This is a genomic window from Enterovirga sp. GCM10030262 (assembly GCF_042666435.1).
GTDB lineage: Bacteria > Pseudomonadota > Alphaproteobacteria > Sphingomonadales > Sphingomonadaceae > Allosphingosinicella.
In genome coordinates, this window is sequence record NZ_JBHTDC010000001.1 from 1,842,689 (window position 1) to 1,897,735 (window position 55,047).

General features: G+C 67.4%; 54 protein-coding genes (2 of these 54 only partly in view). 32 read left to right on the forward strand and 22 right to left on the reverse strand.

Annotated features, from left to right (window positions below; translation table 11 throughout):
- From ACFQRC_RS08905 to ACFQRC_RS08925, 5 genes are all read left to right on the forward strand, one after another.
- Positions 1–714: the 3' portion of an RsmB/NOP family class I SAM-dependent RNA methyltransferase gene (locus tag ACFQRC_RS08905; RefSeq protein ID WP_379960425.1), read on the forward strand. The gene continues 543 nt to the left of window position 1, outside the view; the window shows 714 of its 1,257 coding nt (coding positions 544–1,257); its start codon lies beyond the left edge, outside the window; the stop codon is at positions 712–714.
- A 59-nt stretch (positions 715–773) separates the two neighbouring features.
- Positions 774–1,436: a ribulose-phosphate 3-epimerase gene (gene rpe / locus ACFQRC_RS08910; protein WP_379960217.1), complete on the forward strand. Its 663-nt coding sequence runs from the start codon at positions 774–776 to the stop codon at positions 1,434–1,436.
- Complete coding sequence (locus ACFQRC_RS08915) at positions 1,433–3,175, forward strand: heparinase II/III family protein (RefSeq protein ID WP_379960219.1); 1,743 nt, start codon at positions 1,433–1,435, stop codon at positions 3,173–3,175. Before rpe ends, ACFQRC_RS08915 begins: the two co-directional genes overlap by 4 nt.
- Before the next feature lie 240 nt (positions 3,176–3,415).
- Positions 3,416–5,005, forward strand: coding sequence for a bifunctional phosphoribosylaminoimidazolecarboxamide formyltransferase/IMP cyclohydrolase (gene purH, locus ACFQRC_RS08920; protein ID WP_379960222.1), 1,590 nt, complete (start codon positions 3,416–3,418; stop codon positions 5,003–5,005).
- A gap of 55 nt (positions 5,006–5,060) precedes the next feature.
- A complete protein-coding gene (locus tag ACFQRC_RS08925; RefSeq protein ID WP_379960224.1) occupies positions 5,061–6,587 on the forward strand; it encodes an FAD-dependent oxidoreductase in 1,527 nt (508 codons plus the stop codon).
- Here the strand turns inward: ACFQRC_RS08925 and ACFQRC_RS08930 are convergent.
- Both ACFQRC_RS08930 and polA read right to left on the reverse strand, forming a co-directional pair.
- Positions 6,547–8,079: a lipopolysaccharide biosynthesis protein gene (locus ACFQRC_RS08930; RefSeq protein ID WP_379960227.1), complete on the reverse strand. Its 1,533-nt coding sequence runs from the start codon at positions 8,077–8,079 to the stop codon at positions 6,547–6,549. The genes ACFQRC_RS08925 and ACFQRC_RS08930 overlap by 41 nt on opposite strands.
- A complete protein-coding gene (gene polA, locus ACFQRC_RS08935; RefSeq protein WP_379960229.1) occupies positions 8,076–10,838 on the reverse strand; it encodes a DNA polymerase I in 2,763 nt (920 codons plus the stop codon). The genes ACFQRC_RS08930 and polA overlap by 4 nt, the downstream gene beginning before the upstream one ends.
- Before the next feature lie 88 nt (positions 10,839–10,926).
- On the opposite strand from polA, the gene ACFQRC_RS08940 reads away from it, so the two are divergent.
- Entirely contained in the window at positions 10,927–11,781 is an 855-nt protein-coding gene (locus tag ACFQRC_RS08940) for an alpha/beta fold hydrolase (protein ID WP_379960231.1), read from the forward strand.
- Between the two features lie 68 nt (positions 11,782–11,849).
- Positions 11,850–12,740 (forward strand): alpha/beta fold hydrolase, encoded by an 891-nt coding sequence (locus ACFQRC_RS08945; RefSeq protein ID WP_379960234.1) that lies wholly within the window; start codon positions 11,850–11,852, stop codon positions 12,738–12,740.
- Here the strand turns inward: ACFQRC_RS08945 and nadB are convergent.
- Both nadB and ACFQRC_RS08955 read right to left on the reverse strand, forming a co-directional pair.
- Complete coding sequence (gene nadB, locus ACFQRC_RS08950; protein WP_379960237.1) at positions 12,707–14,353, reverse strand: L-aspartate oxidase; 1,647 nt, start codon at positions 14,351–14,353, stop codon at positions 12,707–12,709. The genes ACFQRC_RS08945 and nadB overlap by 34 nt on opposite strands.
- The gene (locus ACFQRC_RS08955; RefSeq protein WP_379960239.1) at positions 14,346–15,284 is read right to left on the reverse strand and encodes an ABC transporter ATP-binding protein; all 939 of its coding nucleotides are present in this window, start codon (positions 15,282–15,284) and stop codon (positions 14,346–14,348) included. Before ACFQRC_RS08955 ends, nadB begins: the two co-directional genes overlap by 8 nt.
- Before the next feature lie 156 nt (positions 15,285–15,440).
- On the opposite strand from ACFQRC_RS08955, the gene ACFQRC_RS08960 reads away from it, so the two are divergent.
- The 4 genes from ACFQRC_RS08960 (at position 15,441) to ACFQRC_RS08975 (ending at position 17,963) form a co-directional block, all read left to right on the forward strand.
- Positions 15,441–15,650: a zinc-finger domain-containing protein gene (locus ACFQRC_RS08960; protein WP_379960241.1), complete on the forward strand. Its 210-nt coding sequence runs from the start codon at positions 15,441–15,443 to the stop codon at positions 15,648–15,650.
- Between the two features lie 137 nt (positions 15,651–15,787).
- Positions 15,788–17,218 carry a metalloprotease TldD gene (tldD, locus tag ACFQRC_RS08965; protein ID WP_379960244.1) on the forward strand — a complete coding sequence of 477 codons (1,431 nt, stop codon included), beginning with the start codon at positions 15,788–15,790 and terminating at the stop codon, positions 17,216–17,218.
- Positions 17,215–17,751: a DUF924 family protein gene (locus ACFQRC_RS08970; RefSeq protein ID WP_379960247.1), complete on the forward strand. Its 537-nt coding sequence runs from the start codon at positions 17,215–17,217 to the stop codon at positions 17,749–17,751. Before tldD ends, ACFQRC_RS08970 begins: the two co-directional genes overlap by 4 nt.
- Positions 17,751–17,963 carry a DUF2007 domain-containing protein gene (locus ACFQRC_RS08975; RefSeq protein ID WP_379960249.1) on the forward strand — a complete coding sequence of 71 codons (213 nt, stop codon included), beginning with the start codon at positions 17,751–17,753 and terminating at the stop codon, positions 17,961–17,963. The genes ACFQRC_RS08970 and ACFQRC_RS08975 overlap by 1 nt, the downstream gene beginning before the upstream one ends.
- Here the strand turns inward: ACFQRC_RS08975 and ACFQRC_RS08980 are convergent.
- From ACFQRC_RS08980 to ACFQRC_RS08995, 4 genes are all read right to left on the reverse strand, one after another.
- Positions 17,935–18,360 (reverse strand): TIGR01244 family sulfur transferase, encoded by a 426-nt coding sequence (locus tag ACFQRC_RS08980; RefSeq protein WP_379960252.1) that lies wholly within the window; start codon positions 18,358–18,360, stop codon positions 17,935–17,937. The genes ACFQRC_RS08975 and ACFQRC_RS08980 overlap by 29 nt on opposite strands.
- Entirely contained in the window at positions 18,353–20,116 is a 1,764-nt protein-coding gene (gene recQ / locus ACFQRC_RS08985) for a DNA helicase RecQ (protein ID WP_379960255.1), read from the reverse strand. Before recQ ends, ACFQRC_RS08980 begins: the two co-directional genes overlap by 8 nt.
- Positions 20,117–20,385: 269 nt before the next feature.
- Positions 20,386–20,772 (reverse strand): hypothetical protein, encoded by a 387-nt coding sequence (locus ACFQRC_RS08990; RefSeq protein ID WP_379960258.1) that lies wholly within the window; start codon positions 20,770–20,772, stop codon positions 20,386–20,388.
- A 68-nt stretch (positions 20,773–20,840) separates the two neighbouring features.
- A complete protein-coding gene (locus ACFQRC_RS08995) occupies positions 20,841–22,604 on the reverse strand; it encodes an ABCB family ABC transporter ATP-binding protein/permease (protein ID WP_379960261.1) in 1,764 nt (587 codons plus the stop codon).
- A 159-nt stretch (positions 22,605–22,763) separates the two neighbouring features.
- Between ACFQRC_RS08995 and ACFQRC_RS09000 the strand changes: the two genes are divergently transcribed.
- Positions 22,764–23,063: a hypothetical protein gene (locus ACFQRC_RS09000; RefSeq protein WP_379960264.1), complete on the forward strand. Its 300-nt coding sequence runs from the start codon at positions 22,764–22,766 to the stop codon at positions 23,061–23,063.
- On the opposite strand, the gene ACFQRC_RS09005 is transcribed toward ACFQRC_RS09000, so the two are convergent.
- Positions 23,060–25,159 carry a TonB-dependent receptor plug domain-containing protein gene (locus tag ACFQRC_RS09005; RefSeq protein ID WP_379960266.1) on the reverse strand — a complete coding sequence of 700 codons (2,100 nt, stop codon included), beginning with the start codon at positions 25,157–25,159 and terminating at the stop codon, positions 23,060–23,062. The genes ACFQRC_RS09000 and ACFQRC_RS09005 overlap by 4 nt on opposite strands.
- A gap of 204 nt (positions 25,160–25,363) precedes the next feature.
- On the opposite strand from ACFQRC_RS09005, the gene ACFQRC_RS09010 reads away from it, so the two are divergent.
- From ACFQRC_RS09010 to ACFQRC_RS09025, 4 genes are read left to right on the forward strand one after another with little or no spacing between them, the layout of a single operon-like run.
- Positions 25,364–26,221: an SDR family oxidoreductase gene (locus ACFQRC_RS09010; RefSeq protein ID WP_379960268.1), complete on the forward strand. Its 858-nt coding sequence runs from the start codon at positions 25,364–25,366 to the stop codon at positions 26,219–26,221.
- Between the two features lie 58 nt (positions 26,222–26,279).
- Positions 26,280–26,699, forward strand: a complete 420-nt coding sequence (locus ACFQRC_RS09015) for a hypothetical protein (RefSeq protein WP_379960271.1) — start codon at positions 26,280–26,282, stop codon at positions 26,697–26,699.
- A complete protein-coding gene (locus tag ACFQRC_RS09020) occupies positions 26,686–27,039 on the forward strand; it encodes an Mpo1-like protein (protein ID WP_379960274.1) in 354 nt (117 codons plus the stop codon). Before ACFQRC_RS09015 ends, ACFQRC_RS09020 begins: the two co-directional genes overlap by 14 nt.
- Positions 27,036–27,785, forward strand: a complete 750-nt coding sequence (locus ACFQRC_RS09025; protein ID WP_379960277.1) for a Crp/Fnr family transcriptional regulator — start codon at positions 27,036–27,038, stop codon at positions 27,783–27,785. The genes ACFQRC_RS09020 and ACFQRC_RS09025 overlap by 4 nt, the downstream gene beginning before the upstream one ends.
- A gap of 4 nt (positions 27,786–27,789) precedes the next feature.
- On the opposite strand, the gene ACFQRC_RS09030 is transcribed toward ACFQRC_RS09025, so the two are convergent.
- From ACFQRC_RS09030 to ACFQRC_RS09040, 3 genes are all read right to left on the reverse strand, one after another.
- A complete protein-coding gene (locus tag ACFQRC_RS09030; RefSeq protein WP_379960280.1) occupies positions 27,790–28,230 on the reverse strand; it encodes a DUF488 family protein in 441 nt (146 codons plus the stop codon).
- Positions 28,196–28,447, reverse strand: a complete 252-nt coding sequence (locus ACFQRC_RS09035; RefSeq protein WP_379960282.1) for a hypothetical protein — start codon at positions 28,445–28,447, stop codon at positions 28,196–28,198. Before ACFQRC_RS09035 ends, ACFQRC_RS09030 begins: the two co-directional genes overlap by 35 nt.
- A 124-nt stretch (positions 28,448–28,571) precedes the next feature.
- Entirely contained in the window at positions 28,572–28,859 is a 288-nt protein-coding gene (locus ACFQRC_RS09040) for a zf-TFIIB domain-containing protein (protein ID WP_379960285.1), read from the reverse strand.
- A gap of 395 nt (positions 28,860–29,254) precedes the next feature.
- Between ACFQRC_RS09040 and ACFQRC_RS09045 the strand changes: the two genes are divergently transcribed.
- Entirely contained in the window at positions 29,255–29,473 is a 219-nt protein-coding gene (locus ACFQRC_RS09045) for a PspC domain-containing protein (RefSeq protein ID WP_379960288.1), read from the forward strand.
- A gap of 154 nt (positions 29,474–29,627) precedes the next feature.
- Here ACFQRC_RS09045 and dinB read toward each other — a convergent pair whose 3' ends face one another.
- A complete protein-coding gene (gene dinB / locus ACFQRC_RS09050) occupies positions 29,628–30,665 on the reverse strand; it encodes a DNA polymerase IV (RefSeq protein WP_379960427.1) in 1,038 nt (345 codons plus the stop codon).
- Positions 30,666–30,753: 88 nt separating this feature from the next.
- Entirely contained in the window at positions 30,754–31,140 is a 387-nt protein-coding gene (locus tag ACFQRC_RS09055) for a hypothetical protein (RefSeq protein WP_379960291.1), read from the reverse strand.
- Positions 31,141–31,347: 207 nt separating this feature from the next.
- Here ACFQRC_RS09055 and crtY point away from each other — a divergent pair, with 207 nt between their 5' ends.
- Entirely contained in the window at positions 31,348–32,457 is a 1,110-nt protein-coding gene (gene crtY, locus ACFQRC_RS09060) for a lycopene beta-cyclase CrtY (protein ID WP_379960293.1), read from the forward strand.
- Positions 32,458–32,487: 30 nt separating this feature from the next.
- Here the strand turns inward: crtY and ACFQRC_RS09065 are convergent, their stop codons facing one another.
- Positions 32,488–32,901, reverse strand: coding sequence for a hypothetical protein (locus ACFQRC_RS09065; protein ID WP_379960296.1), 414 nt, complete (start codon positions 32,899–32,901; stop codon positions 32,488–32,490).
- A 153-nt stretch (positions 32,902–33,054) separates the two neighbouring features.
- Here ACFQRC_RS09065 and sucC point away from each other — a divergent pair, with 153 nt between their 5' ends.
- The 3 genes from sucC to ACFQRC_RS09080 all read left to right on the forward strand — a co-directional run bounded on the left by sucC (position 33,055) and on the right by ACFQRC_RS09080 (position 36,026).
- Complete coding sequence (gene sucC, locus ACFQRC_RS09070) at positions 33,055–34,254, forward strand: ADP-forming succinate--CoA ligase subunit beta (RefSeq protein WP_379960298.1); 1,200 nt, start codon at positions 33,055–33,057, stop codon at positions 34,252–34,254.
- A gap of 96 nt (positions 34,255–34,350) precedes the next feature.
- Complete coding sequence (locus ACFQRC_RS09075; RefSeq protein WP_379960300.1) at positions 34,351–35,100, forward strand: electron transfer flavoprotein subunit beta/FixA family protein; 750 nt, start codon at positions 34,351–34,353, stop codon at positions 35,098–35,100.
- The gene (locus tag ACFQRC_RS09080) at positions 35,097–36,026 is read left to right on the forward strand and encodes an electron transfer flavoprotein subunit alpha/FixB family protein (RefSeq protein WP_379960302.1); all 930 of its coding nucleotides are present in this window, start codon (positions 35,097–35,099) and stop codon (positions 36,024–36,026) included. Before ACFQRC_RS09075 ends, ACFQRC_RS09080 begins: the two co-directional genes overlap by 4 nt.
- Before the next feature lies 1 nt (position 36,027).
- Here the strand turns inward: ACFQRC_RS09080 and ACFQRC_RS09085 are convergent, their stop codons facing one another.
- The 4 genes from ACFQRC_RS09085 to nhaA all read right to left on the reverse strand — a co-directional run bounded on the left by ACFQRC_RS09085 (position 36,028) and on the right by nhaA (position 39,987).
- On the reverse strand, positions 36,028–36,258 hold the full coding sequence (locus tag ACFQRC_RS09085) for a hypothetical protein (protein ID WP_379960304.1): 231 nt from the start codon (positions 36,256–36,258) through the stop codon (positions 36,028–36,030).
- Positions 36,251–37,312: a histone deacetylase family protein gene (locus tag ACFQRC_RS09090; protein ID WP_379960307.1), complete on the reverse strand. Its 1,062-nt coding sequence runs from the start codon at positions 37,310–37,312 to the stop codon at positions 36,251–36,253. The genes ACFQRC_RS09085 and ACFQRC_RS09090 overlap by 8 nt, the downstream gene beginning before the upstream one ends.
- A gap of 105 nt (positions 37,313–37,417) precedes the next feature.
- On the reverse strand, positions 37,418–38,707 hold the full coding sequence (locus ACFQRC_RS09095; protein WP_379960310.1) for a hypothetical protein: 1,290 nt from the start codon (positions 38,705–38,707) through the stop codon (positions 37,418–37,420).
- Positions 38,704–39,987, reverse strand: coding sequence for a Na+/H+ antiporter NhaA (gene nhaA / locus ACFQRC_RS09100; protein ID WP_379960429.1), 1,284 nt, complete (start codon positions 39,985–39,987; stop codon positions 38,704–38,706). Before nhaA ends, ACFQRC_RS09095 begins: the two co-directional genes overlap by 4 nt.
- A 206-nt stretch (positions 39,988–40,193) precedes the next feature.
- On the opposite strand from nhaA, the gene ACFQRC_RS09105 reads away from it, so the two are divergent.
- From ACFQRC_RS09105 to ACFQRC_RS09125, 5 genes are all read left to right on the forward strand, one after another.
- Positions 40,194–41,582 carry a glycosyl transferase family protein gene (locus ACFQRC_RS09105; RefSeq protein ID WP_379960313.1) on the forward strand — a complete coding sequence of 463 codons (1,389 nt, stop codon included), beginning with the start codon at positions 40,194–40,196 and terminating at the stop codon, positions 41,580–41,582.
- A 200-nt stretch (positions 41,583–41,782) separates the two neighbouring features.
- Positions 41,783–42,613, forward strand: coding sequence for a hypothetical protein (locus tag ACFQRC_RS09110; RefSeq protein ID WP_379960316.1), 831 nt, complete (start codon positions 41,783–41,785; stop codon positions 42,611–42,613).
- Between the two features lie 60 nt (positions 42,614–42,673).
- A complete protein-coding gene (locus ACFQRC_RS09115) occupies positions 42,674–43,585 on the forward strand; it encodes a sulfite exporter TauE/SafE family protein (protein WP_379960319.1) in 912 nt (303 codons plus the stop codon).
- Between the two features lie 2 nt (positions 43,586–43,587).
- The gene (locus tag ACFQRC_RS09120; protein WP_379960431.1) at positions 43,588–44,343 is read left to right on the forward strand and encodes a TIGR02186 family protein; all 756 of its coding nucleotides are present in this window, start codon (positions 43,588–43,590) and stop codon (positions 44,341–44,343) included.
- A 104-nt stretch (positions 44,344–44,447) separates the two neighbouring features.
- Positions 44,448–46,130 carry an ATP-binding protein gene (locus ACFQRC_RS09125; RefSeq protein WP_379960321.1) on the forward strand — a complete coding sequence of 561 codons (1,683 nt, stop codon included), beginning with the start codon at positions 44,448–44,450 and terminating at the stop codon, positions 46,128–46,130.
- A gap of 194 nt (positions 46,131–46,324) precedes the next feature.
- Here ACFQRC_RS09125 and ACFQRC_RS09130 read toward each other — a convergent pair whose 3' ends face one another.
- Positions 46,325–47,872, reverse strand: a complete 1,548-nt coding sequence (locus tag ACFQRC_RS09130) for a M23 family metallopeptidase (RefSeq protein ID WP_379960323.1) — start codon at positions 47,870–47,872, stop codon at positions 46,325–46,327.
- A gap of 212 nt (positions 47,873–48,084) precedes the next feature.
- Between ACFQRC_RS09130 and ACFQRC_RS09135 the strand changes: the two genes are divergently transcribed.
- Both ACFQRC_RS09135 and ACFQRC_RS09140 read left to right on the forward strand, forming a co-directional pair.
- The gene (locus ACFQRC_RS09135; protein ID WP_379960325.1) at positions 48,085–50,598 is read left to right on the forward strand and encodes a helicase-related protein; all 2,514 of its coding nucleotides are present in this window, start codon (positions 48,085–48,087) and stop codon (positions 50,596–50,598) included.
- Positions 50,591–50,887, forward strand: coding sequence for an RNA-binding S4 domain-containing protein (locus ACFQRC_RS09140; protein WP_379960327.1), 297 nt, complete (start codon positions 50,591–50,593; stop codon positions 50,885–50,887). Before ACFQRC_RS09135 ends, ACFQRC_RS09140 begins: the two co-directional genes overlap by 8 nt.
- A 9-nt stretch (positions 50,888–50,896) precedes the next feature.
- Here ACFQRC_RS09140 and ACFQRC_RS09145 read toward each other — a convergent pair whose 3' ends face one another.
- The gene (locus ACFQRC_RS09145; RefSeq protein WP_379960329.1) at positions 50,897–51,817 is read right to left on the reverse strand and encodes a DUF2268 domain-containing putative Zn-dependent protease; all 921 of its coding nucleotides are present in this window, start codon (positions 51,815–51,817) and stop codon (positions 50,897–50,899) included.
- 138 nt (positions 51,818–51,955) lie between these two features.
- Between ACFQRC_RS09145 and fdxA the strand changes: the two genes are divergently transcribed.
- The 4 genes from fdxA (at position 51,956) to ACFQRC_RS09165 (ending at position 54,682) form a co-directional block, all read left to right on the forward strand.
- A complete protein-coding gene (gene fdxA / locus ACFQRC_RS09150) occupies positions 51,956–52,294 on the forward strand; it encodes a ferredoxin FdxA (RefSeq protein WP_379960331.1) in 339 nt (112 codons plus the stop codon).
- Positions 52,295–52,547: 253 nt separating this feature from the next.
- On the forward strand, positions 52,548–53,084 hold the full coding sequence (locus tag ACFQRC_RS09155; protein WP_379960333.1) for a CarD family transcriptional regulator: 537 nt from the start codon (positions 52,548–52,550) through the stop codon (positions 53,082–53,084).
- A 116-nt stretch (positions 53,085–53,200) separates the two neighbouring features.
- Positions 53,201–53,941 (forward strand): head GIN domain-containing protein, encoded by a 741-nt coding sequence (locus tag ACFQRC_RS09160; protein ID WP_379960335.1) that lies wholly within the window; start codon positions 53,201–53,203, stop codon positions 53,939–53,941.
- Between the two features lie 57 nt (positions 53,942–53,998).
- Positions 53,999–54,682 carry a head GIN domain-containing protein gene (locus ACFQRC_RS09165; protein ID WP_379960337.1) on the forward strand — a complete coding sequence of 228 codons (684 nt, stop codon included), beginning with the start codon at positions 53,999–54,001 and terminating at the stop codon, positions 54,680–54,682.
- A gap of 32 nt (positions 54,683–54,714) precedes the next feature.
- Here ACFQRC_RS09165 and ACFQRC_RS09170 read toward each other — a convergent pair whose 3' ends face one another.
- Positions 54,715–55,047, reverse strand: the 3' portion of a protein-coding gene (locus tag ACFQRC_RS09170; RefSeq protein WP_379960339.1) for a DUF1489 family protein. 72 nt of this gene lie beyond the right edge of the window; 333 of the gene's 405 nt are visible here — the last part of the coding sequence; the start codon falls outside the window, past its right edge — the gene reads right to left on this strand; the stop codon is at positions 54,715–54,717.

Sequence of the window (55,047 nt, forward strand, 5' to 3'; positions counted from 1 at the left end):
GAGGGCGTCAGCCTGATGCCGCGCCATCTCCGGCTGGAGCGGGGCGTCGCCGTGGCCGGGCTCACCGGCTATGGCAAGGGCGAGTGGTGGGTGCAGGACGTGTCGGCCTCGATGCCGGCGCGTCTCCTCGGAGCCGGAGAGGGCCGTGCTGTCCTCGACCTTTGCGCCGCGCCGGGCGGCAAGACGATGCAGCTTGCCTCGGCGGGCTTCGCGGTGACCGCGATCGACGCCTCGGAAAGTCGTCTCGCGCGACTTCGCGAGAATCTGGCGCGCACCGGCCTGGAGGCCCGGATACTGACGGCGGACGTGATGAAATGGCAACCGGCCGAACCCGCCGACGCTATCCTGCTCGATGCGCCCTGCTCCGCCACCGGCATCTTCCGCCGTCACCCGGACGTCCTCCACCGCGTCCGCCCGCGCGTCGTCGCCGAACTGGCCGAGGGCCAGAAGGCGATGCTCGCCCGCGCCGCCGACTGGCTGAAGCCCGGGGGCACGCTCGTTTATTCGGTATGCTCTCTGGAGCCGGAGGAGGGCGAGAAAGTGATCGAGGCCTTCCTCGCCGCCCGGCCCGATTACCGCCTCGATCCGGTCTCGCCGGAGGAGCTTCCCAGCGGAATGCGCCCCAATGACGGCATCCTGCGCATCCTTCCCGGCACCTTCGAGGCGCAGGGCGGCGCCGACGGCTTCTTCATCGCGCGCCTCAGACGCAAATAAACGGGGATAAGTCCCCGCTTTCCTTGCCCCACGCGACTCGCCTGGGGTAATGATCGCGTGTGCAGCAGCCGGTTCGCATCTCCCCTTCCATCCTCTCCGCCGATTTCGCTCGGCTGGGCGAGGAGGTCCGCGCGATCGACGCGGCCGGGGCGGACTGGATCCATGTCGATGTGATGGACGGGCATTTCGTGCCCAACCTCACCATCGGCCCCGCCGTGGTGAAGGCGCTCCGCCCGCACACTGCCAAGCCGTTCGACGTCCACCTGATGATCTCGCCGGTCGATCATTTTCTGGAAGCGTTCGCCGAGGCGGGGGCCGACATCATCACCGTCCATCCCGAAGCCGGGCCGCACCTTCACCGCACGATCCAGCGCATCAAGGCGCTGGACAAGAAAGCCGGAGTGTCCCTCAATCCGGCGACTCCGGCCAAGATGCTCGATTATGTGCTGGAGGAAGTGGACCTCGTCCTGGTGATGAGCGTCAATCCGGGCTTTGGCGGCCAGAGCTTCATCGACAGCCAGCTGCGCAAAATTGAGGCGATCCGCAAGCAGATCGACAAAATTGGGAAACCGATCGACCTCGAGGTCGACGGCGGCGTCGATCAGTCCAATTGCCGCAGGGTGATCGAAGCCGGCGCCGACGCGCTCGTCGCCGGCACCGCCACCTTCCGGGGCGGGCCGGAACGATATGCCGAGAATATAAGGGGGCTGCGAGGATCGTGAGCCTGCTCGAACGCATCGATCCCACCGGCGAGGAAAAGGAGATCGGTGAGGGCAAACGGCTCATCAAGGTGGGCGACGATCGCGGCGTATCGCTGTCGGAGCGCCTCGCTTACCGGCTCCACCGGCTCGCCTGGCGAACGCCCTTCCACGCCTTTCGCCTGCGCGGGCGCTTCCCGCTGAAGCTGCTCGCCGTCCCCAAGGACCCCATCGCCGGCGACAAGGCGGCGGGGGAAGCAATGCTGGGCGGCACGTTCGTGCATCGCGGCCGCGCGATCGAGCTGGACAGCCTTCGGTTCGACGATCCGTCGCTTCCCGCCGACCTCGTCGAGCATCTGCAGAGCTTCGCCTGGCTGCGCGATCTCGCCGCCGCCGCGACCCGCGACAAGGGGGCGAAGCCAGCCGAGGCGCTGGTCCGCAAGTGGCTGGACAGCTATGCCGAAAGCGTCTGCGAGCCGGCTTGGCGGGCGGACCTGTGGGGCCGGCGCATCCTCTTCTGGTCCTCCTACGCGCCCTATATCCTGTCGAGCACCGACCTCGTCTATCGCTCCGCCGTGCTCAACACCCTCGCGCGGGGCGCGCGGCATCTCGACAAGAGCGCCGACAAGGCGCCGGCGGGCTTGCCGCGGATCACCGCCTGGAGCGGCGTCATCGCGTCGGCGCTGGTCGTGCAGGGCGGGCCGGCGCGCCTCGGCGCCGGCGAACGGGGGCTCGCGCGCGCCCTGGTCGCGTCGCAGCACGAGGATGGCGGATTGGTCAGCCGTTCCCCGGCCGAGCAGCTCGCGCTCGTCGAATTGCTCGGCCAGCTGCGCGCCGCCTACAGCGCCGGGCGGCGAGAGATGCCCGACGAAATCGCCGAGGCGCTCGAAGGATCGGTCTCGGCTTTGCTTACCGTCACGCTCGGCGACGAGGCTTTGTCGAGCTGGCAGGGCGGCAACATGATGTCGCGGCGCCGGGTGATCGCTGCGGTCGAGGGATCGGGCGCGCCGGCGCGGGCGCTGCGCCAGACGCGGGGCTGGGGTTATCAGCGGCTGGCGGCGAAGAAGAGCGTCGGCATCCTCGACGCCGCCCCTCCGCCGGCCGGCGGAGCGCTGAGCGGCGGCTGCGCCTCGACCCTCGCCTTCGAATTCAGCGACGGCGGCCACCGTCTGGTGGTCAATTGCGGCGGGGTCGGGGCCGACCGCGAGGCGCTGCCCCGCGCGCTGGCAGAGGGTCTGAGGACGAGCGCCGCCCATTCGACCCTGGTGCTGGACGACCGCAACTCGACCGCCATCCACCCGGACGGCACGCTCGGCAAGGGCGTCGGCCAGGTCGAGCTGTCGCGGAGCGACAGCGGCGGGGCGGTGACGGTCGAAGCGGACCATGACGGCTATGTCCGTCGGCTGGGCCTCGTCCATCAGCGCCAGCTGACCCTGAGCGCGGACGGGTCCGAGCTCGGCGGCGAGGACAGCCTGCTTCCCCGGGGGCGGCGGCGGCGTTCGGAGCCGGTGCCCTTCGCCGTCCGCTTCCATCTCGCGCCGGGGGTCGAAGTGACGACCACCGCCGACGGCCAGGGCGCGCTGCTCCGGATCAAGGGCGGCGCCGTCTGGCGGTTCCGCTGCCGGGGCGGACGGCTCGGCACCGAGGACAGCCTCTGGATCGACGGCGAGGCCAAGCCCCATGCCAGCCTCCAGCTCGTCGTGGCGGGCGAAACGCCCGGCGACGGGATGACGATCAGCTGGACGTTCAAGCGCGCCGGATAGAGCGGGATGCGGTTACATTGAATCGTCACCCTGAACTTGTTTCAGGGTCCACCTACCGACCCGTCATGTGGCTCGGATTTGGATGCTGAAACAAGTTCAGCATGACGAGATGGTGCAATCCAGACTCATCATGCTCTAAGGCCCGCGCCCGCTCGCAATTGGATGCTGAAACCGGGTTCGCATGGCGCTATGGGAGCGGCATCCCATTCACCTTCCCTCACCGCACAATCAGGAACCCCCATGTCCGACGTGAAAATCACCCGCGCGCTTCTGTCCGTTTCCGACAAGAGCGGCCTCGCCGAGCTCGGCCGCGCGCTCGCGCGCCACGGGGTCGAATTGGTGTCGACCGGAGGCACCGCGAAGGCGCTGCGCGAGGCCGGCCTCGACGTGCGCGACATTTCGGACCTGACCGGCTTTCCCGAGATGATGGACGGGCGCGTAAAGACGCTCCATCCCAAGGTCCATGGCGGCCTTCTCGCCGTCCGCGACAATCCGGAACATGCCGCATCGATGGAGGAGCATGGGATTGGCGCGATCGACCTCGTCGTCGTCAACCTCTACCCCTTCGCCCAGACCGTGGCGAAGGGTGCCGGGCGCGACGAGATCATCGAGAATATCGATATTGGCGGCCCCTCGATGGTGCGCTCCGCCGCCAAGAACCATGCGCATGTCGCGATCGTCACCGATCCCGCCGATTATGCCGAGCTCGTCACCGCGCTGGACGCAAGCGAAGGCATGACGTCGCTCGATTTGCGCAAGCGGCTGGCGGCCAAGGCCTTCTCGGCCACCGCCGCTTATGATTCGATGATCTCCTCCTGGTTCTCCTTCGCCGACCAGCGGCAACTCTTCCCCGACATGCTGCCGGCGATCATGAATCGCGCGGAGGAGTTGCGCTACGGCGAGAATCCGCACCAGAAGGCCGCGCTCTATGTCCCCGCCGGGCCGCACAGCAAGGGCATCGCCCAGGCGGAGCAGGTCCAGGGCAAGGCGCTCAGCTACAATAATTACAACGATGCCGACGCGGCGCTGGAGCTGGTCGCCGAATTTCGCGGCGCAGGCCCCGCCTGCGTCATCGTCAAGCACGCCAACCCCTGCGGCGTCGCGACCGGCGGCAGCCTGACGGTGGCCTATGAGGCCGCGTTCGCCTGCGACACCGTCTCGGCGTTCGGCGGCATCATCGCGGTCAACCAGCGCCTGACGCGCGAGACCGCCGAGGCGATGACGCAGATCTTCACCGAGGTGGTGATCGCCCCCGACGCGGACGAGGAGGCGCGCGCGATCTTCGCCCGCAAGAAGAATCTGCGCCTGCTCCTGACCGGCGATCTGCCCGATCCGGCGCGGTCCGGCTTCGCCTTGAAGTCGATCGCCGGCGGCTATCTGGTCCAGACCCGCGACAATGGCCACATCGGCCGTGACGATCTCAAGGTGGTGACGAAGCGCGCTCCGACCGACCAGGAGATGGCGGACTGCCTGTTCGCCTGGACCGTCGCCAAGCACGTCAAGTCGAACGCGATCGTCTACGCCAAGGACGGCACGACCGCCGGCGTCGGCGCCGGCCAGATGAACCGCCTCGAATCCGCCCGCATCGCCGCCTGGAAGGCTCGGGACGCGGCCGAGAAGGCGGGCTGGTCCGAGCCCCGCACGATCGGCTCCGCGGTCGCCTCCGACGCCTTCTTCCCGTTCGCCGACGGACTGTTGGCGGCGGTCGAAGCCGGAGCCACGGCGGTCATCCAGCCCGGCGGCTCGATCCGGGACGAGGAGGTGATCGCCGCCGCCGACGAAGCGGGCCTTGCCATGGTCTTCACCGGGATGCGGCACTTCCGCCACTAGAGGAACCGCCGCCGCCCAAGGCCCGTTGCGCTCCCAGGATCACGGGAGACGCGAAATGAACGTCGGCGACGAACGAAGCACGTCCTTCTGGATGGAATCGGGTCCGGCGATCGAGGCGTCGCCGCTCACTTCGGATGCGGAATGCGATGTGGTGGTCGTAGGTTCGGGCATCGCCGGCCTGTCCGTCGCCTACGAACTCTCCCGTTTCGGGCGCCGGGTCATCGTCATCGATCGCGGGAGGATCGGCCGCGGCATGACGGCGCGGACGACCGCCCATCTCGCTACCGAGCTCGACGATTTCTATTCCGAGCTGATCCGGGTTCGCGGCGAGGACGAGGCCCGCCTCTACCATGACAGCCAGGTCGCCGCCGTGAACCGGATCGAGGCGATCTGCCGCGACGAAGGCATCGACGCCGATTTCGCCCGCCTCGACGGCTATCTCTTCCCGGCACGGGAGGCCGATCGCGCCGATCTGGAGGAGGAATATCAGGCCTGCCGGTCGATCGGCGTCGACGTGGAAGGGGCGAACAAGGCGCCCGTCCCCGGCATCGATACCGGCCCGGCGCTGCGCTTCCCCAACCAGGGGCGGTTCCATCCGACCAAATATCTGGCGGGTCTCGCGCGGGCGATCGTGGCGAATGGCGGCGAGCTTCATGCCGACACCGTCCACGTCTCCGACAAGGAGGTGGACGGCGGCGTCGAGATCACCACCGAGCGCGGCGTCGTCATCCGGGCGGGCGCGGCGGTATTCTGCACCAATTCGCCGACCAACGACAAGGTCGCCATCCATTCCAAGCAGATTCCCGACCGCACTTATGCGATCGCCGGTCGCGTGCCGAAGGACTCGGCGCCCGACGCGCTCCTCTGGGACACGCTGGAAGCCTATCATTATGTCCGCATCCAGCCGCTCGGCGACGCGGAGAATCTGCTCATCGTCGGCGGCGAGGACCATCGGTCGGGCGAGGAGAATGACATGGAGGAGCGCTTCGCCCGGCTCGAGCAATGGACGCGGAAGCGTTATCCGAGCTTCCGATCGACCGATTATCGCTGGTCGGGCCAGGTGATGGAGCCGATCGACTTCATGCCCTTCTCCGGCCGCAATCCGGGCAGCAGCAACATCTACGTCCATACCGGCGATTCCGGAATGGGCATCACCAACGCGGTCGCGGGCAGCCTTGTTATTCTGCCGCTGATCCTCGGCGAGGACAGCCGCTATGCGCCCCTGTTCGATCCGGGCCGCAAATCGGCGGCCTTGCCCGCCGCGACGGAGTTTGTTCGCGGCCAGGCGGGGGCGGTCAAGAACTTCACCGAATATGTCCGTCCCGGCGATGTCGGCTCGGCCGACGAACTGGCGCCCGGCGAAGGCGCGGTGATCCGCGAAGGGTTGAGCAAGGTCGCGACCTACAAGGCCGAGGACGGCACCGTCACCCGCCGTTCTGCGGTTTGCACCCATCTCGGCTGCCTCGTCCACTGGAACGGGTTCGAGAAATGCTGGGACTGCCCGTGCCACGGCTCGCAATTCGCGCCCGGCGGGCAGGTGCTCAATGGTCCCGCGGTGAAACCCTTGGCGTCGGCAGACTAGGCTCCTCGTCGCCCTTCAGCCGGAACAGCACCCGGTCCTCGTGGGTGAAGCCGCGCGTCCACAGGATGATCCCGAACACGCCGAGGATGAGCGGGATGCCGAAGGCGAGCTCGATCCATTCGAGGCTGCGCGGAAGCAGGGTCACGACATAGCCGACGAGGCTGGCCCCGGCCGCGGCCCAGATCAGCGGCCAGCGCCAGCCGGAGACGGGCGCGCCCAGCAGCCGGCCCAGCAGCCGCGCCTTCAGCACCGAGGCGAGGCCGAGCGCCAGCGACAGGGCGATCGCCGGCCCCGCCGCCTGGAAGGTGACCGACCAGCCGAGGCTTTGCATCAAGAGAATGAGGGCGATGCTGAGCGCGATCTGGACGCCGATCATCAGGGTTGAGAGCATCAGGTTGCGGTGGCGCGCGATATAGACGAGCGCGGCCTCGGACACAGCCGCCGTCGCGGCGACCACCTCGGCGGCGAGCAGGAAGGCGAGCGCGCCGGTGCCGCTGATGAACTCCTCGCCGACCAGCCCCATTACCGCTTCGCCGGGAATGCCGAGCGACAGGGCCACGCCGGCCTGCGCGGCGATGATCCAGAAGCCGACCTGCCGCACCTGCTTGGCGACGGCGGGCTTGTCGCCCTCCGCCAATTTCTGGGTAATGACCGGGCCGAGGATCGGGTCGAAGCTGGTCTTCAATTTCTGCGGCAGCGAGGCGACCTGTTGCGCGACATAATAGATGCCGACGATGGCCGGGGAGAAGAACAGGCCGAGGATGGCGATGTCGATGCGGCGCGATCCCCATTCGATCGCGTCCGCGGCGGCGAGCGGCGTGTTGCGCCGGGCCAGCGCCCACAAGGCGCCCGGCTGCGGACGCCAGCCGCGCGGGACGCCATAGGCCTTGAACAACGGCCAGAGCGACGCCGCGAGCGCGGCCAGCATCGACAGGACATAAGCGATGATGAGTCCGTCCCGCGAGGACAGGGTGAAATAGAGGACGGCCGCCGCGATGCTGATCGTCCACGGCTCGACGATCGCCCGCGCCGTCACCGTCGCCCGGACATTGTGGCGATAGGCCAGGGCCGCCAGCGCCACGTCCGACCCGGCGACCGCGAACACGATCAGCGGCAGCAGCCATTCGACGCCGCGCACCTGGCTGTTGGGGAACATCGCCTGCGGAAAGAGGACGAGGACCATGGTCGCCGCCGCCGAGGCGAGGAAGGCGACCAGCATCGCGTCCCACACCACCCAGACATGCGGCTTGTCGGTCGAGGACAGCTGCTCGGCGAGGCCGCGCTTGAGGCCGAGCGTCGCCAACTGGGCCGCGAACTCGACGATCAGGATGGCGTAGGCGAAGCGCCCAAGCGCCTCCGGTCCGTAATAGCGCCCGGCGACGAACAGGAAGGGAAGCCGCGCCGCCAGCCGCAGCAGGAAGCCGAAGAAATTGGTGCGCCCCCCTTTCGCGAGCGCCGCGATGTCCTCGCCGCCCGGAGGAGGCTGGTTCAATGCGCGGCGCCCCAATTGGGGCCGGTCCCGATATCGACGCCAAGCGGCACCGAAAGCTTGACCGCGGGTACGGCGGCGCCCGCCATGACATGGCGGATGACCTCGCTCGCGCGCGCCACGTCCGCCTCGGGCACTTCGAACACCAGTTCGTCATGGACCTGCATCAGCATCCGGACCCTGCCGAGCCCCTCCGCCTCCAGCGCCGGGCACATCCGCGCCATCGCCCGCTTGATGATGTCGGCGCTCGTGCCCTGGATCGGCGCGTTGACGGCGGCGCGCTCGGCGCCCTGGCGTTCGTGCTGAACTTTGCTCTTGAGGCCGGGAAAATGGGTCTTGCGGCCGAACAGGGTGGTGGTGAAGCCGGTCTCGCGGGCCTTGTGCAGAGTGTCGGCGATATAATTGCCGATGCCGGGGAAGCGCTCGAAATAGCGGTCGATGATCGCCTGCGCCTCGTCGGCGGTGACGCCAAGGCGTCCCGCCAGCCCCCAGCGCGAAATGCCGTAGAGGATCGCGAAGTTGATCGTCTTGGCGCTGGCCCGCGTATCGCGGTCGACCGATCCGAACAGCTCCTGCGCGGTCAAATTGTGGATGTCCGCTCCCTCCTCGAACGCCTGCCGGAGCTGGGGGACGTCGGCCATGTGGGCCGCGAGGCGAAGCTCGATCTGGCTGTAATCGGCCGCCAGCACGACATGGCCCTCCTCGGCGATGAAGGCGTCGCGGATGCGGCGGCCGATCTCGGTCCGGATCGGAATGTTCTGGAGGTTGGGGTCGGTCGAGGAGAGGCGCCCGGTCTGCGCGCCCGACAGGCTGTAGCTGGTATGGACGCGGCCTGTATCCTTGTTGATCTGTTCCTGCAGGGCGTCCGTATAGGTCGATTTGAGCTTGGAGAGCTGGCGCCATTCGAGCACCAGATTGGCGATCGGCACGCCATCGCGGGCGAGCCGTTCCAGCTCGTTGACGTCGGTCGACCAGATTCCGGACTTGCCCTTGCGGCCGCCCTTCAACTGCATCTTGTCGAACAATATCTCGCCGAGCTGCTTGGGGCTGCCGATGGTGAATCTGCACCCCGCCTCGCCGCAGATCCGCTCTTCCAGCGCCGCGATCTGGTCGAGAAATTCGGCCGAGAGGCCGCGCAACGCGTCGCGGTCGACCTTGACGCCTTCGCGCTCCATCCGCCCCACGACCGCGACCAGCGGCCGGTCGACCATCTCGTAGACCCGCGTCACCCGCTCGTGCGCCATGCGTGCCTTGAATCGGGTCCACAGCCTGAGGGTCACGTCCGCATCCTCGGCGGCATATTCGGTGGCGCGGTCGATCGGCACCTGGTCGAAGCCGATCTGCTTCTGGCCGGTGCCGCACAATTCCTTGTAGGTGAGGGGTTGATGGTCGAGATGCCGTTTCGCGAGGTCGTCCATCGCGTGGCTGGCGAGGCCGCCGGCGTCGAGCGCGAAGCTCATCAGCAAGGTGTCGTCGAGCGGCGCTACCTTGATCCCGCGGCGGTCGAACACGACCCAGTCGAACTTGAAATTATGGCCGACCTTGAGCGTCGCCTCATCCTCGAGCAGCGGCTTCAATTTGCCCAGCACCAGCTCGGAGGAGAGCTGCGTCGGTCGTTCGCTCAACAGGTCGTGGCCGCCATGCTCCAGCGGGATGTAGCAGGCCTTGCCGCACTCGGTGGCGAGGCTGATGCCGACCAGCTTGGCGCTGACGCAGTCGACCGAATCGGTCTCGGTGTCGAGCGCCACCAGACCCTTGTCGAAGCTTTCCGCGATCCAGAGGTCGAGCGCGGCCTCGTCGGTCACCGTCTCATAGGCCGACCGGTCGATCTTCGGCTCCGGCCGCACCTCGCGCTGGACCGGGATGGCGCCCGGCTGCGGCGCCGGAACCTGCGAGCTTCCGTTGAGCTTGGCGAGCAATGACCGGAATCCATGTTCCTCCAGGAACTCGCGGAGCGGCGCGTCCGGTATGCCCTTCATCGCCAGATCGTCCAGCGGTTCGGGCAAAGGCGAATCGCAGACCAGGCGGACCAGCTCGCGCGAGAGGCGCGCATTGGCGGCATGTTCGATCAGATTCTCTCGCATCTTCGACGGCTTCATTTCCGGCGCGGCGGCCAGCACCGCCTCTACGTCGCCATATTCGGCGATCAGCTTCGATGCGGTCTTGGGGCCGATCCCCGGCACGCCCGGCACGTTGTCGACGCTGTCGCCCATCAGCGCGAGCACGTCGCCCAGCTTCTCGGGCGGCACGCCGAACTTCTCGACCACATATTCGCGACCCATGCGGCGGTCGTTCATCGTATCGAGCATATCGAGGCCGGGCTCGATCAGCTGCATCAGATCCTTGTCGGAACTGACGATGGTGACGCTCCACCCCGCCGCCAGCGCCGCCTTGGAATAGCAGGCGATGATGTCGTCCGCCTCAAGCCCCTCCTCCTCGATGCAGGGCAGCGAGAAAGCGCGGGTGGCGTCCCGGATCAGCGGGAATTGCGGGATCAGCTCGGGCGGCGGCGGCGGCCGGTGCGCCTTATACTGGTCGTACATGTCATTGCGGAAGGTCTTGGCCGACGCGTCGAAGATGACCGCGAGATGGGTCGGCCCGTCCTGCTTGTGCAGCGAGTCGGCGAGTTTCCAGAGCATCGTCGTATAGCCATAGACCGCGCCGACATTGAGGCCGTGGCGGTTGGTCAGCGGCGGCAGCCGGTGGAAGGCGCGGAATATGTAGCTCGATCCGTCGACGAGATAGAGGTGCGGGGAGGACATGGGCGATTGTCTAGCCGAACCGACCCCGCGAACAAACATCTTCCGCGCGGTAATCGGAGGTTCAAGCCGGGGATGGAATGAGGAGGCGATGAAACGCAGGGAATTCCTTCTCTCGGCCGGAGCTGCGGCTTTGGCCGCGCTGGCCCCGGCAGCCGCGCGGTCGGGCTTCGCCTCCAGCCGTCTGAGCGTCGTCGTGCGGGGCAGCGGTCCGGACGTCATTCTCATCCCCGGCCTCACCGCGTCGCGCGACATGTGGGAGGGCATGGTCGCCGCCCTTCCGGGCTATCGCTACCATCTCGTCCAGGTCGCGGGTTTCGCCGGCGATCCGGCGCGCGGCAATGCGTCGGGAGATGTCGTCGCGCCGGTCGCCGCAGAGGTCGCCCGCTATATTGCCGAGACTGGCCTTCGCGCGCCCGCCCTCATCGGCCATTCGATGGGCGGCACCGTCGCGATGATGGTCGCCGCGCGGCATCCGGCGCGGGTCGGCCGGCTGATGGTGGTCGACATGCTGCCGGCGCCGGCCGGGCTGTTCGGCGCCAGCGCGGCCGGAATCCGCCCCCTCGCCGACAGCCTGCGCGACGTGCTGACCGGGTCGCCGGGCGGCAGGCGCCTGCTCGAATCGCTGATCGGCGGCTTCGGCGGCGCGGCGGATCCCGCCGCGAAGAGCGACAGCGACGTCGTCGCCCGCGCGATGCACGAGCTCGCGCTGACCGACCTGACGCCGGAGCTTTCCCGGATCGCCGCGCCCATGGCCGTGGTCTACGCCGTCCCCCCGGCCGGAAGCGGGGCCGATGCGGGGCGGATCGTGCGCGACTACAAGGCGGCCTATGCGTCCGCGCGCACCGCCGAACTCATCCCGGTCAAGGATAGCGGCCACATGATCATGTACGATCAGCCGGCCCGGTTCCGGTCAATCGTGAGGGATTTCCTTCAAGCGCGCTGATCCGTCTCGATTCCGCCGCCGGTCGCGTCTATAGTTGAAGACTGGTTCAGGTTAGTGGTGGGGGTAGCATGTTCGACAGGCGGTTCTTTCTGGCGGCGGCGGCATGGACCGGATTGCTCGCGGCGGCTCCGGCGATGGCGGCTGAGTCCGGCTTCGTCTCGGACCGGATCACGATTGTCGCGGAAGGCGAAGGGCCGGACGTCGTCCTCATCCCCGGCATGACGTCGTCGCCCAGCGCCTGGCGGCCGAGCACGGCCGACATGCCCGGCTATCGCTACCATTATGTCCAGGTGAAGGGCTTCGCCGGCACGCCGGCCGAAGGCAATGCCGAGGGCGTGGTGGCGGCTCCCGTCGCCGCGGAGATCGCCCGCTACATCGCGGCGGAGGGCTTGGAGAAGCCGGCCCTCGTCGGCCATTCGATGGGCGGCACGATGGCGCTGATGATCGCCGCGCGTCACCCGGATTCAGTGTCCAGGGTCATGGTCGTCGACCAGCTCCCCTTCATGGGCGCCGTCTTCGGCCCGCCGGGCACCACCTCCGAAAGCATCCGCCCCACCGCCGACGCGCTCCGCGCCCAGATGGCGGCGAACACGCCCGAGGAGCGCGCCGGACGGATCGAGGCCATGACGACGGCGATGGTGCGCAACGAGGCGCAGCGCGCCATCGTGCGAGCCGAAGGGCTGGCGAGCGATCCCGAGACGACGGCCAACGCCTTTCACGAGTTGATCGTCACCGACCTGCGCCCGGAATTGCCGGCGATCACTATTCCCGTGACCGTGCTCTACGTCACTCCGGCGGGCGTGCCCCTCACCGATGCGCAGATCGACGCCGTCTACAGCTCCGCCTACGCGCCGCTCGAAGGCGCGAAGCTGGTCCGCATCCCCGACAGCGCCCACTTCATCATGTCCGACAATCCCGAGCGGTTTCAGGCGGAGATGAAGGCGTTTCTCCCCGACTGAGGATCGGCTTGGGGCGTGAGAATAGTGTCCACCGCCTCGGGCAGCATGTCCGGATAATCGAGCGTGAAGTGGAGTCCGCGGCTTTCCTTGCGGGCGAGGGCGGAGCGGACGATGAGGCCGGATACTTCGACCAGGTTGCGCAGTTCGACGAGGTCGGGCGTCACCCGGAAATTGCCGTAATATTCCTCCGTTTCCCGCCGGAGGAGGTCGACGCGGTGGAGGGCGCGCTCGAGCCGTTTGGTAGTGCGGACGATGCCGACATAGTCCCACATGAAGCGGCGTATCTCGCGCCAATTGTGGTGGACGACCACTTCCTCGTCGGAATCGGTGACCCGGCTTTCGTCCCACGGACGGATCGGCGGCGGGGGCGGCAGGTCGGCCCAGTTCGCGTTGATGTGCTTCGCGGCGGCCAGGCCGAAGACCAGGCATTCGAGCAGCGAATTGGACGCCATGCGGTTGGCGCCGTGGAGGCCCGACTGGGTGACCTCGCCGGCGGCATAAAGGCCGCGAAGGTCGGTCCGGCCGTCGAGGTCTATCACCACGCCGCCGCAGGTATAATGCGCCGCCGGCACGACCGGGATCGGATCGCGGGTGATGTCGATGCCGATGTCCGGCTCGGCCAGCCGCGCGGCGATGGTCGGGAAGTGGGAGAGGATGAACTCGGGGTCGCGGTGGCTGATGTCGAGATGGACGCAATCGAGGCCGAGGCGCTTCAGCTCATGGTCGATCGCGCGGGCGACGACGTCGCGTGGCGCGAGCTCGGCGCGCGGGTCGAAGTCCGGCATGAAGCGCCTGCCCCCGTCGGGGCCGCCGCCGGGGATTTTGAGATGCGCGCCCTCGCCCCGCATCGCCTCGGTGATGAGGAAGCTCTTGACGTCATGGTGGTGGAGGCAGGTTGGATGGAATTGGTTGAATTCCATGTTCGACACGCGGCATCCGGCGCGCCACGCCATGGCGATGCCGTCTCCGGTCGAGCCCTTGGGGTTGGTCGAATAGACCCAGGCCCGGCTGGCGCCGCCGGTGGCGAGAATGGTCGCGCGGCCGGTGAACAGCTCCACCCGGCCGCTCAGCCGGTCGACCGCATAGACGCCCCAGGCGCAATTCTCGCGACCGCCTTTCTCGGCGTGGCGCCCGGTGGCGAGGTCGATCGCCACCATGTCGGGAACCAAGGTGATGTTGGGGTGCGCGGCCGCCGCTTTCTCGAGCGCCTGCTGCACCGCCCAGCCGGTCGCGTCGTCGACATGAACGATGCGGCGGTGGCTGTGGCCGCCCTCGCGCGTCAGGTGCCAGCGCTCCGATTCGCCCGGGTTGAACGGCACGCCGAGCTCGGCCAGCCGCTCGATCGCGGCGGGGGCATTCTCGACGACGAACTCGACGGTGCGGCGGTCGTTGAGGCCGGCGCCGGCCACCATCGTATCCTCGATATGGCTCTCGAACGTGTCGCCCGGCTCCAGCACGGCGGCGATGCCGCCCTGGGCCCGGGCCGTCGACCCTTCGGACACGCCCCCCTTGGCGAGGACCGCGACCCTGAGATGAGGCGCCAGCTCCAGCGCCGCGCTCAGCCCCGCCGCGCCCGATCCGATGACGATCACGTCATAAGCGTGATCAGCCATGGGCGTTGGAGGCGCGGGTGAGGTTCAGGAAGACATCCTCCAGGTCGGCCTCGCGGGTCGAGACGTCGACGATGCCCAGCCCTTCCTTCTGGAGCGCGGCCAGCACGTCGCCGGCATTCACCTTGTCCTTGCGATAGGTGATGGCGAGGGTGCGCTCGCCCAGCAGCTCGATCTTGTCGAAGCAGGCCGCGTCGGGCACGACAGTCAGGTCGCGGTCGACCGTCACCTCGACCGCTTTCTCCTGCGCCATTCCGACGAGCGTCCGGGTCGTGTCGTTGGCGATCAGGCGACCATGGTTGATGATCGCGATCCGGTCGCACAATTCCTCGGCCTCCTCGAGATAATGGGTGGTGAGGACCACCGTCACCCCCTCGCGGTTGAGGCTGCGGACATATTCCCAGAGCTGCTGGCGAAGCTCGATGTCGACGCCGGCGGTCGGCTCGTCGAGCACCAGGATGGGCGGCGAATGGACCATCGCCTTGGCGACCAGCAACCGCCGCTTCATGCCGCCCGACAATGTGCGCGCATAAGCGTTGGCCTTGTCCTCCAGATGGACCGCGCGCAGCAGCTCCATCGTCCGGCGCCGCGCCTTGGGAACGCCGTAAAGCCCGGCCTGCTGGTCGAGCGTTTCGGCGGGAGTAAAGAAGGGGTCGAACAGGATTTCCTGGGGCACGATGCCGATCGACGCCTTGGCGTTCCTCGGATGCCTGTCGATGTCGAAGCCCCAGATCGACGCGCTGCCGCCGCTCTTGTTGACCAGGCCGGCAAGGATGTTGATCAGCGTCGACTTGCCGGCGCCGTTCGGGCCGAGCAGTCCGAAAATCTGGCCGCGCGGCACGTCGAGGCTGACGCCGTCCAGCGCGCGCTTGCCGCCGGCATAGGTTTTCTGGAGATCCTGGATCGCGATGGCCGCGGAGGGGGTGTGGAGCATAGGCAGCGCATAGCCGCGCCGCCGGGAATGGTCACCCTGAACTTGTTTCAGGGTCCATTTCTTCGGCCGCGTCGAGGCTGGTAAGTGGATGCTGAAACAAGTTCAGCATGACGGAGCGGATTGTCTGCGTGCGGGGCCGTTGCTAAGGCCGCTTGCATGGCCGCCACCGATCCTTTCACGCCCGAGATCAGCACCGTCACCACGCCGCGCGTCGCTTGCGACGGCGCCAGCGAGATCAGTGCGGCGCTGGGCCATCCCCGCGTCTACCTCCAGATCGACGAAAAGGGCTTCGTCGACTGCGGTTATTGCGACAAGAGGTTCATCCTCAAGGGCGGCCCCGCGGATACGGGCGCGGTCGAGGAGTAGACCGAGGCGTAGGCCGTTCTAGCCACCCCGTTCAGGCTGAGCCTGTCGAAGCCCTCTCCTTGGTCTTGCAACGATCTCAGGCCGAACGGAACCAGAAGGCCTTAGACTCGGCGGCGATCGCCCCTATATCGGCCGGCATGACCAGTCTCGCCGATCCCCGCCGCTTCCTCTACCGCCCCGATGGGCTCTCCCCCGAAGCCGCCCAGCGCCTCGCCGCCGAGGCGCTGAAAAGCTGCGACGATGGCGAGCTTTACCTCCAATATACCGCGTCCGAGGCGTTCGGCTTCGACGATGGCCGGCTGAAGACCGCCGATTTCAACACCCATGCCGGCTTCGGGCTGCGCGGGGTTTCGGGCGAGACGACCGCCTTCGCCCACGCCAACGAGCTGTCCGAGACCGCGATCCGCCGCGCCGCGGAGACGATGGCGGTGCTCGATCCGGCGAAGGGCGCCAGGGCCGCGCCGCCGCGCCGGACCAACGCGACCCTCTACACCGACGCCGACCCCTTGAGCCTCGTTCCCTTCGCGAAGAAGGTGGCGCTGTGCCAGGAGATCGACGCCGCCGCCCGCGCCCGCGATCCGCGCGTGGCCCAGGTCTCGATGTCGCTGTCGGGCTCGTGGAGCGTGATCGACATCGTCCGCCCCGATGGCTTCGTCGCTCATGACGTGCGGCCGCTGGTCCGGCTCAACGTCCAGATCGTCGTCGAGCAGAACGGGCGCAAGGAAACCGGCTTTCACGGCCTCGGCGGGCGGGACCTCTATGACGGACTCTTCGAGCCCGCGACCTGGAACCGCGCGATCGACATCGCGCTTGCCCAGGCGCTGGTGAATCTCGAATCGGTCGCCGCCCCGGCCGGCGAGATGACGGTCGTGCTCGGCCCCGGCTGGCCGGGCGTGTTGCTCCACGAGGCGATCGGCCACGGCCTCGAAGGCGATTTCAATCGCAAGGGCACATCGGCTTTCTCCGGCCGCATCGGCGAGCGCGTCGCCGCGCCGGGCGTGACGGTGGTCGACGACGGTTCCATCGGCGGGCGGCGCGGCTCGCTTTCGATCGACGACGAAGGCACGCCCACCCAGTGCAACACCCTGATCGAGGACGGCATCCTCAAAGGCTATATCCACGATCGCCTCAACGCGCGGCTGATGGGCGTCGCGCCGACCGGCAATGGCCGCCGCGAGAGCTTTGCCCACGCGCCGATGCCGCGCATGACCAACACCTTCATGCTGGGCGGCAAGGACGATCCGGGCGAGATCCTCGCGCGGGCGAAGAACGGCATCTACGCCAAGAGCTTCGGCGGCGGCCAGGTCGACATCGTCAGCGGCAAGTTCGTCTTTTCCTGCACCGAGGCCTACAGGATCGAGAATGGAAGGCTCGGCGCGCCGATCAAGGGCGCGACTTTGATCGGCGATGGCCCCTCCGTTCTCACCCGGGTCAAGGCGATCGGCAACGACATGGAACTGGACGAAGGCATCGGCATCTGCGGCAAGGGCGGTCAGTCCGTCCCCGCCGGCGTCGGCCAGCCCACGCTGCTGATCGAAGGCCTCACCGTCGGCGGAACGGCGGCGTGAGCGACTGGGCAGGCGAAATCCTGTCCTTCTGGTTCGCGCTCGATCCGCACCAACATTGGAAGCAGGACGACGCGCTCGACGCAGAGATCGAAGAACGCTTCCTCGATTTGTGGGAGGAGCAATCGGGCAGGGTCGCGGAGGATTTCCTCGGCTCGGCCCGGGAGGCTCTGGCGGCCGTCATCCTGTTCGACCAGTTTCCGCGCAACATGTTCCGGCGCCACGCGCGTTCGTTCGCCACCGATCACCTCGCTCTGAAGATCGCGAAGGCCGCGATCGACAAAGGCCATGACGAGCGGCTTCCAGGCGAGCAACGCGGCTTCCTGTACATGCCCTTCCAGCATAGCGAGGATCTGGACGACCAGCAGCGCTCGGTTCTGCTCTTCACCGCGCTCGGCGACCCGGAGATGCTCCGCTACGCCAGGCTGCACCATGACGTCATCGTGCGCTTCGGCCGCTTTCCCCATCGCAACGCGACCCTCGGCCGCGAGCCCCGCCCCGACGAGATCGCGGCCGGCGACGTGACGCCCTGGTAATGGCCTTGGTCGAGCTCCGCCGCTTCGCCAACAGCTTCGAGGCCGGGCTCGCGCGCTCGCGCCTCGCCGCCGCCGGCATCCACAGCTTCCTCTTCGACACCGAAATGTCCTGGGTGGGAGGCGACCTCGTCTCCATCCGGCTGATGGTCGACGAGGATGAGCACGAGGACGCCGACGCTTTGCTCAGCGAAGATGGGGCCGAATCGGGCTGATGTCGTAACCGGCGGCGGCGGCCTTGGCGACCAGCTGCTCCGCATCCTCTCCGGCCTGAGCCCGCGCCAGGGCCCACAAATAGGTCGAGCGCGTGCCGGAGCGGCAGAAAGCGAGCATCGGTCCTCCGGCGGCGTCGATCGCCTCCGCCATCGCCGCGATCCGGTCGGGCGACAGGCCCGCATTATCCACCGGGACATGGCGATAGCCGATGCCCGCCGCCAGCGCGGCCACCTCGATGTCGGCGCCGGCGGGTTGGCCCGGCTCCTCGCGGTCAGGCCGGTTGTTGACGATCATTGCCACGCCCCGCGCCTTGAGCGCCGCCATGTCGGAAGGCCCGATCTGACCGCTCACCAGAGTCGCGGCGTCGAGCACCCGGAACCGGTCCGCATCACTCATGTGAGCTTATAACCTCCACGAAGGCCTGGCCGTAGCGCTCCAGCTTCGCCGTGCCGACGCCCGATATGCGGGACAGGGCGCCGAGGCTGGCGGGCTTCAATTCCGCCATCTCGCGCAACGTACTGTCGTGGAAGATGACATAAGGCGGCACCCCGCCTTCCTTCGCGAGATCGCGGCGGCAGGCGCGCAGCGCTTCGAACAGGGGATCGCCGTCGGGATTGGCGGCGCGCTCGGCGCGGGCGCGGCGCTGGCGCCGTGGCGGGAGGACCAGCTCCAGCGCCTCCTCGCCCTTCAGGATCGGCTTGGCGGCGGGTCCGAAGGAGAGGCCGCCATATTCGTCGGCGCGCAGCGCGTCGCGGGCGAGCAGGGCGCGGGCGACCGGCTTCATCAACGCCAACTCGGCCTCGTCGGCGATGCCGAACACCGACAGACGATGGTGGCCGAAGCCGTGGATCTTGTCGGTCTCCTTGCCCGCGAGCACGTCGGTCAGATGGGTGATCCCGAACCGCATCTCGGTGCGGAACGCGGCCGACAGCAATTTGCGCGCGGCCTCGGTGGCGTCGACGGTGGCGGGCGGCGCCAGGCAATTGTCGCAATGGCCGCAGCGCTCTGGCGGGCTCTCGCCGAAATGGCGGAGCAGGATGGCGCGGCGGCAGCCGGCCGTCTCGACCAGGGCCGCGAGCGCGTTGAGCCGCTGGCGCTCGCCGCCCCGCCGATCCTCCGGCGTCTCGGTCTCGATCCGGCGGCGCGCGAGCGAGAAGTCGGCCGCGCCCCAGAACAGATGGGCCTCGGCCGGGTCGCCGTCGCGCCCCGCGCGGCCGGTTTCCTGATAATAAGCCTCGATCGATTTGGGCAGGCCCGCATGGGCGACGAAGCGCACGTCCGGCTTGTCGATGCCCATGCCGAAGGCGACCGTCGCGACCATCACCATGTCCTCGGAGCGCACGAATTTCGCCTGGTTGGCGGCGCGGACGCGCGCGTCGAGACCGGCATGATAGGGCAGGAGCTTGCGCCCGCTCCGGCCGAGCTGATCGGCAAGCTTCTCGGTGGCGGCGCGGCTGGTCGCGTAGATAATGCCCGGCCCCGGCTGCTCGGCGAGCAGGGCCGTCAATTGCGCGCCGACGCCGTCGCGCGGGCGGATGTGGTAGCGGATGTTGGGCCGGTCGAAGCCGGCGAGGATCAGGCCGTCCTCGGGGATGCCGAGTTGAACCAGGATGTCGGCGCGGGTCTGGCTGTCGGCGGTGGCCGTGAGCGCCAGCCGGGGGACGCCGGGAAACCGGTCGAGCAGTGGCCGGAGCAGGCGGTAATCGGGCCTGAAGTCATGGCCCCATTCGGACACGCAATGCGCCTCGTCTATGGCGACGAGCGAGAGCGGAATTTGCGCGAGCAGGTTGCGGAAGCCTTCGCCCGACGCCCGCTCAGGGGCCACATAAAGGAGATCGAGCTCGCCCCGACGGAGGCGGGCGATCGTCTCCGGCCCGTCCGGGTCGGCCGAGGTCAGCGCGGCGGCGCGGATACCGAAGCCCTCGGCCGACCGGATCTGGTCGTGCATCAGCGCGATCAGCGGCGAGATGACCAGAGCCGTGCCGGGTCGCGCCAGCGCCGGCACCTGGTAGCAAAGCGACTTGCCCGCGCCCGTGGGCATCACGGCGAGGCTGTGCTTCCCCGCCATGACGCGGTCGATCACGTCCGCCTGAACGCCCCGGAAATCGCTGAAGCCGAACGTGCCGCGAAGGATGGAAAGGGGTTCGGTCACGTCCGTCCAATATCGTCATTCCAGCGAAAGCTGGAATCTCACGGCCTCTCTTCGCGCACAAAGAAGGGAGATTCCAGCTTTCGCTGGAATGACGGGCCTATTCAGCCGGTTCCAAGCCTATTCGCAGGTCGGTGGTTGACCAGGCGTCCATGGCACATGCCGGAAAGCCGACAATTCGATACGATCGATCGGATGTGGCCAATGCTCGTAGCTCGGCTGACCCGGCATGACGACGCAGACATCGGTAGGTCGGGACTGGCCGTTTGCCGTCATTCGGGCGCGATAGGCCAAGGCGCGATCAAGGCCTTCTCAACGACGAGCAATGTATGCTTGCCGGCTATGGAGTGAAGCCGCACTCGAACCAGGCCGGCCGGGACCGGCTCGGGACTGGGATCTGCGCTGCTGGAGGGGAAGGGGGTCGCCACAGGTGTCGGCGCCTCGGGCGGCGTGATCCCGGCAAGGTGCCGAGCAGCATAAACATCGAAATCGGACCATACCGCCTTTCCCCGCTCCGATGCCATGCCGCGACCGCCACCATCGATCCGCACCGTAACGGCTTCCCCGGGCGACAGCGCCAATTCCGGGATGTCTTGCGCGGCAACCGGCGCGGCGGCCGCCGCGAAGAACGTTCCCAGCAGTGCAACAATCCGGTTCATGGGCGGGTCCTTACCATTCTCGCGGCATATTAACCGCGGTGCCCCGAAATGAAAGTTTTGCCGGCATCCTATTCCGCCGCCTCGGCCTCTTCCTCGCGCTCGCTCTGCTGCCGCAGCCACATCTCGGTGTAGAGCCCGCGCTTGACGAGCAATTGGCGGTGAGTGCCGCGCTCGACGATGCGGCCTTCGTCCAGCACGACGATCTGGTCGGCGTCGACCACGGTCGAGAGGCGGTGGGCGATGACGATGCTGGTGCGGCCGCGCTCGATGCGTCGCAGCGTCTCCTGGATCGCCGCCTCGGTGCGGCTATCGAGGGCGCTGGTCGCCTCGTCGAGGATCAGGATCGGAGGGTCCTTGAGCAAGGTGCGGGCGATGGCGACGCGCTGCTTCTCGCCGCCCGACAGCTTGAGCCCGCGCTCGCCGACCTTCGAATCATAGCCGTCCGGTAGGTCCAGGATGAAATCATGGATGGCGGCGCCGCGCGCGGCATCCTCGATCTCCGCCTGCGTCGCGCCTTCGCGGCCATAGCCGATATTGTAGCCGACGCTGTCGTTGAACAGCACGCTGTCCTGCGGGACGATGCCGATCGCGGCGCGCAGGCTGGCCTGGGCAACCTGAGTGATGTCCTGCCCGTCGATAATGATGCGGCCGCCGGTCGGCTCGTAGAAGCGGAACAGGAGCCGCGACAAGGTCGACTTGCCCGCCCCCGAGGGACCGACCACGGCGAGCGTCGTGCCGGGCGGAACGTCGAGGTCGATGCCCTTGAGGATCGGTCGCTCGGGATCGTAGCCGAACTCCACGTTCTCGAAGCGGACATGGCCGGCAGAGACGCGGAGGTCGGGCGCCCCCTCGGGATCGACGACCTCGGCAGGCGTGTCGATGATGCCGAACATCTGCTCCATGTCGATGAGGCCCTGGCGGATGTTGCGATAAACCCAGCCGAGCATGTCCAGCGGCCGGAAGAGCTGGGCCAGAAGCGTGTTTACCAGCACCACGTCGCCCGTGGTGAACCGGCCGGTCGACCAGCCCCACACGGTATAGCCCATCGCGCCCGCCATCATCAGGTTGGTAATGAGCGACTGGCCGACATTGAGCCAGGCGAGAGACGACTCATTCTTGACCGCACTGTCGGCATAAGCGCGCATCGCCTTGCCGTAGCGCCGCGCCTCGCGCTCCTCGGCGGTGAAATATTTGACGGTCTCGTAATTGAGCAGCGAATCGACGGCGCGGGCGATGGCGTGATTGTCGATGTCGTTCATCTCGCGGCGGAGCTTGGTCCGCCACTCGGTGACGATGCGGGTGAAGGCGATGTAGACGACGACCATGACCAGTGTGGCGACGACCAGCCCGGGGCCGAATTCGATCTGGAAGATGATGCAGACGACGACGATCTCGATCAACGTCGGCGCGATGTTGAAGAGCAGGAAATAGAGCATCGAATCGATGCTCTTGGTGCCGCGCTCGACGATCTTGGTCAGCGAACCCGTCCGCCGTTCCAGATGGAAGCGAAGCGACAAAGCGTGGATGTGGCGAAAGACATTCTCGGCGAGGCGGCGCGCGGCGTCCTGCCCGACCCGTTCGAATATGGCGTTGCGGACGTTGTCGAAGAAGATTCCGGCGAAGCGGGCGCCCGCATAAGCCACCACCAGCGCGACGGCGAGCATCACCGCGGCATCGACCCGGTCCGTCATGCGGTCGATCGCGCCCTTATAGGCATAAGCGGTGACGAAGGTCGCGCTCTTGGCGAGCAGCACGAAGAACAAGGCGACGACGACCCGCGTCTTGAGCGCGGTCTCGCCCGCCGGCCACAGATAAGGGAGGAAGCGCCGCATCGCGCTCCATCCCGCCTCGGGGCGATGGGTCTCGTTCGTCGTCTCGGGGGACATCTTCGTCTAAATAGGGATGCCGGATGGCCGCACCAAGTTATGGCTGCGAAACATCAGGAACCCCGATGCACTCCAACGGTTTAGATACCAGAAGGAGCGGAGGTAATGATGGGCCCGGCATTTTACGTGATGGCGATACTCGGTTGCGGCGAGGCGGACACCGCCTGCCAGCAGGTGGGCGTGACCCAAGCGCAATATGAGAGCGCCGATGCCTGCACGGCCGCGACCGCCGATGCCGTCGGCCGGCACGGCGATCTGCTCTATCCGGTCGTCGTCGCCCAGTGCATGCCCGGGGACAGCAAGATCTCCTACAAGATCCTGCCGGGCGAGGTCGACCTTCCGGAGCCCGACCGCGACCAGCGCTCGCGGCCCTCGTCCCAGAAGAAGCAGCTCGCCGCCCGCTAGATTTTGCCGCTGATCGCGAGCGTGAAGACCGGCCCGTAGAACCGATCGCGGCTTTCGGTGAAAAGCAGGTCGTTGGTCCGGCGTCGGTCGTAGAAGCTGCGGTCGAATCCTTCCTCGGTTCCGAGCAGATTGTCGACGCTGCCCCGCACGGTCATGCCGAGCACGTCCTTATGCTCGACGAATATCCCGACATTGCCCGGCGAGTTGGCGAAGCGGAACCTCTGGTCGAGCCTGTACCCCGGCGTCTGGGCGAAATGGTCGAGGCCCCAGCCATAGGCCCAGTCCGTCGCCGGAACGTCGTGGCGAAAATTGATGACGACGCGGCGGTAGACGTCCTCGTTGACCGCGCGCCGAACCCCCGTCACCGGGTCGTCGAGCCGGGTCCGCTGGAACTGGAGGTCGAGATCGACCTTGGCGCCGCGCCAGCCGAGCGGGTCGAGATTGACGGTGCTCGTCCACTGGACGCCGTAGAGGAGGGCGCTGTCGAGATTGCCCGGCGCCTGGCCATCCTCGCCGATTGGCACGATGTCGACGATGTCGGTGATCTGCTCGCCGTAGAGCCTCAACGTCGTCGTTCCCCAGGCGCCGAGGTTCCGGGTGGCCTCGAGATCGAGGTTCCAGCTCTGTGGCGGGACGAGATTGGCGTTGCCGCCATTTGCCGTGCCCCCGCTCACATTGGCCGACGCGACGAAGTCGAAGAAGTTGAGCTGGCCGACCTCGCGCTCGAGACGCGCGCTGATGTCGAGCCCCGCCGTCGGACGCCACGCCAGGCTCACGAAGCCCTTGGGCCGGTAGAAAGTGCGGTCGAGCCCGTTGGGGCCGCTCTGGGTCAGCCGCGAATATTCTCCGCCGAGCGAAGCCTGCAAGGTCAGCTCGGGCGAGAGCGGCCGCCCATAGGTCAGCGTCGCCTCGGCCCGCTTCTCCTCCACCGTCCCGGTCGAATTGGGGAAGGGAATGGGGACGAATTCGCCCTCGTCATCGATCTCCTGGAGCCCGTTCTCGACCTCGAGGCTGTTGAGCGCGCCCTCCACCGAGGCCTGCCAATCCGCCGGTCCCGCCTTCCAGCGATATTCGGCGCGGGCGATCGTCTCGGCCTCGTCGCCGATCTGGGTGAAGCGCTGGCCGAGCGTCGGCGTGTCGTCCGCAAAGGTCTGGACCAGGGTCTGTGTGAACTCGTTATGCTCGAAACGGTGCAGCCCGATTAGCTTCAGCCGACCGGCGCCGAGGCCGAACTCATAATCGCCGCCGAGCTCGTAATTGTAGCGGTCGGTGATCTCGGTCACGTCGCGGAAGCGGTCGGGCTGATCCGGGCCGATTCGGGTGCCGAGCTCCTGCACGTCCTGGTCGAAGATGCCGGCGGCGGCATTGACGTTCAGGATCGATCCGTCTCCGAAGATACGCTTGAGCGATCCCGACAGTCGCGGCTCCTCGCCATAGACGGTCAACACCTCCTCGCGTCGGTCGATGATCGTGCGGTCGGGCGTGTAGACGATTTCCGGACCCGCATTGCCGTTGCGGAAACTGTTATTCTGGATACTCAATGTATAATCGAAGCCGGCCGCCTGCCCGCTGATCGAAGCTTCGCCGTTGGTGAGGCGCGCCTCGGTGCGGCGGGCGCGGATCTGGGGCCGCCAGGCGAACGAGCCGCTCATGCCGGTGGACGCGGTAATGATGTTGGCGACCTGGCCGGACAGGCCCGGCACGGCGAGCGTCGCGCCGTCGACGATGTCGATGCGGGTGACGTTGCTCGCCGAGATGCGGCTGAGTTCGGTGACCACGTCGTTCGACTTGCCGGAGAAACGCTGGCCGTTGACCAGCACGTTGGCGGTCGCCTGTCCGAGTCCGCGGCGTTCGTCCTGCTCCTCGATCGTGAACCCCGGCACCTGGCGCAGCATGTCGAGCGCCGTCTTGGGCGAGAATCGGGCGAAATCCTCCGGCGTGTAGCTCTGGGCCCCTTCGACGGCGACCGGCGCGGCCGCGACCGGAGGCGCGGCATCGCCGCTATCCTGCGCGAGCGCGGGAGAGACGGCCGCCATGGCGCTCGCGGCGAGCGCGGCGCGATATGTCCTTATCCTGGCGGATCCGACCAACCCCAAGATGCCCTCCTTCCGGCTGTAGCGCTGTGTTGCGGCGGCAAAGCACGTTGAAAAGCAAATGTCTATGGGAGTGAAACCGAATTGGGCGGCATTTTCGACCAGAGTCGGTCTCTTTCAGACCAACGGCCGCGCCGCGCCGGATCGCCCGAAGGAACCCGCCGCCCAATGCGCTGGTTCTCCTCCGCGAAGGCAAGGAGTGAAGCCATGTCAGACACCGGCACGATCGACATGATCCACGAGGATCAACTTCCCGGCCACGAGAGCGCGCTGGAACCGAAACCTGACTGGGAGCCGCTTTATCCGGGCTCCGGCCGGCTCGAAGGCAAGGTAGCGCTGGTCACGGGCGCGGACAGCGGCATCGGCCGGGCGGTGGCGGCGCTCTACGCCCGCGAGGGGGCCGACATCGCCATCCTCTATCTGTGCGAACATGACGACGCGGCCGAGACGAAGGCGATCGTCGAGGCGGAGGGCCGGAAGGCGATCACGATCGCCGGCGACCTGGGCGACAAGGCCTTTTGCGACCGCGCCGTCGCCGAGACGGTGGAGAAGCTGGGGGGCATCGACATACTCGTCAACAATGCCGGCGAGCAGCATCCCGACAAGGACATCACCGACATCACCGAGGAGCAACTGAAGCGCACCTTCCAGACCAACATCTTCTCGATGTTCTTCCTGACCCAGGCGGTGCGGCCCCACCTCAAGAAGGGCGCGGCGATCGTCAATTGCACGTCGATCACCATGTACCAGGGGTCGAAGGAGCTGCTCGATTATTCGAGCACCAAGGGCGCCATCACCGCCTTCACCCGTTCGCTGTCGGAGAATCTGGTCGGCGAGGGAATCCGGGTCAATGCGGTCGCGCCGGGGCCGATCTGGACGCCGCTCAATCCGTTCGGCGGCTCCAGCCCGGAAAAGATGGAGCATTTCGGCGAGGACACGCCGATGGGCCGGCCCGGCCAGCCCAACGAGGTCGCGCCGAGCTTCCTGTTCCTCGCCTGCGAGGATTCGCGCTACATGTCGGGACAGGTGCTCCATCCCAATGGAGGCACCATCGTCGGCGGCTAGGTTTTTCGGCGCGAGCGAACCTGCTATAGCCGCGATGAACGGCGACAGGGGGCGGAACATGCTGCGGATCATCGGCGCTATCGTCGCGGGCACGGTCTCGGCGTTCGCGGTGATCTGGCTGATCGAGGCGGTCGGACATGTCGCCTTTCCGCTTCCCGAAGATCTGGACCTGCGCGATCCGGAACTCGTCGCCCAGGCGCTGCCGTCTATCCCGCTGCCGGCGAAGCTGATCGTCGTCTTCGCCTGGTTCGCGGGCGCGCTCTCGGGCGGCTTTGTCGCTGGCCGCATCGCGGGCGGCAGGTGGACGCCCTGGCTCGTCGCCGCGCTGGTGGCGTGCGGCGGGATCATGACCATCCTGATGATTCCGCATCCCGTATGGATGCAAATCGCGGCGATAGTGGCGCCGCTGCTGGGCGGACTGGGGGCGAGTCATCTCGCGGGCGTTTCGCACGAGGAGGCCGGCGATGCGCGTCCATAAGAGCTTCGGGGAATTTTGGCCTTTCTACCTGCGCGAGCATTCGCAGCCACGCACTCGCGCCTTCCATTATGCCGGGACCAGCCTGGTCGTGCTGCTGGCGCTGGCGGCGGTGGTCACGGGCGAATGGTGGCTGCTCGTCGCGATGCCGGTCGCGGGCTACGCCTTCGCCTGGACGAGCCATGCCGCCATCGAGCGCAACCGACCGGCCACCTTCACCTATCCGCTCTGGTCGCTTCGCGCCGATTTCAGGATGTGGTGGCTGTGGCTCACCGGCCGGCTCGGACCCGAGCTCGCGGCGGCGCGGCTTCCGGACGACGCCGCGCGCGAAGGGCATTCATGAAATCGGACACGCTTATCCACGCCGACGCAACCGACCGCCTGGTCCGAAAGCTTCGGGTGCGCGATCTGCTGTCGGACGAGGAGGAGCGGGCGCTCGCCGCGAGCGTGAGCGAGGTGCGCACCTTCGGCCCCGGCGAGACCCTGGTGCGGGCGGGCGTGGCGGTCAGCGAATGCAACCTCCTCGTCGAGGGCATGGTCTGCCGCTACAAGGATCTCGCGGACGGGCAGCGCCAGATATTGGAGCTGCATGTGCCCGGCGATTTCGTCGACCTCCACAGCTTCCTGCTGAAACGTCTCGAGCACAATATCGGATCGCTGACGCCGGTCCGGATCGCCTTCGTCCCGCATGAGGCGATGAAGCGCGTCACCGAGGAGCATCCCCACCTCGCGCGCATGTTGTGGTTCTCGACCCTGCTCGACGCCGCCATCCACCGCGAATGGATCTTGTCGATGGGGCGGAGGACGGCGCTGGCCCGGATCGCCCACATATTGTGCGAGCTGTTCGTCCGGATGCAGGTCGTCGGGCTCGCCACCGAGCGCGGCTACAGCCTGCCGTTGACGCAGGCGGACCTGGCCGATGCGACGGGTCTCACCCCCGTCCACGTCAACCGGATGCTGAAGAAGCTGCGCGACGACGATCTGCTCACCTTTCGCGGGGGTGATGTCGTCGTCCACGATTGGGAGCGGCTGCGGCGGACGGCCGAGTTCAGCCCGGCCTATCTTTTCCTGGAGCGGCGTCCCCGCTGACAGGTCAGAGGTTCCGCACCTCGAAGCCGGCCCGCGCGACGAGCCGCTCGGCGACCATGGCGCGGTGGCAGCAGGCGGCATCCGCCTCGAAGCAAAGCAGGGCGGCGTGCCGCTCGCCGGCCGCCGCAAATGCCGTCTCCATCGCGAGCGCCGCTTCCGGGGTTTCCAATTGCTCTTCGTAGATCGCGCGCATCTCGGCGATCCTGCCCTTGCGCGCCGCATCGCGCCCCGCCTTCGGGGTGCCGAGGGGGCGCAGATGAAGATAGTCGATGCCGCGTTCGCGCAGGGCGCCGGCGAGGGCTGTCTTGGAGAAACCGGGCCGGCGGGAGGCCGCCACGGCGCGGACATCGATCAGCAACGCGACTCCGGCCGCGTCGAGCTGGTCGAGGAACTCCTCGACCGTCTTGCCTTCATAGCCGATCGTCGAGAGCGGGGGCTTCGTCATCGTGAGCGGGCATAGCAGCTTCCGAGCCGCGCCGCATCGGCAAGGACCAGGCGATCTGTTCGCGAAGAGAGGCTTCGAGGGATTCGAGCCCCGCCTGCCGCGCCTCGGCCCGCTTCACCAGCAGCCGCGCCAGCACCTGCTCGCGATTCGACGGCAGCCAGCGGAGCCGGCGGCCCGCCGCGACAGCCTGGAAGAGACGGTGTGACAGACGTGGCATCAGGTGCATCCCGTTCGAGCGCGCCTCCGCCGCTGAAGTTCGCCGCGTTTCGCCGCGAACGTTCCGCCGGAGTGTCTCGAACGCTATGGCCTGCCCGTTTTACGAACGGTTAAGACGCCGAAAATCAGTCGAAAATTTCTTCGAGGAAGCTTTTCTTGCGCTTGCGATAAGGCTGGTCATAGCCCGAATTATAGCCGCCGCCGAAACCGGGACGGGGCGCGTGGCCGGCATGGGGCGGATCGGCTGCGCGGGGTGGCGCGCTGGCGGCGGCGCTGCGCTCGATGATCTTGTCGAGTTCGCCCCGGTCCAGCCAGACGCCGCGGCAGGTCGGACAATAATCGATCTCGATATTCTGCCGGTCGCTCATCACCAGCGGCGTGCGGTCGACGGGACAGACCATGGGTTCGGCCATAGGGGTTCCTTTCCTTTGCTCTCAAAGCTAGGGGCCCGCCTGCCTGGCTTCAACCTTGCGTTCGAAAGCGGACACGTCAGTACGCTAATGGACGGGCACTGCTCCTCCACATTTCCCAACAAGCCGCGAAATTTCCCAACATTGGGCGCCGATTAAGCCGCCTGTGCGCCGTATGGACTGGGAAATTTCTGTCTTTCCGCCAATTTCGGCTTTTGGCACGCTCCCTGCAATCCTGCTGGCATGGCCCGGATGGTCCGGGTCGGTTCAGGGAGACAGTACAATGACCTACGCCAATCTTCACCAGTTCGCCGCCTCGATCGTCGGCGCGCTCTTCGCCACCACGCTCTTCGTCACCGCCGCCGTCGGCCCGGTCGGTCAGTTCATCTGATCGGCCGGTGCGCCACAATCCCATCATCAAGGCCAATGACATGAACAGCCGCTACGCGCTCGACAAAGGCAATGCGAAACTGATGGGCGTCTGCTCCGGTTTCGCCCGGTGGATGGACGTCGATCCTCTCCTCGTCCGGGTGACCTTCGTCCTGCTCGCCCTCTATCTGGGGCCTTTGGCCCTCCTCGCTTACCTGCTGACCGGCCTGTTCGCCGGCCAGGATTGAGCGTCCGGCGATGAGAAGAAGCCTCGCCCGAATCTGCCTCTACCGCCTGCAAATGCTGCTCGCGCGCCGCGAACTGGGGCTTTCGACCCGCGGCGAGCGCCCTTCCCCGCGCTAGACGCGGCGCGAAGACAACGATCCACAAAGGCAGCGCCGATCAGATCGGCAGCCCGAGCTGTGGCGGCGCGGCGTCCGGCGCCTCGAGCCCCGACAAAGTGAGCCCCAGCAGGCGAACGCCTTTCTCCATCGGGAGCAGCCCGCGCAGCAGCGACACGCCGATTGCGAGGAACTGCTCCCTGTCCGGAACCGCCGCCGGGAGCGATCGGGCGCGGGTCACGATCCGGAAATCCTGAAACTTCACCTTGAGCGTCACGGTTCGGCCGCTGATCGATCGCTCGGCGATGCGGCTCCAGACGGTCGCGGCGATCCGGTCGAGTTCGGCGACGAGATCGGCCTCGGTTTTAAGGTCGTTCATGAATGTGTCCTCGGCGCCGATCGACTTGCGCTCGCGGTCGGCGCGCACCTGGCGGTGACAGATGGCGCGGGCGAGGTCGTGATAATAGGGGCCGGAGCTTCCGAAATTTCTCTGGAGGAATTCGAGGCTGCACGCGCGCAGATCCGCGCCGGTCTCGATGCCGAGCCTCGCCATCTTCGCCGCGGTGACCGGACCGACGCCGTGGAAGCGCTTGACCGGTAGGCCGGCGACGAAGGCCGGCCCCTGCCGCGGCGTCACGACGCACAAGCCGTCCGGCTTGTTCTGGTCGCTGGCCAGCTTGGCGAGGAATTTGTTGTAGGAAACCCCGGCCGAGGCGGTGAGGCCGGTCTCCGCGCGGATACGGGCGCGTATCTCGACGGCGATCGCGGTGGCGGAGCCGATCCCGCGCAAATCTTCCGTGACGTCGAGATAGGCCTCGTCCAGGCTCAAGGGTTCGACATGCGGCGTGTAGTCGGCGAAGATTGCGCGTATCTGGTTGGAGACGGCGCGATAGGCGTCGAAGCGCGGCTTGACGAAGATGAGGCCGGGGCAGCGGCGCCTGGCCGTCGCCGACGGCATCGCGGAACGGATTCCGAAGCGGCGCGCCTCGTAGCTGGCGGCGGCCACCACGCCCCGCCCCGACGAACCTCCCACCGCGACCGGCTTGCCGCGAAGCGCAGGATCGTCGCGCTGTTCGACCGACGCGTAAAAGGCATCCATGTCGACATGGATGATCTTGCGGACAGTCCCGGTGTCGCCTGCCTCGTTCACGCCCTGTTCTTTACGCGAGCGGGCGCCCGGAGGAAAGTCAGAAGCGGAAGCTGAGGCCCACCGCTGCGATGCGGTCGCTCCGGCCTTCCGTATCGGCCATCGGCCGCGCGCGCCGGATCGCGCGCTCCTTGTGCGAAGTCCGGGTCACCTCGATCAGCCCGACCCCGAGCGTGACATCGCGCGCCAGCGACCAATTGCCGACAAGGGTCTTGCGGTACACGGTCGATCCGTCCTGCTCGACGATCGGGACCGAGGAAAGGCTGAAGCCCGGCGTGCCCGCCTGGAGCGGAAGGTGGACGGACCTGCTCTCGCGGGGAGGCGCATAGGTTGGGCCGAAAGCCCTGGTGTCGCTGCGGACGTCAGCCGGTCCTTGCGCCTCTGCGGGCGCCGTGAAGACGAGCGGCAGTAGAAGCGCCGCAGCCATGAGGCGCTGTTCCATGCTGCACTTTTGAATCCCTGTTTCTCTTTCCCAGACAGCGCTGGAGCCGAGAAGAAGTTCCCTCGACTACACGGATATACTTGACCCTTTTCAGATGTATCGCCGCCCGGACAGTGCCAAAATGAGGCTCCTGCGTCCGCTGGCGCGGGGGAGCATGGCTTAAGCCCGCCCCTTTCTGTACCATGAGCCGCTATGGCGAGGGACAAGAGGGACGGACTGCTCATCGCGGGCGGGGGGCTGGCGGGGAGCCTCGCGGCGCTCGCCATGGCGAGGGCGCGCCCCGAAGTCCCGATCCTGCTCGTCGAGGAGGGCGAGAGCTTCGGCGGAGACGAGTTGCACGGCTTCTTCGCCGGGGACATTGAAGGCGGCGACCTCTGGCTCGCCGAGCCGCTCGCCGGCCACGCTTGGCCTGGCTATTATGTCGCCTTTCCGGGGCTTCGGCGGAAGCTCAGGACCGACTGCGGGGCGATAGAGCCCGAGGCGATCGACCGCGCGGTGCGCGAGACGCTCCGCCCGGACCAGTATCGGCTGGGCACGAAGATCGTCGCGGTGCGCGACAATGAGCTGATCCTCCAGGGCGGCGAGAAGATCAGGGCCGATGGCGCCGTCGATGCGCGCGGGGCCGCCAACCTGTCGATGCTGGAACTGGGCTGGCGCCGGTTTTTCGCCCGCGACTATCGGCTGGCGGGGGCGCACGGGCTCGACCGGCCGGTGCTGGTCGACGCCACGGCCGGAGCGGCCGACGGCGCGCGCTTCTTCCGGTGCCTGCCATTGGCCGAGGACAGGATGATGGTCGAGGACGTCGCATTGTCCGAGCTTCCCGGCATGGAAAACGGGGAGGCGGCAGCCAGGCTCGACGCCTATCTCGCGCGGCGCGGCTGGACGCCGGCGGAGCGGCTGCGCGAGACGGCCGGGGCGCGCGCGCTGACCATTGGCGGCGACTTCCCCGCCTTCTGGCGCGTCGGCGGGGCGCGGGTGGCCAAGCTCGGCCCGCGCGGCGGCTTCTTCCATCCCGCCACCGGCCAGGCGCTGCCCGACGCGCTCCGCACGGCGACGATGCTCACCGAGCAAGGCGATTTCACCGGCGCGCGGCTTCACGATGTGTTTGAAAGCCAGGCCGCGGCGCTATGGCGTAAGCGCGAATTTTATCGCGGCTTCAACAAATCATTGTTCCAGGCGCCGCCGGGCGAGCGAATGGCCATGCTCGAGCGCCTGCACGGGCTTGACCCCGGCGTCATCGCGCGCTTCCATGGCGGTCACGCGACGATGTTCGACCGGCGGCGGATCTCGCGGCCGGCCTAGCCGATTGAAGCGGCTTCGCGATGTGCACGCTCAAGCCCGCGCCGCCAGCTCCTCGACCGCATCGGCGATCCGCCTTCGCTCACGCAGCCCTCGCCACAGGATCAGGGTAGCGAGCGCGGCGATGCCGACCAGGGCGAGCAAGGCGTAGGTGATTGCTTCGAGCCACCGCGCCGGCTCCGCCTCATCCGGTGGCGGCGGCGAGGGGGGTTCTACCGCCGCTTCGGTATCGGAAGGGGCGGATGAGCTCGCCTCCGGCCGCCGCTCCGCCGCCTCCGGCCGCGCTTCTTCGACAATCGTGTCGCGCTCCCGGCTCTCGATGCCCATCCGGGTTTCGAGGCTTTCCGAGGGAATCGCCGCGATCGAGCCGATGATCGCGAGCGTCACCATGCCGGCTAGCACCAGCATCGCCGCCCGTCCCAGCCAGTCGATTATGCCAGGCTTCATCGCGTGTGTTTCCAAGGGCAAGGGCGAAGCATGAGCGGAATATAGGAACGCGCCGCCGCCGCGCCATGTCCGAAGCCCGCCCAACGTCTTCCAATGGGCGCGCCACTGTGCTTAAGACCCGGCAAAATCTGCTCGGAAGGATTCCCCCGTCTCATGAACATCCACGAATATCAGGCCAAGGAGCTGCTGGCGAAATTCGGAGTGCCGGTGCCGGCGGGCATCGCCGCGATGAGTGTCGAGGAGGCCGTGGCGGCGTCGCGTCAGCTTCCCGGGCCGCTCTACGTCGTCAAGGCGCAGATCCACGCCGGCGGCCGCGGCAAAGGCAAGTTCAAGGAGTTGGGACCGGATGCGAAGGGCGGCGTCCGCCTCGCCCGCTCCGAGGAGGAAGTGCGCGTCGCCGCCTCCGAAATGCTCGGCAACACCCTGGTGACGATCCAGACCGGCGCCGAGGGCAAGCAGGTCAACCGCCTCTACGTCACCGACGGGGTCGATATCGCCAAGGAATTCTATCTCGCCTTGCTCGTCGACCGCGCCACCGGCCGCATCGCGGTCGTGGCCTCGACCGAAGGCGGCATGGACATCGAGGAAGTCGCCCATTCGACCCCTGAGAAGATCCACACCATCACCGTCGATCCCGCGACCGGCCTCATGCCCCATCACGGCCGCTCCGTCGCCGCGGCGCTGGAGCTCGAAGGCGATCTCGCCAAGCAGGCCGCCAAGATGCTGGCGAAGCTCTACGACGCATTCCTCGGCACCGACGCCAGCCAGATCGAGATCAACCCCCTCGCCGTCACCGATGACGGCAAATTGCTCGTCCTCGACGCCAAGGTCGGCTTCGATTCGAACGCCATGTTCCGCCATGCCGACCTGACGGCGCTTCGCGACGAGAGCGAAGAGGATCCGATGGAGCTGGAGGCGTCGAAGCACGACCTCGCCTACATCAAATTGGACGGCAATATCGGCTGCATGGTCAACGGCGCCGGCCTCGCCATGGCGACGATGGACATCATCAAGCTGAACGGCGCCTTCCCGGCCAACTTCCTCGATGTCGGCGGCGGCGCATCCAAGGAAAAGGTGACCGAGGCGTTCAAGATCATCCTGTCCGATCCGGCGGTGAAGGGCATTTTGGTCAACATCTTCGGCGGCATCATGCGCTGCGACATCATCGCCAACGGCATCATCGCCGCGGCGAAGGAAGTGAATTTGTCGGTGCCTTTGGTGGTCCGCCTCGAAGGCACCAACGTCGAGGAAGGCAAACGCATCCTCGCCGACAGCGGCCTGCCGATCGTGGCCGCGAACGACCTCGGCGATGCCGCGAGGAAGATCGTCGCGCAGGTGAAGGAAGCGGCGTAGGTTTCAAGCGTCATCCCAGCGGAAGCTGGGATCTCACTTCTTTAGGCAGGGAGATTCCAGCTTTTGCTGGAATGACGGTACAAAGAGGGAGCAGAAATGAAGCTGCTGGTGCCGGTGAAGCGGGTCATCGATTTCAACGTCAAGCCGCGGGTCAAGGCCGACGGCTCGGGCGTCGATCTCGCCAACGTCAAGATGAGCATGAATCCGTTCGACGAGATCGCCGTCGAGGAAGCCATCCGCCTCAAGGAAAAGGGCGTGGCGACCGAGATCGTCGCGGTGTCGATCGGCCCGGCCAAGGCGCAGGAGACGTTGCGCACGGCGCTGGCGATGGGCGCGGATCGGGCCATTCTGGTCACGACCGAACAGGAGGTCGAGCCGCTCGCGGTGGCGAAGATCCTTGCCAAGATCGTCGAGGAAGAAGCGCCCCGGATGGTGATCCTCGGCAAGCAGGCGATCGACGACGATTCCAACCAGACCGGCCAGATGCTGGCGGCCTTGCTCGGCTGGGGCCAGGGCACCTTCGCCTCCAAGGTCGAGGTCGATGGCGAGAGCGTCAATGTCACGCGGGAGGTGGACGGCGGGCTCGAAACGGTGAAGCTCAGCTTGCCCGCCATCGTCACCACTGATCTTCGCCTCAACGAGCCGCGCTACGCGTCGCTGCCCAACATCATGAAGGCGAAATCGAAGCCCCTGGCGCAGAAGACGCCGGAGGATTACGGCGTCGACATCGCGCCCCGCCTCACGACCACCAACGTCCGCGAACCCTCCAAGCGCGAGGCGGGCGTCAAGGTAGGCTCGGTCGACGAGCTGATCGCCAAGCTGAAGACGATGGGAGTAGTGGGATGAAGACGCTCGTCTGGGTCGAACATGAAGGCGGCCAGCTCAAGGACGCGACGTTGAGCGCGGTGACCGCGGCCGCGAAGCTCGGCGAGGTCCACCTGATCGTCGCCGGCGAGGGCGTCGGCGGGGTCGCCGAGGCGGCCGCGAATATCGCCGGCGTCGGCAAGGTCCATGTCGCGGACGACGCGGCCTATGCCCATGCGCTGGCCGAAAATGTGGCGCCCCTGATCGTCGATCTGATGGGCCATCACGACGCCTTCGTCGCGCCCGCCACCACCACCGGCAAGAACATCGCCCCGCGCGTCGCCGCTCTGCTCGACGTGATGCAGATTTCGGACGTCATGTCGGTCGAGGGCGAAGACACGTTCACCCGCCCGATCTACGCCGGCAACGCCATCGCGACGGTCAAGTCGTCGGACGCCAAGAAAGTACTGACGGTGCGCGGTACCGCCTTTGACAAGGCGGCGAGCGAAGGCGGCTCGGCCGAGATCGAGACCGTTTCCGCCACCGGCGACAAGGGTCTTTCCAGCTTCGTCGGCGCCGAGATCGCCGCCAGTGAGCGGCCCGAGCTCACCAGCGCGAAGATCATCGTCTCGGGCGGCCGGGCGCTCGGCTCCGCCGACCAGTTCCACGCGCTGATCGACCCGTTGGCCGACAAGCTCGGCGCCGGCGTCGGCGCCTCCCGCGCGGCGGTAGACGCCGGCTATGCGCCCAACGATTATCAGGTCGGCCAGACCGGCAAGATCGTCGCCCCCGAAGTCTATATCGCGATCGGCATTTCGGGCGCCATCCAGCACCTCGCCGGCATGAAAGATTCCAAGGTCATCGTCGCCATCAACAAGGACGAGGACGCCCCCATCTTCCAGGTCGCCGACATCGGCCTGGTCGGAGACCTGTTCAAGATCGTGCCGGAGCTGACCGAGAAGCTTTAGTTTACTTGAGCTTGCCTTCTGCTAGCCACTGCTTTTTCTTTGCTATCTGCCTTTGTCGGATCTGCTCGGAGCGAGCAAGAAGCTCCGCGTCGTCGTGGGCTCGCTCGGCGGCTCTTTGTCGGCGCACTGCCTCTGTAACGACTTCACCGACCGGACGGCGGAGCTCCCCGACCTCAATTACTCGCCCGGGATCAGTTTCTCGATAAGGATCGTTCCAGTTCATCTTAGCCATGATTATCTCCCGACTGGTCCGTAGCACTACGTAGCTGGGGGCCGCAGCTCTGGTCAAAGCCACTCAGCAACCCCGCGACATTCGCGCCCAGCGCCTCCACCGCGTAACCGCCCTCCATCACAATCAGCGTCGGATAACCCGCGTTTGCGATCCTGCGCCCGAGGCCGGCATAGTCGGAGGTCTTGAGCTTGAAGAAGCTGATCGGGTCGCCCTCGAACGTGTCTGCTCCGTAGGAGACGATCAGCAGATCGGGCGCGAACGTGGCGATGCCCTCCAGCGCCTGATCCAGGGCGCGCTCGAACTCCGCCAGACCGGTTCCGCGCGGCAGCGGCAGGTTGAGCGTCGTGCCCTCGCCCGCGCCTTCGCCGGTCTCGTCGGCATGGCCCCAGTAGAAGGGATAATCGGTCTTTGGATCGGCGTGGATCGAGGCGAAGAAGACGTCGCTCCGCGCGTAGAAGACATCCTGGGTCCCGTTGCCGTGATGATAGTCGATGTCAGGGATGGCGACGCGCTTGCCGGCATCGACCGCGGCTTCGGCGGCGATGGCGGCGTTGCTGAGATAGGAATAGCCGCCGGCATAATCCTTGCCGCAATGATGGCCCGGCGGGCGGCACAAGGCGAATGCGGCGCGCGCGCCGTCCAGCACGGCATCGAGGCCGGAAAGCGCCGTTTGCGCCGCCCAGTAGGAAGCGGTCCAGGTGCCTTCCGCGATCGGCGTCGACGTATCGTAGACATAGCGGCCGAGGCGGCCGTCGATCCGCGACAGGTCGAGCGGACGGCGGTGGACGATGGGAAAGGTGTAAGGGATCGCGTCGCCTGAGCGGCCGGCGGCGCGCCAGTCGGCATGGGCCGCCTTCAGGAAATCGAGATAGTCGCGCGAATGAACGCGGAGCAAAGGCGCCTCGCCATGATCGCGCGGCGCTTCGGCCGGCCCGATCGCGGCAAGGATCGCGTCGACGCGGCCGGGATGCTCGGCGGCGGGGTGGAGGCCGCCGTTGAAGAATTCGAATCGGGGCGCGTGGAGGCGCTGGCGATCGTCCCAGAATGTGCGCATCACCGCTTCCTCGTCACCCCGGGCTTGATCCGGGGTCCAGCTTCTGCAGCGCCTGTCCCGGAAAGAAAGATGGATGCTGAAACAAGTTCAGCATGACGAATCGCATCAGCGGACGAGCAGATCGCTCGGCAGGGTCGGTTCGGAGATCACCTTCTCCATCGCCGCCCAGCGCGCGGCGGGATCGGGGCCGGCGGCCTCGACATGCGCGCGCACCATGTCCTGGCCGAGACCGTAATTGATCACGTAGCTTCGATATTGCTCGATGAAGTCGACCGACTGCTCGGCCCGCGCCTTCGAGACCAGCTGATACTTTTGCGTCAGCTCCACCGCCTTGGCGCGGTCGATGCGGCCTTCGAGATAGTCGGCGGCGATGGTGAAGCGGGCGCCGGCCAGATCCTCGATCGCCTCCAGCAAGGCGAGATATTCGGCGGCGTCGGCGGTCGGGAGACCCGCCAGCGGGTAGAGCGCCGCGGTCTCGTAAGCGAGCCGCTCGTCGCCGGGGAAAGCGAGGTCGATGCCGTAATTGGCCGAGCCTTCGGCGATCAATGATTGCGGCGAATATAGCGGATAGACGCTATATTCGACCCATCCGCGCTCCCGCGTCAGCCTTTGCTCGAGCAGCATGTTGAGCGCATGGTGCCCGGGATAGCCTTCGTGGCAGCCGAGATCGACCGCGCGGCTGATGCGGATCGGCAGGTCGGTGTTGATCTGGATGAGGCTGGTGAGGTCGCCCTTGTAATAATTGTAGCCGGACCAGCTCTTGTCCGTGACGAATTCCATCGTGAACGTCTCACCCGCCGGTAGCGCGATATAAGCGGCGGTGCGCCGCTTGCATTCGGCGATGGCGGCGTCGAAGACCGGTTTCAGGCGATCCGTCGGAATGGTGAAGCGCTCCTGGAACGCATCGACGCGCTCGGAAAGCGGGCCTGAACCCGGCACCAGCGCCTCGATCCGCGCCAGTACCGGATCGAAGGTCGAAAGCGGCTCCAGCTCGGGGCGGACTCCGAACAATCCCTCCGCCTCGTCGGCGAAGCTCAGTTTCTCGCCCTGCAGCATCCGCAGCCGCGTCGAGGCGGCGCGGAGCTGGGCGAGAAGGAAAGTCCGGCGGCGCTGCTCGAGCGGCTCGAGGCTGGCCGCGTCAATGGCATTGGTCCGCGCGGCGAGCGCTGCCGCCTCGCGAGCCAGATCGGCCACGGAGCGCGGCGCGGCCTTGGCGGCGTCGGCCCATTCGGGCGGCCCGTAATAAGCGTCGACATAGCCGGGTTCGCGCTCGCCTATCTCCAGGGTCATCTGGACATAATCGGCCGCGATCTCGTCGAGGCTGTCATTGGCGACCCGGTCGGATACGCAGGCGGCGAGGAGGAACAGAGCGCCCAGCATGGAAAGCCACTTCATGGTCGTCCTTCCTCAATGGAAAGGACGTCTCCGTCAACGTCGATCTCGCGGTTCTTCGCCGCCTCCACTTCTTCATGGCGGCGGTGCTGCGGCGCCAGGCGGAGCAGGACGTAGCCGGCGAGCGCCGAGACGATCGAGCCGAGCAGGACGCCGATCTTGGCTTCCTCGACCAGCAACGGGTCGCCCGGGAAGGCGAGCGCGCCGATGAACAGGCTCATCGTGAAGCCGATCCCGCACAGCAGGGATACGCCGTAGATCTGGAGCCACGTCGCGCCTCTCAGCCGTGTCGCGAAGCCAAATCTCACCGACAGCCAGACCGCGCCGAATATGCCGATCTGCTTGCCGATGAAGAGACCGGCGGCGATGCCGAGCGGGAGCGGCGCGAATATCTGTTCGAGCCCCATTCCCGCCAGCGAAACGCCGGCATTGGCGAAGCCGAACAGGGGCACGATGAAAAAGGCCACCAAAGGCGTGATCGCATGCTCCAGCCGATGGAGCGGCGAATGGGCGGCGTCGGGCGCGCCTGGCGTCTTGACGATCGGGATCATCGCCGCCGCGAGGACGCCGGCGATGGTCGCGTGGACGCCGGACAGCAGCACCGCATACCAGAGCGCGAGCGCGAGCAGCATGTAGATCCACAGCCGGGTGACGCCGCTCTTGCCCAGGATGTACATGACGAGGAGGATGGCGGCGGCGACGCCGAGCGCGAGTGTGTTGATCGAGGCGGTATAGGCGACGGCGATGATCGCCACCGCGCCCATGTCGTCGACGATGGCGACGGTCGTCAGGAACAGCTTGAGCGAAGTCGGCGCTCGCTTGCCGAGCAAAGCCAGCACCCCGATGGCGAAGGCGATGTCGGTCGCGGCCGGAATGGCCCAGCCGCCGGCCAGCCCCGCCGTGCCCGACGTCAGCGCGAGGTAGATGGCGGCCGGCACGATCATGCCCGAGGCGGCGGCGACGAAGGGCAGGCGGCGCTGGCTCCAGCTGGCCAGGCGGCCGTCGACGAACTCGCGCTTGATCTCCAGCCCGACGAACAGGAAGAAAAGCGCCATCAGCCCGTCGTTGATCCACAGATGGACGGTCATCGGGCCGAGCTTCGGCGTAAGCACCGGCCCGATCGGATCGTGAAGCGCGTGATGGTAGAGGTCGTAGAGCGGAGAGTTGGCGACGATCATCGCCAGAAGGGCCGCGCCCATCAGCAGCAGTCCCCCGGCGGCCTCGCTGGAGAGGAACGCGCGCAGCGCCGATGACGGGCGCGCCGATCCGCTTTCACTGTCCATCATGTCTCCTTCGGGATCGGCTGCATCCTGACCGCTGGAGAGCGGTTCATGAACGTCTTAGCCTTGCTCGGCCCGATGTTGCAAAGGACGGCGATCAGCGAGACCGATCCGGCGACGGCCGAGTAGAAAAGAGCCGTCTTTCTCGGGGCTTGCATAACTCGCCTCCATAATGGATCATTCCGGGTCCGAATCGGGGGATCCATGGCGTGGGCGAGGATCTGCTTTTCGCGGGGCTCGGCCTTGTCATGCGGGAGGCTGCTCTGTTCGCGGGAACCGGCTTCCTGCTGCTCGGGACCAGCGACCTGCTCGTCGATTTCATCTGGATCGCGCGGACTCTAAGGCGGCGCTTCACCATCTATCGCCGCTTCGAACGCGCCAGCGCCGCCACGCTGAAGCCGACGGACAGGCCCGGGCGCCTCGCCCTCTTCGTGCCGGCGTGGAAAGAGAGCGGCGTGATCGGCGAGATGCTGCGCAGCGCGCTCGCGACTTTTCGTCACGACGATTACCGGATCTACGTGGGAGCCTATCCCAACGACCCCGCGACGATCGACGCGGTGCGGCGCGTGACGGACGCACGTGTGCGGCTGGTGATCGGGCCGAAGCCGGGGCCGACGACCAAGGCGGACTGCCTCAACCGGATATGGGAAGCGATGCTGGGCGACGAGGCAACGGAGGCCAAGCCGGTCAAGGCTATCGTCCTCCACGACGCCGAAGATGTGGTCCACTCCGCCGAGCTTATCCTGTTCGACAGCCTCATCGATCGCTTCGCTTTGGTTCAGCTGCCCGTCCTTCCGCTGATCGACCCCGGCTCCCGGTGGATCGCCGGCCATTACGCCGATGAGTTCGCGGAATCCCACGCCAAGGAGATGGTCGTCCGGGAGGCGCTCGGCGCGGGTCTTCCATCGGCGGGCGTCGGCTGCGCGTTCGCGCGCGACGCCCTGGCCGAGATCGCCGCCGCCGGCGGAGGCGCGCCGTTCGACGCCGACAGCCTGACCGAGGATTATGAGTTGGGCCTTCGGCTGCGCGCGATGGGTCGCCGCGCGGCGTTCGTCCGCTTGCCAGGCGAGCGCGGCCGGCCGGTGGTCATGACGCGGGAATATTTCCCCTGCACGATCAAGGCCGCGGTCAGCCAGAAGGCCCGCTGGATGACCGGCATCGCCTTGTCCGGCTGGGACAGGCTGGGCTGGACCGGGGGTGTCGCCGAACGATGGATGCGGCTGCGTGACCGGCAGTCTGTGCTGGCGGCCTTGTTCCTGTTCGCGGCCTATGTCGCCTTGCTGCTCTGGGCGGTGCTGAGCCTGCGCCACATCTTCTTCGGCGCGCCGCCCGAGCCGGTCGCGCCGGCGCTCGCCGCCCTGCTGGCCGCCAATTTCGTGCTGCTGGGCTGGCGCGTGGCGATGCGCTTCGGCTTCGTCACCCACTTTTATGGCTGGCGCGAAGGGCTGCGGTCGATCCCGCGGGTCGTGATCGGCAACATCATCGCGATGCTAGCCGCGCGGCGGGCCGTCATGCGCTATCTCGGTACGAGGCGTTCCGGCCGCGTCGATTGGGACAAGACCGTCCATTTCTTTCCGGCAGCTCTCCCGGCCGAATGAAAGGGCCGCCGCCGCCGCTCAGGTTTCTGGTCCTGACAATGTGCGGCTGGGCCTGTGTTCGAGCGGCTTTGACAATGCCCGCCTGGTGGGCGGAAGGCGCCGCCGGGCCGCGGGAGATTGCTCCGGAGGGAAGGCAGATCGCCCCGGTCACGCCGGGCGCGATCCGACCTTGGCCGGTTCGAGACCGGTCGGCTCAAAGAATGTCGGTTCCCCGCCGTCTTCAATCCTCTCACCCGTTCGACCATCCGGATCATGGGACGCCCTGGGGTCCGATCGCCGCGCCGTCGAACAGGTTCGTCGGATGGGAGGCCGTTCCGCCGCCCCAATCTTCATCGCTTCCCGTCCGGGCGCAGCTCGCCCCGGCACCCGCGGCTCTTGCAGCGCCGCCGCCGCGCGCGGGCCGCTGGTCCGCTTCGGCCTGGCTGTTCGTGCGGCGCGATGGGGCGTCCGGCCTCGCCTCCGCTGGCACGCTCGGCGGGAGCCAGGCGGGGGGCCGGATATTCTATCGGCTGAACGACGATCCCGATCGGGCCTTGGCCTTGACCGGTCGGGTCTATGCGCCGCTGGAGGGCGATGGCGCGGAGGCGGCGCTGGGTGTCGAATGGAAGCCGGCGGCGGCGCTCCCGGTGCGGCTTCTCGCCGAGCGGCGCCAGGCCATCGGAAGCGAGGGTCGATCCGCCTTTGCGCTGCTGGCTTATGGCGGCGTCTCCGACCGGCCCTTGGTCGGGCCGGTGCGGCTCGACGCCTATGTTCAGGCGGGCGTGGTCGGCCTGCGATCGCGCGATCTGTTCGCCGACGGCGCCGCGCACCTCAAGGTGCGGGTCGATTCCGATGGCGATCTCGAAGCCGGTGGCGGCATCTGGGGCGCGGCGCAGCCCGGGTTGTCGCGGCTCGATGTGGGGCCTCGGATATCGCTGCGCCTCCCGGCCCGGAACGCGAACTTGCGCCTCGCCGCCGAATGGCGCGTGCGCATCGCCGGCGAAGCCGCGCCCGCCTCGGGGCCGGCGCTCGTCCTGGCCACCGATTTTTGAGGAAGACGGCGGCTTGCGGCCTTCCGCCCCCGAAGTTTAGCGGCTAGCTTCGCGCCGCCCATGGATATCTATCTGCCCATCGCCGGAATGTCGGTCAATGCGCTGGTGATCGTCGGACTCGGCGGCATCGTCGGGTTGCTGACCGGCATGCTCGGCGTCGGCGGCGGGTTCCTGACGACGCCTATTCTCATTTTCTACGGCATCCCGCCGGCGGTCGCCGTCGCGTCGGCCAATACCCAGATTACCGGCACGAGCGTCTCGGGAATGCTCGCCCACCGCCGCCGCAAGGGGGTCGATTACCGCATGGGAGGCGTGCTCGTCGCCGGCGGCATCCTGGGCGCGCTGGCCGGCGGCGTGCTCTTCCGCCTGCTCCAGGACAGCGGCCAGATCGATACCGTCATCGCCATCCTGTACGTGGTTTTGCTCGGCAGCATTGGCCTGCTGATGGCCAAGGAGGCCGCGACCGCGCTCGACATTATCAAGCCGCGCGCCAGGAAGGCGCCGGCGCGACGCCACAATCCGCTCATCGCCGCGCTACCGATGCGCTGGCGCTTCTATCGGTCCGGCCTCTACATCTCGCCGCTGGCGCCGCTCGTCCTGGGCTTTTTCGCGGGGGCGCTGACGGCGCTGCTCGGCGTCGGCGGCGGTTTCATCGTCGTGCCGGCGATGATCTACCTGCTGGGCATGTCGACGACGGTGGTCGTCGGAACGTCGCTGATGCAGATCTTGTTCGTCACCGCCGCGACGACCCTGGTGCACGCGACCACGACCAAGTCGGTCGATATCGTCCTGGCGGTCCTGCTGCTCCTCGGAAGCGTGGTCGGCGCGCAGGTCGGCGCGCGATTTTCGCAGAAGGTGAAGCCGGAGCTGCTCCGCATGTTCCTGGCGATCATGGTGCTCGCCGTCGCCTTCCGCATGGCGCTGGGCCTCGGCTGGCGGCCGCAGGAAATCTATACGGTGCAGCTGCTTTGAGGATGTTGCGCGCGCTCGCTTTGCTCATGGCGCTGCCGCTTGCGCTCGGCGCCACCGAGCCTGTTCTCGTGCCCGACGTATCGCAGCGCGAAATCCAGATACAATATTCCTTCAGCGGCGCCGAGCTGCTGCTGTTTGGCGCGATCATCTATCCCGGCGGCGTCGTGCCCGAGGATCCGGCCGACATCGCGGTCGTGGTCAAGGGACCGCTGCAGCCGATCATCGTCCGCGAGAAGCAGAAGGTGGCCGGCATCTGGATGAACGTGGAGAATGAGCGCTTCCGCTCCGCTCCTTCCTTCTACGCGGTCGCTTCGTCCAGTCCGTTGTCGGAGCTCGTCGACGAACGCACGGCGGCCATTTATGAACTGGGCCTCGAGAACCTCCAGCTTTCCCCGGGCGCGGGCGCGACGCCCGCGGAGCAGCAGCGTTTCGAGCGCGGCCTCATCGATCTGATGCGCCGGCAGCAACTCTATCTGGAGAAGCCGGACGGCGTCGAGATTACCGGCGGCGTGCTGTATCGCGCGCGGCTCACCATCCCCGCGCGGGTGCCGGTCGGCGATTATACCGCTGAAACCTTTCTTATCCAGGACGGCCGGGTCATCGCCGCCGCGGTGCGCGAGATCAGGATCGAGAAGCTCGGCTTCGAACGCTTCGTCGCGGAGGCGGCGGACGACTGGTCCTTCACCTACGGCCTCGTCGCGGTTCTGGTCTCGCTGTTCCTCGGATGGAGCGCCAGCGCGCTGTTCCGGCGCGCCTGAACCGCCGCCTGTTCGCGCAAGGAAGTTATTTACCCTTGTCGGCTAGAGGGTTGTCGGACGATCAAGCGCGCCAACAGGAAAGTCCGCCCTGACGCATGACTGATATGATGAACTTCCATAGCGTCCCGCAGGGCGATCAACCGGACGAGCGGGCGCCCGCCGTCCAGCCGATCCCCACCTTTTCAACCCGGCACGAGCCGATCGGCACGGTCTTCGACGTGTCCGGCGGCGGCGCCCGCATCCAGATGAGCGGCCGGCGCCTGAGGGAGCTGGCCGGCGAAGCCGATCCAAGCGTCGCCATGTCGGGGCAGGTGGGCAGCCAGGTGAAGCTCGAATCCGGTGGCCATTGGCTGCTGGCCAACGTCCGTCACCTGCGCGTGACCGATGCCGAGGGCGACATGGTCGCCGCCGAGATCGATTTCCTCGGCGAGGGAGACGAGGACGAGCAAGCGGGCCGGCTGATCAATTTCAAGCGCGGCATCACCAGCTACCCGATTCCGGGCAACCGCGTCTTCCCGGTGACGGCGACGGATCTCAAGCAGATGTTCGCCGCCGACGAGCGGCCCCATATCGAGATCGGGACCGTCTATCCCACCCGCGACGTCCGCGCCGCCCTCTATATCGACGCCTTGCTCGGCAAGCATTTCGCGTTGCTGGGCTCGACCGGCACCGGCAAGTCGACCTCGGCCGCCCTCATCATGCATCGCATCTGCGACATGGCCCCCGAAGGCCATATCGTCATGATCGATCCGCACGGCGAATATTCGGCGGCGTTCAAGGGCAATGGCGAGCTGTTCAACGTCGACAACCTCGCCATGCCCTATTGGCTGATGAATTTCGAGGAGCATTGCGAGGTCTTCATCACCTCGAGCGGCGCCGACCGGCAGCAGGACAGCGACATCCTCGCCAAATGCCTGCTCCACGCGCGCAGCAAGAACCGGGCGGCTGAAGGGCTGACCAAGCTCACCGTCGATTCGCCGATACCCTATACCCTGTCCGATCTCACCAATGCGATCACCCACGAAATGGGCTTGCTCAACAAGGCGACGGACACCGCGCCGTTCATGCGGCTCAAGACCAAGATCGACGAGCTCAAGGCCGATTCGCGGTACAGCTTCATGTTCTCGGGGATGCTCGTCGCCGACAGCATGGCGGGCTTCATCAGCAAGATTTTCCGCCTGCCGGCCAAGGGCAAGCCGATCTCGATCGTCGACGTGTCCGGGGTTCCCTCGGACATCACGTCGGTCGTGGTCGCGGTGCTTTCGCGTCTCGTCTTCGACTATGCGATCTGGTCCCGGAACGAGCTGCAGCGGCCCATCCTCCTCATCTGCGAGGAGGCGCATCGCTACGTTCCCGCCGACAAGACGTCGAACGGCCAGGCCGCCCGCAAGATTCTCGAGCGGATCGCCAAGGAAGGCCGCAAATATGGCGTGTCGCTGGGGCTCATCACCCAGCGTCCCTCCGATCTCGCCGAAGGCGTGCTCTCGCAATGCGGCACCATCGTCTGCATGCGCCTCAACAATGATCGCGACCAGGCGTTCGTGAAGAGCGCGATGCCGGAAGGCGCGCGCGGCTTCCTCGACGTCATCCCCGCGCTCCGCAACCGCGAATGCATCGTCTGCGGCGAGGGCGTTTCCATTCCGATCCGCGTCGCCTTCGACGATCTCGAGCGCGACCGCCGGCCGGCCTCGTCCGACCCGGCTTTTTCGGAGCTGTGGAAGCAGACCGGCGAGGAAGAAGCGATGGTCGCCCGCGTCGTCAAGCGCTGGCGCGCCCAGGGCCGCTGAACCGGCTAACACATCGTCATTGCGAGCGGAGCGAAGCAATCCAGAGGGGCGCAGGCTCAGACTGGATTGCTTCGTCGCTCGCGCTCCTCGCAATGACGATTCGACGCAATCCCATCCTGCTCTAAGCCCACATCCCGCCAAACAGCGAAGGACGGCGCCTGGTGGCGACGTCCTTCAATCCGTGGCTTCCGGTGTCAGGGGCCGGCAGCGGCCTTGTTCGCCTGGGCCTCGGCGGATTGAACCGCCTCGGGCGCCCGGGTGCCGCCGACGGGCACGCCGAGCAGGCTGCGCAGCCGGCCGCGGAAATTGGCGAGGTCGCGGCCGCTGAGCTGGGCTCTGGTCGTGAACTTCACCGACGCCGGATTGATCGCGACGCCGTTGCGGTAGAGCTCGTAATGGAGGTGCGGCCCGGTCGAGAGGCCGGTCGATCCGACATAGCCGATCACCTGGCCCTGCTTGACACGGGAGCCGACCGACGCGGCGATCCGGCTCATGTGGGAATAAGAGGTCATCAGTCCGCCGTCATGCTTGATGCGGACCTGCTTGCCGTAGCCGCCCGCGCGTCCGGCGGCGGTCACGCGGCCATCGGTGGCGGCGACGATCGGGGTGCCGTGGCCGGCGCGGAAGTCCATGCCCTTGTGCATTCGGGTGTAGCCGAGGATCGGATGGCGCCGCTTGCCGAAATTGGACGTGACCCTGCCCGGGACCGGGCGCTGGAGCGCGCCGCTGGTCTTGCCGACGCCCGACGCCTCGAACCATTGTGCGCGGCCGCCCTGGTCCCATTGCATCAATTGCAGGTCCTTGCCGCGCGAACGGTCGAGGCCGGCATAAAGGAGCTGGCCGGTCTCGGTCTCGCCGGTGGCGGCGCGGCGATGCTCGATGATGATGTCGAATTCGTCGTCGGCGCCGATGCTGCCGATGCTGATCTGGCCGGCGATGGCGCGGATATAGGATTCGATCGCCTTGCCGGGCGCGCCGGCGGCCCGGGCGGCACGGTAGAGGCTCGATCCGACGCGTCCCTGGATGCGGAGCGGCGTGTCGTCGACCGCGATCGGGATGCGGGTGAGGGCCAGCTGGCCGTCCACCCTTTCAATGGCGATCTTGAGATCGAAGCGGGCGCGGAAGGCGAGGGCGTCGAGCGGCCGGGCGACGATCCTGTTGGGCCGGCGGCCGAGCGTGACGTCGACGACAGTGCCGGGCTTGACCTCGTCGAGCGGGATGATTTTGGCGACCATCTCGGCGACTTCGTCCGCTTCCGCTCCGGCGACGCCGGCGCGTTCCAGCACGCGGGCGAAGCTGTCGCCGCGGCCCAATGTGGCGACAAGGTCGATGCGCGGGCGCTCGGGCGTGTCGGTCAGCGGCTCGACGGCGTCGGTCGGCGCCATCCGGCGGCCGGTGTCGGCGCCGAGCGCGAGCGGCGCGATCGCCAGGGTCCGCGCTTCCTCCCACTGGGCGTCGGGCAGCGCCGCCGGCGAATATCCGGGCAGCGGCTCGATGGCGGGCGCGAAGGACCAGGCGGCGTAGCACAAGGCAAAGCAGGTGGCGAAGCCGCGCAGCCATTCGCCCGAGCCGATCCGGACGCCCAGATCTGTGACGAGATCGAGCTCCTCGATGCGGACGCGGACATCCTGGAGGGCGTCGGCGAAACCGGGAACCAGCGGCGGGCGGGCGAGCGCAGGGGCGGTGCCCAGGACGGCTGTCCCGCCGCCATGCCCGGCTCCAATGTCGCTAAACTGATACAATTCGGACGCCCCCGCGGCTCCGTTAACCAACCCCCGACGCGAGCGCGCCAGGGGCCTAGGACTGTGGGGAAAGACGGTTAAAGTAAAGTAAAGGGATTCCGGCGCGACGGCCCCTTGCGGTGAAGCGCGCGCTGGCGTCGATGAGCCGAGGGCGGTTTCGCGAAGCGCCTCGAAACGTTGCGGATTGGGCGGGGCGATCCAATCTAAAGCGGATGAGCGATTTCGCCCGGTCGCCGCTAACGGCTATATTGGGGCCGACCAATACCGGAAAGACGCATCTGGCGGTCGAGCGGCTGTGCGCGCATTCGAGCGGGATGATCGGCTTCCCGCTGCGGCTGCTCGCGCGCGAAGTGTATGACCGGGTCGTCAGGCTCAAGGGCGAGAGCCAGGTCGCTCTCGTGACCGGCGAGGAGAAGATCCTGCCGAAGGATGCGCGCTGGCTGCTCTGCACCGCCGAGTCCATGCCGATGGAGCGGGACGTCGCGTTCGTCGCCCTGGACGAGGCCCAGCTTGGCGCCGATCCCGAACGCGGCCACATCTTCACCGACCGGATGCTCCACGCCCGCGGCCGCGAGGAAACGATGATCCTGGGCTCCGAGAGCCTGAAGCCGATGGTGCGCGCCTTGCTGCCCAAGGCGGAGATTATCGGCCGCCCGCGCTTCTCGACATTGAGCTATGCCGGCCCCGCCAAGCTGTCACGCCTGCCCCCGCGCTCCGCCATCGTCGCCTTCTCGGCCGAGCAGGTCTACGCCGTCGCCGAGATGCTGCGGCGGATGCGCGGCGGCGCGGCGGTGGTGATGGGCGCGCTCTCCCCCCGTACGCGCAACGCGCAGGTGGCGATGTATCAGGCGGGCGAGGTCGATTATCTGGTCGCCACCGACGCCGTCGGCATGGGCCTCAACATGGATGTCGGCCATGTCGCCTTCGCCGGCCTCTCCAAGTTCGACGGACGCCGGCGCCGGCGGCTGACCCCGGCCGAGATGGCGCAGGTCGCCGGCCGCGCCGGGCGCCACCAGCGCGACGGCACGTTCGGCGCGCTCACCCTCGAAGGCGACCGCGGCGCCGAATTCAGGCCCGAGGAGATCGAGGCGATCGAGGAGCATCGCTTCGCGCCGCTCGATCATCTCTACTGGCGCGAGGGCGAGCCCGATTTCAGCCATGTCGATGCGCTGATCCGTTCGCTGGAGCGGCGGCCCGGCGAGCCCGCCCTCCGCGCGGCCCCGGAAGCCGTCGACCTCGCCGTCCTGAAGCGGCTGGCCGGGGACGCGGAGGTGCGGCGCCGCGCGGTGGGGGCGGATCGCGTGAGGCGGCTCTGGGCCGCTTGCGGGCTCCCCGATTTCCGCAAGACCGGCGCGGATCACCATGCCCGGCTGGTGGCGCGCCTTTATGGCCATCTCAGCGAAGGCGCCGGCCGGATTCCGCAGGGCTGGTATGCCGAGCAGGTGGCCCGGCTCGACAATGTCCAGGGCGACATCGACACCCTGGCGGACAGGATCGCCGGCGTGCGCACCTGGGCCTACATAGCCCACCGCTCCGACTGGCTGGCCGCGCCCGCGGCGATGGCCGAGCGGACGCGGGCGGTCGAGGAGAAATTGTCGGACGCTTTGCACGAGCGTCTGACCCAGCGCTTCGTCGACCGCCGCACGGCGGTGCTGATGCGCGACGTCGGCGGCAAGGGCGCCGGCGACTTCCCGGTCATCGTCGACGAGCAGGGCGAGGTGAGCGTCGGCACCTATCCGATCGGCCGGCTCGACGGCTTCGACTTCCAGGTCGATCCGCTGGCGCGCCACTCCGATCGCAAGATGCTGCTCGCGACGGCCGAACGCCGGCTCGGCGGCGAATATGAAAAGCGGGCGGCGGCCCTGGTCGCCGACACCGACGATCATTTCACGCTGCGCACCGAGGCGGGCGAGAAGGTCGCCATCCTTTGGCGCGGCCATGAGGTGGCGCGCCTCGGCCCCGGCAAGAATCTGCTGTCGCCCCGGATCCTGCTCGACAGGCGCCTCGCGCGGGTCTCGGAGCGCGGGCGCGACGCCGTCGTCGAGCGGCTGAAGAACTGGGTGCGAAGCCGGGTCGAACGCTCGCTCGGCTCGCTGCGCGCCGCGGGCCTCGCCGCTCAGGACCCCGCCGTCGCGCCGGACGCGCGATCCGTCCTCGCCATGCTCGTCGACGAAGGCGGCATCGTCGCCCGCGCCGCCGTGGCGAGACCGCTGGCGAACCTCGATCGCGAGCAGCGCCGGGGCCTGTCGCGGCTGGGCGTTCGCATCGGCGCGCTCGATCTGTTCATCCCCGACGTCCTGAAGCCCGAGGCCCGGCGCTGGCGGACCGCGCTCAAGGCCGCCGCCGCGGGCGAGGCCATGCCGCCATTGCCGCCGCCCGCCAGCGTCCTCCTGCCCACGCCCGACGAAGCGGCGCGGGCCATGCTCGCCCGATTGGGATTCCGGGCGATGGGGCCGCAGATGCTGCGCGTCGACCTCGCCGAGCGTCTGGCCCGCCACGCGCACCAGGCGCGGTCGGGCAAGCAGGCGAGCGTGATCGACGAGGCTCTGGCGACGTCGCTCGGCCTCCGGCCGCAGTCCGTCGCCCGGCTGATGCGCGATCTCGGTTTCCGGCCGGCGGCCAACGATCTGGGGTGGGTGTGGAAGGGGGCGCCGCGGCAGCCGGAGCGCAAGGCCGATCCCGGCCATGCCTTCGCCGCGCTGGGCAAATTGCGGCGCAATGGCTGAGGCGGAGACCCTCCGCATCGACAAGTTCCTCTGGTTTGCCCGGATCGCGAAAACGCGGAGCCAGGCCCAGGAGCTGGCGGAACAAGGCCGACTCCGCCTCGGCGGCCGGGTGATCGACCGCGCCCACGCGCCGGTCCGCGTCGGCGACGTGCTGAGCTTTGCCCAGCGCGGCGTCGTGCGTGTCCTCAGGGTCGACGCGCTGCCCGTGCGCCGGGGGCCGCCCGCCGAGGCGCGGGCTCTCTATGCCGAGCTTCCCGAAGGCCAAGCCTCCGCTGCACGAGCGGAATGACGCGCCCCGTCAACCCAGCACGATCCCCGGATACCAGCCGCTCTTGGCGACGAGCGCCTTCGCGTCGCGCACCTCGATAATGTCGCGCAGCGCCGCCTGTTTGTCCGCGGCGCCCTGATAATAAGCTTTGGCGATCCGGTAGCCGACCCAATAGCCGAGATCGCCCGGCCGCTCGGGCGTGCCCATTCCGTTATAGAGCCAGTCGGACCCCATCGCCGACATGTCCTGATCGGCGAGGAATTCGGTCTCTAGCTCCCTTTCCCGGCCGCGGGTCGCCGGGGCGAGATGGCCGTAGCTGACCGACCCCGTGATCAACTCGGTCACGAACTCGGCGCCGCCTTCGAGGAGAGCGGCCTGGAGCACCGTATCGCCGGAATCCTCGGCCTGCGCCGATGGCTGCTGCACATGGACATATTCGTGCGCGATGACGGAGACGAAGCGCTCCTCCACATCCGGATTGAAGAAATCGACGGCGCACAGGGCCTCCAGGCCGATCATCACCCCCGCCGCCGCGTTAGCGGTACCGACCGGCTTGCCTCGCCCGATCGCGATGGTGACCGGCGGGAAGCTCGCCGCTGGATAGAGTTGGCCGAGGCGGGTCAGCGCCGCCTTGAGCCTCTCCTTAACGGCCGGGAGGGTCTCCGCGCATCGTCGGGCGTCCACATATATTTCCGGCCGCTCGGCGATGGCGGCGGCGATGCGCTCGCCGGTGATCCGCCTGATCCTGGCGAACTCGTCGAGGCCGTCGCTGCCCTCGTCCAGATAGTCGCGCTGAAGCTGCCCGGCGGTAGGGCGCCCGCCGGCCGCGTCGTAGACGGCGTAGAATCGGTCGACATCGTCGGTGACTATTGCGGGGCGGATGTCGGTCGGCGGAGCGGCTGCGGCGAGAAGAAGAAGGAGGGCAGCGGTGACGGTTACAGCATGTTTCATGCCACTGTGTTATTCCGACAATACAGTTTTGGCAATGACCCTGATGGGCGGCCGGCACGGGTGCCGCTTGCGCCGTCGTCATTGACGAGCGCGGCGGCGCGAGACTAGGGACAGGGCGTCTCAGGAGAAGCGTGCACCATGACCTACGTTGTCACCGAAGCCTGCATCCGCTGCAAATATATGGATTGCGTGGAAGTGTGTCCGGTCGATTGCTTTTACGAAGGCGAGAACATGCTGGTCATCAACCCCAGCGAGTGCATCGACTGCGGCGTCTGCGAGCCCGAATGCCCGGCCGAGGCGATCCTCCCCGACACCGAGGCGGGGCAGGAGAAGTGGCTCGAGGTCAACGCCAAATTCTCCGCCGAATGGCCGAACATCACGCGCAGCCGCGAAGCCCCCGCCGACGCCGACGAGCATAAGGGCGAGGAAGGCAAATATGACAAATACTTCTCTTCCGAGCCGGGCGAGGGCGACTGATCCGTCCCCCATCCAGCGCGTACCGTAATAGCCGCAGGGTCGCCGAGCGCTGGCGGATTCCGGATGAAAGGCCGCCGCAAGCCTAGATTTTGCGGCCATTCCGTGCTATATAATCGTATCGAAGCGGGTGCCGCTCGTGCCCGCAACTTGGTGATCGAACAGAAATCGCCGCAAATCAGATGACTGGACTGCGTTCAACGGGGCGGATGCGGCTTGGCCCGGTTTGCGGCTATCTCCACGGAAGGTGTATTTCATGGCAGCGAAGGCGTTGAACTTCGACGTTGGCGATTATGTGGTTTATCCCAAGCACGGCGTCGGCCGGGTGGTCGAACTGCAGAGCACGGATATCGCCGGCATGCAGCTCGAACTCTATGTGCTCCGTTTCGAAAAGGAGCGGATGACGCTGCGCGTTCCCACCAACAAGGCCGAGAGCGTCGGCATGCGCAAGCTGTCGTCCGACAAGACGATGCAGGAGGCGCTCGCCTGCCTGAAGGGCAAGCCCCGGGTGAAGCGCACCATGTGGTCGCGCCGCGCGCAGGAATATGAGGCCAAGATCAATTCGGGCGACCTCGTGTCGATCGCCGAAGTGACCCGCGATCTCTTCCGCGCCGACGATCAGCCCGAGCAGAGCTATTCGGAGCGGCAGATCTTCGAGGCCGCCTCGAGCCGCCTCGCCCGCGAGCTGGCCGCGATGGAGCAGGTCGACGAGCCCAAGGCGCTCGAGCAGATCCTCGAGATCCTCAACAAGGCCGCGGCGATCTACAACAAGGAAAAGTCCGCCGAGAAGTAAGCGCTCGCGCTCGCGGCAGGACGATCGAGGCGGCCCGGAGACGGGCCGCCTTTTTCATGTTGCGGCCGCCGCGCTCTAGGTGTATTGCACATGCAACACAGTTCTGGAGACATGCCATGCGCGCCGCCCTCATCCTCGTTCCCGCTCTGGCGCTCGCCGCCTGCAACATCGTCGCCGACGCCCAGGAGGGCGCGGGCGACCAGGCCCACGGCGAGACGACGCAACGCGATTATCAGGTCGGCGCCTTCGATTCGGTCTCGCTCGGCGGCCACCACAATGTCGTCGTCCAGGTCGGCCCCGCCGTCTCGGTGCGCGCGCAAGGGTCCGCCGCGGAACTCGACCGGCTGGAGATCGAGGTCAGGGACGGCGATCTCCACATCGGCACCAAGAAGGGCGAGAAATGGTCGATCGGCTTCAACCGCGACCGTCCCCCCGTCACCATCTACGTCACCACGCCGTCCCTCGCCGCCGCTTCGATCGGCGGTTCCGGCGACATGAAGATCGACAAGGTCGAGGGCGACGGCTTCTCGGCTTCGATCGGCGGCTCGGGCGACATGCAGATCGCATCGCTCCGCGTCGGCACCGCCGACTTCTCGATCGCCGGCTCGGGCGGCATCCGCGCCGCCGGCACGGCCCAGCGCACCGACGTCTCGATCGCCGGCTCGGGCGACGTGTCGCTCGCCGAGCTGGAGAGCCGCAGCGCCTCCGTCTCGATCGTCGGCTCGGGCGATGTCAGCGCGCGCGCGATGGAGACGGCCGATGTCTCGATCATGGGCTCGGGCGATGTCGCGATCAGCGGCCCGGCCAAATGCACGATCAGCAAGATGGGCTCGGGCGACGTCCGCTGCGGCGGCTGACCATCGTTACAAAGCCTTAACCATGTCGGCTTCATGGTCCTTTCCATGAAAAGGATCATGCTCGCCGGACTCGCGCTCGCCGCTGCGGCGCCCGCTACGGCGGCGGAGCGCCGCTACACCGTCACCGATTTCGACCGGGTCCAGGTGGACGGCCCCTTCGTCGTCACGCTCTCCACCGGCAAGGCGGCCTCGGCCACGGCCAGCGGAGGCCAGCAGGCGATCGACGGCGTCTCGATCGAGGTCCAGGGACGCCTGCTCAAGGTGCGGCCGAACCGCTCGGCCTGGGGCGGCTTTCCCGGCGAGGCGGGCGGCCCGCTCGTCATCGCGCTGACCACGCACGGCCTTCGCGGCGCGACGGTCACGGGGTCGGGGAGCCTCGCCATCGACAAGGCGCGGGCGATGCGCTTCGACGTCGCGGTCTCGGGCAGCGGCCGCATCGCGCTCGGCGCCGTCGAGGCGGATATGCTCAACCTCGGCCTGCTCGGCTCCGGCCGCATCGCGATCGGCGGCAAGACCGAAAAGCTGCGCGCCACCGTCCAGGGCAGCGGCGATCTCGACGCCGCCGGCCTCGTCGCCGACGACGCCGACATCGTCGCCGACACCGCCGGCACGATCGCCGTGACGGTCAATGGCCCCGCCAGCGTCACCGCGACCGGCCCCGGCGACACTTCCATCCTCGGCACCCCCGCCTGCGCGGTAAAATCCCGCGGCTCCGGCCGCGTCCTCTGCGGGAGCGAATAGAAAAGTTGCCCCCGGCAGCTTTTCCATCCGCTCTAGATCAACGCCAGCGCCGCCAGCTTGATGGCCAGATTGGGCGGCAGCGCCGCCAGCCCTTCGTCGTCGCCGTCGAAATCGAGCGGTGCATCCTCGGCGGCGAGATAGCGCCAGCCCTGGTGGGCGCGCTTGGGCAGCGCCCTTACCGGAACCAGTTCGGGAGCGAGCCGGATGATCGTCCGGCGGTCCTCGCCCTCCGCGAAGCCGATTATGGTCTGTCGGGCGGCGAGCCGGTGCTTGATGATCCAAAAGATGGAGCCGCCGATCAGTTCGTCCGCGCGGGTCGGCTTGAACCGCGTGACGATCGGCACGAAGCCGTCCCTCAGCCGCGA

What these genes read in the sequence shown, in the direction of transcription:
- purH (WP_379960222.1), top strand. Translation starts at nt 3,416, where the DNA reads ATGTCCGACGTGAAAATCACCCGCGCGCTTCTGTCCGTTTCCGACAAG.
- ACFQRC_RS08925 (WP_379960224.1), top strand. Translation starts at nt 5,061, where the DNA reads ATGAACGTCGGCGACGAACGAAGCACGTCCTTCTGGATGGAATCGGGT.
- polA (WP_379960229.1), bottom strand. Translation starts at nt 10,838, where the DNA reads ATGTCCTCCCCGCACCTCTATCTCGTCGACGGATCGAGCTACATATTC.
- ACFQRC_RS08940 (WP_379960231.1), top strand. Translation starts at nt 10,927, where the DNA reads ATGAAACGCAGGGAATTCCTTCTCTCGGCCGGAGCTGCGGCTTTGGCC.
- ACFQRC_RS08945 (WP_379960234.1), top strand. Translation starts at nt 11,850, where the DNA reads ATGTTCGACAGGCGGTTCTTTCTGGCGGCGGCGGCATGGACCGGATTG.
- nadB (WP_379960237.1), bottom strand. Translation starts at nt 14,353, where the DNA reads ATGGCTGATCACGCTTATGACGTGATCGTCATCGGATCGGGCGCGGCG.
- ACFQRC_RS08955 (WP_379960239.1), bottom strand. Translation starts at nt 15,284, where the DNA reads ATGCTCCACACCCCCTCCGCGGCCATCGCGATCCAGGATCTCCAGAAA.
- ACFQRC_RS08960 (WP_379960241.1), top strand. Translation starts at nt 15,441, where the DNA reads ATGGCCGCCACCGATCCTTTCACGCCCGAGATCAGCACCGTCACCACG.
- tldD (WP_379960244.1), top strand. Translation starts at nt 15,788, where the DNA reads ATGACCAGTCTCGCCGATCCCCGCCGCTTCCTCTACCGCCCCGATGGG.
- ACFQRC_RS08975 (WP_379960249.1), top strand. Translation starts at nt 17,751, where the DNA reads ATGGCCTTGGTCGAGCTCCGCCGCTTCGCCAACAGCTTCGAGGCCGGG.
- ACFQRC_RS08980 (WP_379960252.1), bottom strand. Translation starts at nt 18,360, where the DNA reads ATGAGTGATGCGGACCGGTTCCGGGTGCTCGACGCCGCGACTCTGGTG.
- ACFQRC_RS08990 (WP_379960258.1), bottom strand. Translation starts at nt 20,772, where the DNA reads ATGAACCGGATTGTTGCACTGCTGGGAACGTTCTTCGCGGCGGCCGCC.
- ACFQRC_RS08995 (WP_379960261.1), bottom strand. Translation starts at nt 22,604, where the DNA reads ATGCGGCGCTTCCTCCCTTATCTGTGGCCGGCGGGCGAGACCGCGCTC.
- ACFQRC_RS09000 (WP_379960264.1), top strand. Translation starts at nt 22,764, where the DNA reads ATGATGGGCCCGGCATTTTACGTGATGGCGATACTCGGTTGCGGCGAG.
- ACFQRC_RS09010 (WP_379960268.1), top strand. Translation starts at nt 25,364, where the DNA reads ATGTCAGACACCGGCACGATCGACATGATCCACGAGGATCAACTTCCC.
- ACFQRC_RS09015 (WP_379960271.1), top strand. Translation starts at nt 26,280, where the DNA reads ATGCTGCGGATCATCGGCGCTATCGTCGCGGGCACGGTCTCGGCGTTC.
- ACFQRC_RS09020 (WP_379960274.1), top strand. Translation starts at nt 26,686, where the DNA reads ATGCGCGTCCATAAGAGCTTCGGGGAATTTTGGCCTTTCTACCTGCGC.
- ACFQRC_RS09025 (WP_379960277.1), top strand. Translation starts at nt 27,036, where the DNA reads ATGAAATCGGACACGCTTATCCACGCCGACGCAACCGACCGCCTGGTC.
- ACFQRC_RS09030 (WP_379960280.1), bottom strand. Translation starts at nt 28,230, where the DNA reads ATGACGAAGCCCCCGCTCTCGACGATCGGCTATGAAGGCAAGACGGTC.
- ACFQRC_RS09035 (WP_379960282.1), bottom strand. Translation starts at nt 28,447, where the DNA reads ATGCCACGTCTGTCACACCGTCTCTTCCAGGCTGTCGCGGCGGGCCGC.
- ACFQRC_RS09040 (WP_379960285.1), bottom strand. Translation starts at nt 28,859, where the DNA reads ATGGCCGAACCCATGGTCTGTCCCGTCGACCGCACGCCGCTGGTGATG.
- dinB (WP_379960427.1), bottom strand. Translation starts at nt 30,665, where the DNA reads ATGGATGCCTTTTACGCGTCGGTCGAACAGCGCGACGATCCTGCGCTT.
- ACFQRC_RS09055 (WP_379960291.1), bottom strand. Translation starts at nt 31,140, where the DNA reads ATGGCTGCGGCGCTTCTACTGCCGCTCGTCTTCACGGCGCCCGCAGAG.
- crtY (WP_379960293.1), top strand. Translation starts at nt 31,348, where the DNA reads ATGGCGAGGGACAAGAGGGACGGACTGCTCATCGCGGGCGGGGGGCTG.
- ACFQRC_RS09065 (WP_379960296.1), bottom strand. Translation starts at nt 32,901, where the DNA reads ATGAAGCCTGGCATAATCGACTGGCTGGGACGGGCGGCGATGCTGGTG.
- sucC (WP_379960298.1), top strand. Translation starts at nt 33,055, where the DNA reads ATGAACATCCACGAATATCAGGCCAAGGAGCTGCTGGCGAAATTCGGA.
- ACFQRC_RS09075 (WP_379960300.1), top strand. Translation starts at nt 34,351, where the DNA reads ATGAAGCTGCTGGTGCCGGTGAAGCGGGTCATCGATTTCAACGTCAAG.
- ACFQRC_RS09080 (WP_379960302.1), top strand. Translation starts at nt 35,097, where the DNA reads ATGAAGACGCTCGTCTGGGTCGAACATGAAGGCGGCCAGCTCAAGGAC.
- ACFQRC_RS09085 (WP_379960304.1), bottom strand. Translation starts at nt 36,258, where the DNA reads ATGGCTAAGATGAACTGGAACGATCCTTATCGAGAAACTGATCCCGGG.
- ACFQRC_RS09090 (WP_379960307.1), bottom strand. Translation starts at nt 37,312, where the DNA reads ATGCGCACATTCTGGGACGATCGCCAGCGCCTCCACGCGCCCCGATTC.
- ACFQRC_RS09095 (WP_379960310.1), bottom strand. Translation starts at nt 38,707, where the DNA reads ATGAAGTGGCTTTCCATGCTGGGCGCTCTGTTCCTCCTCGCCGCCTGC.
- nhaA (WP_379960429.1), bottom strand. Translation starts at nt 39,987, where the DNA reads ATGGACAGTGAAAGCGGATCGGCGCGCCCGTCATCGGCGCTGCGCGCG.
- ACFQRC_RS09110 (WP_379960316.1), top strand. Translation starts at nt 41,783, where the DNA reads ATGTCGGTTCCCCGCCGTCTTCAATCCTCTCACCCGTTCGACCATCCG.
- ACFQRC_RS09115 (WP_379960319.1), top strand. Translation starts at nt 42,674, where the DNA reads ATGGATATCTATCTGCCCATCGCCGGAATGTCGGTCAATGCGCTGGTG.
- ACFQRC_RS09120 (WP_379960431.1), top strand. Translation starts at nt 43,588, where the DNA reads ATGTTGCGCGCGCTCGCTTTGCTCATGGCGCTGCCGCTTGCGCTCGGC.
- ACFQRC_RS09125 (WP_379960321.1), top strand. Translation starts at nt 44,448, where the DNA reads ATGATGAACTTCCATAGCGTCCCGCAGGGCGATCAACCGGACGAGCGG.
- ACFQRC_RS09135 (WP_379960325.1), top strand. Translation starts at nt 48,085, where the DNA reads ATGAGCGATTTCGCCCGGTCGCCGCTAACGGCTATATTGGGGCCGACC.
- ACFQRC_RS09140 (WP_379960327.1), top strand. Translation starts at nt 50,591, where the DNA reads ATGGCTGAGGCGGAGACCCTCCGCATCGACAAGTTCCTCTGGTTTGCC.
- ACFQRC_RS09145 (WP_379960329.1), bottom strand. Translation starts at nt 51,817, where the DNA reads ATGAAACATGCTGTAACCGTCACCGCTGCCCTCCTTCTTCTTCTCGCC.
- fdxA (WP_379960331.1), top strand. Translation starts at nt 51,956, where the DNA reads ATGACCTACGTTGTCACCGAAGCCTGCATCCGCTGCAAATATATGGAT.
- ACFQRC_RS09155 (WP_379960333.1), top strand. Translation starts at nt 52,548, where the DNA reads ATGGCAGCGAAGGCGTTGAACTTCGACGTTGGCGATTATGTGGTTTAT.
- ACFQRC_RS09160 (WP_379960335.1), top strand. Translation starts at nt 53,201, where the DNA reads ATGCGCGCCGCCCTCATCCTCGTTCCCGCTCTGGCGCTCGCCGCCTGC.
- ACFQRC_RS09165 (WP_379960337.1), top strand. Translation starts at nt 53,999, where the DNA reads ATGCTCGCCGGACTCGCGCTCGCCGCTGCGGCGCCCGCTACGGCGGCG.